Here is a 56,175-nt window from a genome sequence, read left to right as displayed (position 1 = left end):
GGCGGGCTTCGGCGAGCAGGTGCCGGCGGTGGAAGTAGCCGTCCTTGTTCATCACGAACACCATCGCGGTGACGTCGACGGCCGCCAGGGCGACGTCGACCACGGCGGCGACCCGGGCCCGGATCGCCCGGGCTGCGGCGCGGGCGCGCTCGAGGAGGGAGTCGATGAGGTGGGCGGCGTCGGCGAGGAACGCGCGGGCACTTGCCTGCCAGTCCTCGCGCAGCTGCGCGAGCGGCCGGGTCTGCTGTTTGGGCGGGCGGGTCATCTTCGCCGCGATCGCGTTCAGCTTGGCGCGGGCCTTCTCGGAGACCTCGGGCGCGAACTTCAGGTTGCCGTCGTCGTCGACGGCGGTGACGTACTCGTGCTCCAGGTCGGCCCGGCAGGCGGCTATCTGGTCGCTGCGCCGTGAGGTCCAGCGGATCAGCTCGTGCGGCACCCCGGCAATCTCCATCACCGGGCGGCGCCCGGCGGTGACGGTGCGCGGCTCGGACGCCAGCCCCAGCGCCTCACACACCTCAGCCATCACGATCTCGTTGTAGAGCGCGGACGCGGCGACGGTGTTCTCGAACATGACCTCCGAGTGGACCGATCCCCACGTCCCGTCCAGACGCTGCCCCTTCACCGACAGCATCAGGTGGTCATGGAGCAACGGCATTCCCGACCGTGCCTCGTAGTGGCGGAAGCGGGCGGCGACCAGACCGCCGGGCGGCCGGACCTGGTAGACGCCGTTCTTGCCGAAGCGGATCACCGCCACCTGGTCCTCGATCCACTCCAGCACCTTCTCGATCGCCCGCTCGTGCGCGGCCTCGATCACCCGCCGGGTCTCGTCATCACCCAGCGCCCACAGCAGGTAGACCGTCGGCTGCGGACGGAAGACGAGGTCGAAGCCCGTGACCTTCACCCGGCGACCGAGGGCACCGGCCTTCCACGCGGCCTTCGGCGACTTGCCCGCGGCCAGCAGGTCGGCCTCGATCAGATCCGCGTGCGGGTGCCGGCCTCTCTCCCCGAACAGGTTGCGCAGCTGCGCCTCGGTCACGATGTCCCCCGCGGCCAGCCCGAGGGCGGCGAGTCCGCGGCCCATCCATCGGCCGACCGGGACACCGGCCTCCTGCTGAGCCTTGGCGAGCGGCGTGCGCGCCGGGCGCCGACTGTCGCCGAAGACAACCTGGCGCAAGTAGTAGCGGTACATCTGCCCGGCGGTGATCAGCGTGATATCCATCGTCATGCAGACACGCCACACGCCCCTGACCTGCAAGAAAAGGCCGATCAGCGTTGCGTCCCGCCAGGCGGGAGCAGCGGCCGAACTTTCTTCTCAGGTGCCCGTCACGCGGGAAGCAGCTCCGGCCGGCGCACGAGTGTCAACGCTCTCCGGTCGGGCTCCACCACCACCCCGCACCCACGCCGACAACCACCCAGCACCGCGGCTCCCCCACCCACCCAATCCGCAGCCCACACGTGACCTCCTGCGAAGCGAGATCGTTGAGAAGGTGGCGCCGCATGGAGCTGCCGCGACGGTGCCCGGCCGAGTGCTTCCGGTCCATGACCCGGAGGATGGGTAGGCCCTAGACGCGCCGCGTCATCGCTGCAGAGGCTCAGTGGCTTGCCACAGCCCGCGCGAAGTCATGGGGCCGCGCACAAGGACGAACGATGACATCTCACGCGCGTAAGAACGCAGCTCGTCAACAGCAGCTCCTCACGGGGGCGAACCGTCGGGCAGCGCTGCAGGACATTCGCAACTCAATCCCGCCCACTCCGCGGCCCCGAAGGGCGATCAGTATGTCGAGCAACGACGCGCATGCAGCGGTGGTGCCAGCTGAACTGATCGCGCTTGTGCAGGACTTCGTCCGCTGGGGACGAAGTCATCTGGACGATGCCGTCCGAGCGGCTCACCAGCATGTCGATCGACCGGGAGACTGGCACCGACTGGTGCTGTACGCCCTCACCGATGCTCTGGCGTACAACTTCCTGCTCGTCGGTTCTCTTGCTGCGTATCTCCAGGAGCAGGGACTGGACTCAGAACTTCTGCGACGCCATCTCCAGTCCCCGGATCCCGATCGCTACATCAACCAGGAGGCCCTGGATCTGGTGGGAGGGCTGATGGGAAGGACCATTGGGGATGGCCAGCGAGAACCTACATGGCACTTCATCGGCAGGCAGATTGCCGAGTGCGGCGTCCAGCGAGACGGCGAGATGCCGTCGGACAACGCCTGAGGGGCTGCAGCCGGAAGTGCCGGTTACAGCCCCTGCGATGCGGCTGGGTGCTTACCGGGTAAGCACCCAGCCGTCAGGCGATGAGCAGCTCGACTAGTTCCTCGATCTGCTGTGCCGTGAGGCGTCGCTTCAGGTCTGCGGCGAGGGTCGCCAGATCCTCATCCGGTCGCTTCGCGCTCGAGGCGACCGCAGGCTCGCTCTGGGGCTTGGGGGCGGCCGCCGGAGGGGTGCTTACCGGGTAAGCACCCTTCGGCTTCCGGCTGGACTCCGCTTTCTGCTTGGCCCGCTGCGCGAGTGCCTCCTCTGCGGCACTCTGCTGCTGCTGTTCGGGCAGCTGCCCTACGGTGCGGGCAACCTTGACCGGGAGTGTCTTGTCTTCCAGTGCCTGCTTGAGTTCGGGAGTGAGCTTGAGCAGGGCAAGGCGCTGGGTGACCCAGCCGCTGGATTTGCCCAGTGCCCGGGCCACGGCGCGCTGTGAGCCGTGGACCTGGACAAGGCGTTCAAGGGCTTTGGCCTCGTCGAGGGGTTCCAGGTCTTCGTGCTGGACAGCTGCGATGAGAGCGGTCTCCAGCAGGGTGTCGGCATCGTGGGCCAGGGTGTCGTCGACGTGGACGGGGACGTCGTCGAGGCCGGCGAGCTTGGCGCCGGCGAGGCGGCGGTTGCCGTCGACGACGACGTATACAGCTGATGCGAGGTCCTGTGTGTGATCGGGGTGCGCTGCAAGGAATGCCTCGCGGGTGACGATGGTGAGGGGCTGGATGATGCCCTTGCTGGTGAGGCTGTCGGCCATCTCCTCTATGGCGGCAAGGGTGGCGCGGGGGTTATAGGGGTTTGGTGCCAGCTGGGCGACGGGGACCCGGAGTGAGCCTTGGGTGACGGCCGGGGCAGTCGTGGTCTGTCCGGAGAAGGCGGCGAAACTGGCGGCGCGGCTGCTCATCGGCTGGGCGACGGCGTCGAAGGTGGCGGATCCGCCAAGAGCGTCGGATTTCTTCATGACAGCCTCCGGGCGATCTCGCGCATGTGGTGGGCCTGGTCTGATTCAGGGGCGTAGGCCAGCAGTGCCCGCTGGAGCCGTACGGCTTCGCGTTGTTCCTTCAGGTCGCCGATTACTGCGAGGACAGGGGGAGAGCCGAGGCTCTTCCACTTGTCGAGTGATGAGGTGGCGATGTAGCCGCGGCGTGAGTCGTATTTGTTGACCACGAGACCGAGTTGGTCGACATCGATTTCGTAGTCGGCGGCGAGAGAGTCGACTTGGTTGATGAGCATCCCGTAGGCCTGCGCGGAGGTGTCTTCAGCCTCAACGGGGATCACCAGGCCTGACGAGCCGGGCCTCTCTCCCTCGCGCCGACGTCCGTAGAAGATGGCGGCGTCCATTGCCAGCCCCAGGCTGGGAGGTGAGTCGATGACGATGACGTCGAAGTGCTCTTCCAGTGGGGCCAGGGCCCGCTCAAGTGCGGCATGCCGGGGTCCGCGGAACATGGTCAGGCCGGAGTCCAGCAGGAAGGCGTCGAATGCTGCGGGCAGGATCCGCAGCCGGTCGCCGAAGCGAGCTTCGTTTATGTCGACGGTGAGGTCGATCAGGGGAGTACGGGCTTGCTCCCTGTTGAGCATGTGGGTGATGAGGCTTTCGGCGCCTGCTGGGATGGCTTTGAGCCCAAGCTGGTGGGAGAGGTGCCCTTGGGGGTCGTAGTCGACCATGAGGACTCGGAGTCCGAGGCCTGCCGCGGTTGTGGCGAGTTTCGTGGCCTTGTCGGTTTTCCCCGGCGGTTCGTGGGGGGCTTCGGCCAGGGCCTGGGCAAGGCCGGCGGTGACAGCGGTCTTGCCTACGCCGCCTTTCTGGTTGCAGACGATGATGCGGCGCGTGGGTGCGGTCTCGTCGTCTGCGGGGTTCTGCTCGAGCCACAGCGCTACGGACTGGGCCAGGCCTTGGATGTAGGAGACGCCGCGGGCGACGCAGTCCTGCTTGAATTCGTCGTACAGGCCTTCAGGCAGCCAGGTTCCGAAGGACTCGGCTCCCGCCGTGTCGATCGCGGGGAGCGCTTCGGGGTGGGCGCGCCAGGCGTGGATGCCGTCGGTGACAGCGTCTTGAACGTCGGTACTGAGCTGTGCTGCCCGGACTTTGAGGGCTTGCCGGAGGGAGGCGGGCAGCTTGGATACGAGCTTCTCCCGCTCACCTCCTGAAGTAGAAGATGCCATGCGCGGCAGCATACTGCCGCCAGTGATTGCCTGGCACGTGACGGGGCGCGAATTTCACCCGGTCTGACGTTAGCTCCTACATGTCGGGGTGCTTACCGGGTAAGCACCCCGACGTCGTCACAGCCCTGGTCCGGTCGCGTCGGATGCACCACCGCTCTCCTCGTGCGTACCGGGTAAGCACCCCGACGTCGTCACAGCCCTGGTCCGGTCGCGTCGGATGCACCACCGCTCTCCTCGTGCGTCTCGTACAGGAAGACGCCCAGAGTCGATGCGGCTCCAACTGCCAGACGTGCGTGGCGCGAGGTGAGGCGTTGCTCAGCCTGGGCCTTCGAACGGCCATGTCCCGTGCCGTAGGTGTTTCGTAGTTCGGCTGCGCCCTGTACGAGTTGGGCCAGGTTCATCATCATCCGCTTGACCGTGGATGCCGCCGGAGCGGAAGTGTCGAGCTGGTCTGGCATGAGTTGCAGGCATCTGGTGGTCTTGCGGACAAGCGCCAGGACGTCGTCATGCTTGTCGTGGGGCTCTTGTCGTTCGTCGAGGACTGTCTTGCAGATGCTCTCGATGAACTCTTTCGCCGTTCCGATCGCGAGTTCAGGTTCCGCTGCGATCGCGCCCTCCATGCGCGTGACCTGTTGTGCGATGTACTCCGCGTCGACGCGCACGGCGACCGCGTGTGCGCTGCTGACCGCAGTGTTCGGGAGTCCACCCAGCAAAGTCGGCGCGTAGACGGGTCGTCCGGACATTTCACCTTGCTGTGCAAGACCCCACCCGTCGCGGCTGAGCATCTTGTTGAACTCGGACAGCATCGCTTCCGCGCGCTCTGGGTCGGGGCACACGACGGGATGCACCATCTGTGCCAAGAAGCCCAGCAGTTGCTCGTCAGAGCCGTTGTCCAGGCCAAACCGAGCGTCGGTAAGGACCCAGTCCTGCGGCCAGTCGCCGGGGTTTCTGATGCAGTGCTGGTGGATGTCTTCCCGCGCGGTGGCGAAGCGGTAGTCATCCGACGGCAAGGCGTCCAGGTCGTACAACCGGGAGAGAAAGGCGATGTCATCCAAGCGCCCGTACCAAGGTGCGCCATCGGTCCTGATGTAGTCGAAGAGGTCTCGGCGTGTGACCAGCGTGATTCGGCGTCCTGGGGCTGGTCGGTCTTCAGCAGCAGTGGACATCAGCTCATCATCGTGTTCCTGAACGGCTGGCGCTGCTGCTTTATCCCGGTTAGGAACCCTGGTCCTGCCTCAAGGGCATCGAGGATGGGCCGAAACGCAGAAAGGCCCCCGCTGCCCGGACCTTGAGTCCGGGCAGCGGGGGCCTCTGTGTGCGCTCAGATGCTGAGGTCGATCTCAAGTGGAAGGTCACGCCCGGCGAGGGCGTGGGTGAGGAGGCGGTACGGCGTGGTCCAGGCTCCGTGAATGCGGCTCCTGGCGCAGTGGAGTGTGCCGGTGAGGGCGTCTTCGGTGTCGGGGTGGATGAGGACCAGGGCTACGGGGTCGGCATCGGCCGGCTGTCCGTCGGCGGGGCGGCCGCGCTCGAGGCCGCGGCCGTCGGCGGCGATCCGTACGGCGACGTCGCCGTGCCCGGTCCAGGGGGCCGGTCTCTTCCGGGCGGTGAGCATCGCGGTGAACTCCGCGACGGCCTTCTGGTCGCCGGGGTGGAGTGGTCCGGTGCCGTGGCCGCAGCGTCGGAACCGGGCAGTCACGCGGCGTTGGAGGCCGGGACGGCCTTGTGGCTGTCGCGGTGCGCGGACTGGGCGGGCTCAGCGAGGACGCGCAGTCCGTGCGGCTCGCCGACCTTGCCGTGCTCGCTGCACATCACCTGGTAGTGCGCGCGTCCGGTGCAGCCGGATTCCGGGTCGCGGGGCTTTCCGGACGTCTTGATCTTGTGCTCGCAGACGGTGCCGTCACGGTGCTGAGGGTCGATCCAGATACGAATGCGGGCCATGGTGAGCCTTCCTGCTCGGGTGGTTGGGACGGAAGGGCGCCGCGCCCGCTGCTGGCGGGCGCGGCGCGTGGACGGGACGGGTCAGCCGGTGAGCCGGATCGGCATGAGGAGGTAGCGCAGCGCCTGGTCGTCGGTGCCGGCGCCGCGCATGACGGCGGGCTTGGTGGCAGAGACGAACTGGAACTGGACGGACTCAGCGTTCAGGGCATTGAGGCCGTCGATGAGGTACGTGGGGTTGAAGGCGATGCCCAGTTCGTCGCCGTCGAGGTCGACGTCGACGTTGTCGACGGCCTGGGCGTCGTCGCTGGTGCCGCCCTCCAGGACGAGGGTGCCGTCAGCGGAGAACGTGAGCTTGATCGGGGATTCCTTCTTGGTGGAGACCAGGGCGACGCGCTGGGCGGCGGCCTTGAGGGCGGCGATCTCCACGGTGGCGGTGGCCGCGAACTCGGTAGGGAACAGCGACTCGTACTTGGGGAGCTCGCCCTCGAGGGCGCGGATGGTGGTGGTGTGGTTCTCGCTCCGCACGACGAACAGGCCCGAGCTGCCGGTGGGCAGGGCGAGGTCGACAGTGGTGTCGTCGGCGGTGGCTTTGGTGGCGTCGGTGAGGGCCTTGGCGGGGATCACGGCGGTGCAGTCGGGCAGGTCGGCGTCCTTCCACGGGAGGACACGGACGGCGAACCGGTAGCGGTCGGTGGAGTAGAGGGTGAGGGTGCCGGCCTCGCTGTCGTGGCGCAGGCCGATGCCGGTGAGGACGGGCAGGGCCTCGTCCTTGCTGACCGCGCACGCGACCTGGGCGACGGCTTCGGCGAGGGCGGGCCCGGCGAGGGTGCCAGCGGTGGCGCCCGGGTCGGGCAGGGCCGGGTACTCCTCCAGGGGCAGGGTCGGCAGGGTGAAGCGGGCAGCCCCCGCCCTCAGGAGCATGCGGGCGCCGGTGAGTTCGAGGTGCACGTCGCCGCGGACCGTGCCGATGATGTCGGACAGCAGCCGCCCGGAGATCAGGGCGCGGCCGTTCTCGGTGACGGTGGCAGGGCAGCTGGTGTCCGCGCTGACCTCGTAGTCGAAGGCGCTGACGCGCAGCCGGTCGTCGGTGGCGTCCAGGAGGAGGCCGGCGAGGACGGGGATCGGAGGGCGGGCGGGGAGGCTGCGGGCGGCGTAGCCGACGGCGGCCGCGAGATGGGACTGTTCGACGGTGAGCTTCACGGGCGGGTCCCTTCGAGGGGTTCGGGGAGGTCCAGGAGGAGCTGTTCGGTGGCGGGGGCCTGGACGGCGGGCAGGGTCTGCGGCCGGATGGGCGGCATGACCGGGGTGGCGGCCGCGCCGATATCGACGGCGAGCTGGCCGGCGTCCGCGAGGGCCCGGGCGCGGGTCTGGGCGCGGGTGACGGCATGGTGCCCGGCGTCGTAATGCAGGTGGCAGCCCTGGCACATCGCGCGCAGGTTCGCGGGGTCGCAGTTCTCGGGGGTGTGATCAAGGTGGGCGGTGGTGAGGATGACGAGGCTGCCGGTGCCGTATGCCTCGCCTTCGTGGACGTTGGGGCAGCGGCCGGGGTGGGTGCCCCGGCCGCATTCGCCCTCGCACTCGCACCGCCACCCGGCCCGTTCCTTGATGGCCAGGCTGATCTCTGGCCAGTCGGGCGGGTAGCGGAGGACGTTCTCGGGCCGGATCGGCACGGCGTCTGCGGTCAGCCGTCGGCCGGGCGACGCTCGTAGTCGGCGATCAGGTCGCCGATCCGGTCCGCGTCGTCGGTCTCGCCGACCCAGGCGCCGGTGTGGGCCCACACGCTCGTGACCGCCACGTCGCCGTCGTGCCAGAGGAGATACGTGCCGTGGCGTTCGAACAGCCCGCAGTCGGCGACGTGGACGCTGATTCCGGTCCGTTGATAGATGTCGCCAGCGTCGGCGGTGAGGAAGTCGAGTTTCCCGTTGTCGACGCTTTCCGGTGACGGGGTGGGTGCCTCCCGCAGGAATTCGAGCGTGGTGACGTCCAGCCACAGCGGCTCGTCCGGGGTGCGGGGCGCCCGGACGTGGCCGGTGACGCGTAGCAGGTCGCCGGGGACCAGGTCGTGCAGCACGGCGGCCGCCATGGCCGGGTCGGTCACCGTGCAGGGCATGACCATCTCGTCCGCGCGCTCGTCCGTCGGGCTGACGATGATCCTGAAGCGGGCTGTCGACCCGTGCAGGCCAGGCACCCTCTCTTCGTCCAGGAAGCCGTCCAGGGCTATGGCGTCGGCTCCCATGGTTCAGCTCGCCTTCGCGGCCGGGGCCTGGTGGGCGGCGTCGTACGCGTCCAAGATCTTCTTCGCGACGATGCCCGCGTCCGCGACCTTGTAGCCGTTGGCGCGCGCCCAGGCGCGGATGTCGGCGAGCTCCTCCTTGGTGCGGCCGCTGCCCAGGCCCGACCGGATCGGGGTGGGCGCGGGCACCGCCGTGGCGGTGGGGCTGGGCAGGGTGCCGGTCTTGATGGCCCGGAGCTCGTCCTGTGCCTTGTCCAGTTCGGCCTTGAGCGTGGCGACACGCTCTTCGGCCTTGCGCTGCGCGTCGTCGATGGTGTGCCGGGCAGTCAGTTCGGCGAGGTCGCTGCGGACCCGGGCGGCCTTGTTGCGGATGCTGGCCACCGGGTGCGCTTCGGCCCACGCGAGCAGCTGCTCCACGGAGTCGCCGGACGCGGTGTCCGTGGCCGCCGGTTCGGCGGTGGCCGCCGCCCCCTTCTCCTCAGCGTCGAGCATCGCCTCGGTCTTCTCCTCCTGGGCGCTGACGAGGGCGGTGATCTCGTCCTCGGTCAAGCCGGTGGCCTCGGTGATCTCAGCGGTGGTGGCGTCGGCGTAGTACATGGACAGCGCGGTTGCCTCGAACGCGTTGGGGGTCTTCGAGGTCTGCGTCTGCGGCATGTCGGGATCTCCTTCGGAGCCGGGGAGGAGGGGGAGCAGGGTGGTGAGGGTGTCGTCGTCGCCGGGCAGGCCAAGGACGTCCAGGAGGAGGACCAGGTCCTCCTTGCTGCCGGCGTTGCGGGCGACGACCCGGGCCGCGGCGGCTTCCTGCTCGGTCGTGGTCGGGTCGATGGGCAGGCCCTCGGCTTCGAGGGCCTCCGTCCAGTCGGTGAACATCGCGGCCCCCTACGAAGCGGCCTTGAGGCCGGCCATGAGCCGGGTGCAGTTGCGCTGCTGGAGCTCGGGGGTGACCAGCCGGTGCATCGGCATCGGCCCGTTCACCTGGCGGTCCAGCCGGACGATGCGCGCCTGGTCCACGGTCAACGGGTTGTGCCGGGCGGCGGCGGCCCGCTCACGGCGGGCCTGGTCCTGGCGGGCGAGGACGTCGATCCAGTCCGGCCCGAGCCGGTCGACCATGCGCTTGCGCAGGGCGGTGCGCTGGCCGGGGGTGGTGGCCGCCCAGATGCCGAACCGCGTGACCGGCTTGTTGACCAGGGCCCACCGCAGGCAGGAGTTGACGATGGGGCAGCCGGAACAGGCCTTGCGAGCCTGCTCCAGGCGCTTCTCCGTCGCCGCCCGGTCGGTGGTGCGGTCGCCGTTGGTGAAGTCGAACAGCGTCGGCTCCAGCTGGCAGCGGGTCGGGGTGGGGCTGTGGGGGAAGGGGAAGCGCGGGTCGGGGTCAGTGTGCGAGGTCGGATGGGCGACGCCGGGACGGCTCATGAGGTGGCCTCCGGGAACAGCTCGTTCAGGTGGGGGAGTTGGAGGAGGACCTGCTCGAACACGGGCAGCGGGACGCGCCAGGGCCCAAGCGCCCCGGTGCAGGGCACGGGCAGCGGGAGGGCGTGGACGTCGTCCAGCTCGAGGTGGGAGCAGCCGGTCTGTGCCCACGGGCTGCACGGGTCGCCGTCGTCGGTGTGGGAGCCGGTGATCCGGGCGACACCGAGGACCGCGCTGTAGTGCAGCTCGTGGCCGCGGATCGTGCGGGCCACGAGCGGGTCGCGCAGGGCGGCCCGGTCCATGGTCTTGTGCGCACCGGCGTGCAGCAGGCGCCAGCCCGGCGCCCACGGCTTCGGCCGGTTCTCCACGCGCTTGTCGCCGTGGACGATGCACGCGGTCCAGGGCTGCTTGATGGTGATGCCGCGGATGAAGTCCGGGGCGTACAGGGTGGGGGCCTTCATGCCGCCGCTCCGAGGCTGGCGGTGCCCGGCCGCCCGTCGCGCCGGCCGTTGATGGACGGCACGGTGGCGTGGGAGCGATCGGCGAGCACGGCGCGACCGGTGTGCTTACCCGCGTACATCGCAGCGTCGGCGGCCCGCTGCAACTGCGCCAGGTCCGTCGTGCCGAGGACGTCGGGGGAGGCGGCTCCGATCGACGCAGCGACGTCGACCAGGTCGCCGCCGTCGACGTCCACGGGCTGCGAGAGCAGGGTGGCGAGCTGCGCGAGACGGAGCTCGCGGCGGGCGGCTCCGATCCGCACCGTGACGGCGAACTCGTCCCCTCCGAGCCTGCCGACCGCCCCGCGGCTGCCCGCCCAGGCGGTGAGGCGCTGCGCGGTGACGGCCAGGACGCGGTCGCCGGCGGCGTGCCCGCCGGGGCCGTCGTTGATCTCCTTGAAGTGGTCCAGGTCCACGATGACCACCAAGGAGCTGTCGCCGTAGCGGCCGGTGATCTGCTGGGCTTTGGCGGTGTAGCCGTCGCGTCCGAGCAGTCCGGTGAGCGGGTCACGGCGGGCCTTGTTGAGCTTGCGGTGCAGGCTGACGGCGTGGACGGTCCAGCCGGTCAGCGGCACCGCGAGAGAGGTGATGATCAGGGCGCGTTGTCCGGACGGGGCGTGTACGCGCACGGTGGGGGCCATACTGGTGTCTCCCTCTCGTTTCGTACGGGATGGGTGGCCCGGGGCAGGCGGCTGGTTTGGACGCCTTTGACGCCTGTCCCGGGGCGGATTCAAAACGTGCGGCGTGTGCCGAGCAGACCGTGGGGGTTCACCCACGGAGCGGCCGTCGCCTTGTTCCAGTCGAGGTCCCAGTCGGGCCGCAGCCCCCGGGCACCCCAACCACTGACGAACTCGAACGGGATCTCCTGCCCTGCCTGGTGCAGCAACAGCGCCTTGTCGTACGCGTCATGTGCTGCCTTGCGGGCGGTGATGGGGCTGTCGGCCAGGCCGACGAAAACGTGGAGACGCCGCCCCTGGTCGTTGTTCTTGGTCGGGACGTCAACCTCCCAGTACGACTGAGGCATGCCCCTCCCCTCCTTCCGGTCCTGGTCGTGGTCGTGGCGGAACACCGCGACCGCCCCGGCCGGGATGGCCGGGGCCGCACGGAGGAACGCCGCGTCCCTCGAGGAAGGTTCAGCCGGCCGTGGCCTTCGCCAGGATGTCGGCGTGGTCGAACGCGAGATCCGGGAGCGCGGCCAGGGGCCACCAGCGGGCGGCGGTGGCGTCGTCCCCGGCCGTCGGCCTGACCGGTGTCTGCAGGGTGGCCGTGTAGGCGACGCTGACGTATCGGCCGCGCGGGTCACGGCCGGGGGTGTCGAAGGCGCCCACCTGCCGGAGGCCATCGGCCGGGACGGTGATGCCGGTCTCCTCCTGCAGCTCGCGCACGGAGGCGGCCAGGCTGGTTTCCCCCGTGTCCACATGGCCGCCGGGCAGAGCCCACCGGCCCTTGAACGGGTCCCAGCCCCGCTCGATCAGCAGGACGTGCCCGGCGGCGAGCAGGACGACGTCGGCGGTGTAGCGGATCGTCTCATCGGTGGAGTCAGCGATCACGAGGTTTCTCCTGGTCTCAAGTGAGGAGGCGGGTTGGCCGGCCTTTTGTCGGCGTCCGGCCGCCCGACAGTTCCGCTCCGGCGTGTGCTGGTCGTGGCGGAACACCGCGACCGCCCCGGCCAGGTGAGGCCGGGGCGGCACGGAGCAACGCCGCGTCCTACGGGACGGTCAGGAACGGGCTGCGTTGAGCGCGGCCCGCCGCTCGGAGAACGTCGGGGCGTCGGCGACCTTCACCCACTCGCCGTCGGTGATGCGCTTCCCGCCGTCGCTGGGCACCTTGCCGTTGATCCCCCAGAACGGGTGGAGGATCGGGACGCCGCCGCTCCAGCGGTCGTAGTGCCTCCAGACGAAGTACGGGTGGTCCGGGTCGTCGTAGTAGCACTCGCCCTCGGGCACGTACGCCTCGGTCAGGTCGAAGACCACGCCGGTGTCCGGGTGGGTCCACTCGGTGCGGCCGATCTCGTCCTCCTCGATCTCCTGGCCGCTGGCGTCGATGCGCCGGTCCATCCAGGAGACGGTGACCAGGTAGCCCGGGTGGTCCCAGGTGTTCGGGTAGGGCTGGCTGACGCTCTCGTAGTCGATGTGGACGTCGCGGTGAGCGATGGGCTGCTGGCCGCGCAGCTTGCTGCGGAGGAGCTTGGCGCGGCCGGCCGGGACGGGCTTCACGTACGGGTCGCCCATCCGGCCGCTGCCCTCGCAGTTGGCGAGCCAGCCGCCGACCGACTTGTAGATGCGGCCGTCGCTGTCGGGGGCGTTCTCGGTGACCTCCCAGTCGGCGATCACCAGCGGCGTGTGCCCGGCGAAGACGAGGGTGCCGTGCTCGGTGTCGGCGATGCGGTGATCGTCGGTGTTCCAGTCCTTCATGCGAGTCCCCTTCGGGGTGTGGTGTCGGACGGATCAGGTCGGGTCAGCGGCGGGTGCTCTTGGAGCCGCGCAGTTCGTCCACGCGGGTGGCGGTGTGCGCGGTCTGTTCGGCGAGGCTGACCAGGCGGCGGGCGTCGTCGGCGACGGGCTGGGACCAGACGAGGCCGGCGGCGAACTGGGTGGCGTGCGCGGCGAGTTCCTGTGCCTGCTTGGCGAGCTGCTCCCGTTCCCGCTCGAGCGGGTTGGTGTTCACCGTCCGCTCAGGGAGGGGCTGTTGGACCAAGCGCTCCAGGATGAGGGCGAGGGCGTCGGCGACGGCGGTCAGGTCGCCGTGGGCGAGCCAGCCGTCGATGGTGTCGTGGCCGGTGAGGTCGGGGGTGTACTTCGCGTAGCGGCGGCGGCCGAAGGCGTCGGGTTCGTCGGCCGGCGCCAGGATGAAGACGAGCCGATTGTTCAGCCGGTCGGGGTAGAGGGTGAGTTCGAGGGTGGCGGCCTCGTTGGTGGAGACCGCGGGCCAGTCGGGGCTGACCGGCGGCGTCCAGTCGGTGCCGAGGATGTCGGCGACGACCGCGGTGAGGCGTTCGGCCGGGGCGGCGGTGATGGGGCGGGCCAACGGATCCTCCTGCGGGACGGGGCTGACCGGGCACCGCACTGCCCCGGCCGGTGTCGGGGCCGGGGCGGCACGGTGGCGGGTCAGACGCGTCCGGCGGCTGCGGCGGGCACCTGCCGCTGGGCTTCGGCCTCTTGGCGGCGGTGGTTGCGCACGACCTTGCCCATGATCTTCTGGGTGACCTTCTCCGCTTCGTCCTCGCGGGCCACGAGCTCCTTGAAGAGCTTCTTGAGGGCGGCCTTGTTCAACGTGTGCGTGCCCATCTCGTGGCGGGCGAGAGCGAGTTGCGCGTCGGGTCCGCCCTTGCGGCACAGCTGGTCGACTTCGACCATCGCGTAGACGAGGGTGGAGCCGATCTCCTGCCCCTTGCGGCGGCGCAGGCGCTGGGCGTTGAGGAAGATCCGGATGGAGTTGTTGGGGCCGGCCACGGTGACGGCGTAGATGTCGCCAGGGCGGGCGGTCAGGGACAGCACCTTGTCGCGCCACACCTCGTACTTGATGCCGGCGGCGACGCCCAGGGACTGGGCGACCAGGCCGGACAGCTTGTTGGTCTTGGTGACCACGAGTTCGACGGGGACGACCGGGCGGCGGCCGTAGTGCTCGCGGACCAGGCGCTGGGCGATGGGTGCGGCGGCCTCGATGTCGGCGGTGATCTTCTTGGAGACGAACAGGCCGCTGCGCCGGATGGTCATCTGGTCCGGCTGCTTCTTCCTGTGGAACTGCACGTGGGTGTCCTTTCGGAGTGGTCGGGCGGGCTGAGGGGCTACCGCACCGCCCCGGCCCGCGCGGCTGCGGGTCGGGGCGGCACGGGCAGTCCGTCAGTTCGCGTGCAGGCCGGTGAGGTCCTCGATCAGGAGGTCACGCTCGTCGCGGTCCTCGCTGACGTCATCCGCCGTGGCCGGTGCGACCGGGAGGCCGGCGGCGCGGGCCGTGAGGTGGTGACGGATCTGGTCGATGCTGGTGATGGCCACCGGCTCGTCACCGTCGCCGGTCAGCAGCGTGAAGCAGGGCTCGCTGTTGCCGTACTTGTTCTTGTCGCTGCGGTAGTGGAGCCAGACGCCCGGGGCGAGGAAGAAGGACGCCTCGCCGTCCTCGTAGCCGCGCCACCGGTCCTCGTCCCGCAGGAAGTTCTCGCCCTGGTCGATCCGCCACGCGGCCGACGCGGCGCGGGCGGCGGCGTCGTCCTCGGTGGCGGCGGTCACCTGCGCGAGGCCCTCGTCCAGGGTTGCCGGGGCGTTGGGCGCGGTGTGGCTGCTGCTCTGCGGCCGGTTGTGGCGGGCCTTGGTGACCAGGCGGCGCAGCGGGGTGAGGAACAGGTCCGCCATGCCGTTGACGGCGACGGCGGCGACGACCGCGACCGCTCCGGTGGCCGCGAGGCGCCAGTCGCCGGACCAGGTGTCGGGGTAGTAGGTGTAGCCCGCCCAGGCGCCGATGGCGCCGCCGATCAGAACCGTCGTCATGTCCAGTCCCTCGGTCACGGCGTCGGCGACGGTGATGGCGGCGCGGCGTACGGCTCGGTTCATGATTGGGGTGCTCCTTCTTCTGTCGGATTGCGCTCTGGTGGGAGGAGGGGTGTTGCTCCGGGGCGGCCGGGTCTGGAAGCCTGCGGCCGCCCCGGGCGTCTCAGCGGCCGCCGGTGTGGGCGGCGGCGGTGGTGCGGATCGTGTCGGCGAGCAGCACGGTCAGCTCGTGGCCGTGGTCGACGACGTCCTCCAGGCGCTCGATGAGCTCCGGGGCCAGGCCGTTGTTGCGGGCCCCGGCCAGCAGTCCCTCGAGGAAGAGGACGTCGGCCAGGACGCGGCCGCGGGCGTCGACGACGCCGGGCTGCACGGCGAGGACGTCGGTGTTCTTCGCGGTGGCCAGGGCCACATGGCCGGCGGCCTCGCGGTAGGCGGTCTCGGTCTGCTCGGTGAGCAGCATGTCGACCTTGTCGGTCTCGCTGTAGGCGCGGCGCCAGCCGAAGCGTTCGGCGGCGATCTCCATCAGGGAGCGGCGGGCGAGGGACACGGTGACCTCCGGGGAGGGCCAGTCGCCTGGTCTCTGCTGACCGGGCGGACACCGCACGGCCCCGGCCGCCGACGTGCGGCGGGCGGGACCGTACGGAGAGCGCCGGTCAGCTCTCGGGACGGCGGCGCGCGAAGTACCGGATGTGGGTGTGGTCGCTGTACTCGCTGCGCTCGGTGCGCAGGAGCTCCGGCTCGTCGACGGCCAGCTGCTGCAGCGCGGCCGCGATCCAGTCGTCGGTGCGCTGGAGGCTGAGCCGGAGCAGGTCCAGCGACTCGATCCAGATCTGCTCGTCCTCCACGCGGTTGCGGCAGCCGCTCACCCACGTACGCAGCCGCTCGCGCACGGTGTCGTCGTCCGGGCGAGCCGCGATGTCGCGGGACAGCGCGCGGCAGGTTGTGGCGTGGTCGTTGGCAACTGCGGCCGCGTCGTGGAGTTCGAGCCACCCGTGGCTTTTGAACTTGTTGTTGGTCTTGACGAAGTGGCAGCCCAGGCAGGCCACGTTGTGCCGGTAGTCCTGCGAGGCCGTGTAGACGAGGACGACCGCGTGGGCCTGGTTGTAGTACCGCTGGGCGATGGTGACGCCGTCGGGCTTCCACGTCTCGCCGATCTCCGGCCACGGCGTGGGCTCGGGCGCCGGCGGTTCGACGGGGGCGGGGCGGCGGGCGAACAGGGTGAGTGCCACGGGGCTACTCCTTGTCGGTGTCGGCTTGGTGGGTGCGCCGGGCGGCGGCGGTGGCCGCCACGGCGATGAGGACCAGGACGAGCGCGTACGGGAGGCTGCTCACCACCCGGCGGCCGCGAGGGCAGCGGCGGCCAGGAGCAGGGCGAGCGCGGCGAGGATCGTGTCGACCGCGCGGGTGAGGCGTTCGAACTTGGCGACGGCGATGAGGGACAGCGACTTGACCCGGGTGAGGCGGGTGTCCGTGCGCATCGCGTTGAGCAGGTCGTTTTCGCTCAACTGCGCCCAGCAGGGGAAGCCTTCGCGGACGACGCGGCCCCGGCCTCCGAGGTTGGGGCGCACGACCAGGAGGAGCAGCACGGCGGCGGCCGCGAGCGCGAGGACGGCGAGTCCGCCGACGACCTGGGCGGACAGCGGCAGGTCCTTGTCGGCGACGCTGGCGAGTCCGGCGAGGACCGCGCCGTCGAAGGCCAGCAGTAACGAGGCCTTCGAGTCTGTGCGCGTGATCTTCGCTTCGACGTCGTGGCACGCGTCGTCCAGGTTCTTGCTCAGGCCGTGTGCGGCCGGGATCGCGATGTCGGGGGCGGCGGTCATGGGGCGAGTCCCTTCCGGCCGGGCTGTCCGGCTCCCCGTCACCACCCGGTCCGCCGCGGGGCGGTACGGGTGGCTCAGGCAGCCGTCAGGACCGGCGGTCGCAGCCGGGGAGGACGATCACGGGGCGCAGGGACAGGCCGCGCAGCGCGAAGAGCGAGCCGATCGTCCAGGCCAGGACGGCGAGCGCGGCGGCGACGGTGCGGCCTGCGGCGGGCGAGGACGCCCACACCATGTACACGGTGGCCGCGCCGTGCGCGGTGTACGTCAGGCGTGCGCCGAAGGCGCCGGTGAACCAGGCCAGTACGAGGGAGACGGCGCCGACGCCCTGCCAGATGACGAACGCGCTGGAGGCCGTCAGCGGAAGGCCAGCGGTGTGCGCGCTCAGGTAGGCGTGGACGGGGTCGGCGAGGGTGGCGGTCCACTGGGTGAACCACGCCCAGTCCTGGTGGTGGTACCAGTCGATCGCCTTCGGGATGCCCCACTTGAGGATGAGGATCAGGGTGGCGGTGCCGAGGATTGCGCCGACGGCGAGTGCGCCGGGCGGGATGTCGTCGCGGGTCCGTATCGGCGCCGGCCGCGGCACGGTGGTGGTGTGGGCGGGGCTGCGCCGGGGCGGCTGGCGGTCGCTGTCGGCGATCGTCTCCATCGGCGGGACGGTGGGTTCGGGCTCGCGGGGCTCGGTGGGGTCAGTCACCGGGTCTTCTCCTTCGTGGTGGTCGACGGCGACACGGCGGGTGGTGCTGTGGCGGGGGTGGGCCAGGCTGTGCGGCTCCCCTTCACCCCCGGCCCGCCGCGCGGCGGGCCGGGGGATCAGGCAGCCGTCAGCCACTGCGTCGCAGCGGAGACGTAGTCGGCCGGGTCTGCGGGGGTGCCGTCGTGGCACTCCAGGCACATGCCGAGCGTCTTGAGCGGGAGGCACCGGAAGTACCTTCGGCGGCACTTCGGGCAGGTCTGGCGACGGGCCATGGCCTTGTCGAGCGCGGCTTCCTGAGCGAGCGTCGGCACGCGTTTCGGCTTGGCGAGCTCGAGGCTGTACAGCCACGCCATGCGCTTGCCGGTGCGCCAGACCATCTGGGCGACGGGCTCGTGGCCGCCGGGGCACAGGCCCATCGCGCGTAACTGGCGGCGGGTGGCTAACCCGGTCGCGGGGACGGGGCCCTCGCCCCGGGCGGCTTTGCGGATCTCTGCCGCGCCGGGCACCTTGAGGTAGCCGTAGGTGGGGAAGGCATCGGCGTCGCCGTACAGGTCGATGTCCCGGACGACCGGCGCGTCGGCCGGGGACTTGGGGTCAGCGGCGACGGCCACGGTTGTGTCCGCGGCCGGTGTGGACCTGGACACGCGAGCGGCCCTTGGCGCTGACGTTGATGGTGTCGCCGCGTCCGGTGCCCGTGGTGGTGAACATCTTCAGCAGGATCCAGCCGCCCAGGCCTGCGAGGCCGATGAGCCCGAGGGTGACGAGCGCGTTGACCAGCTCCACGATCGCGTGGATCAGGAAGAAGACGCCGACGCCGCCGATGCCGACGATGAAAGCCACCAGGGCGGCCTTGATCAGGAGCGGGGAGACGAGCGGCTGCGGGGCCGGGGCGGGCGGCGGCGTGTAGTAGGCGACGTTGTGTCCGGCCGGGCCGGGGACGACGACCACGCCGTCCAGGCCGGCGGTCGACGGGTAGACGACCGTGCCCTGGGGGAGCGGGACGACGTGCTGGCCGTACGCGGGGGCGGGTGCCTGCCCGTGCTGCGGCGGCAGCGGGGTCGGGTAGTACGTGGTCTGTGGCTGCTCGCCGTAGGACGGCATGATGGTGTCCTCCTCTTGCTGGGGAGCTCGGGCGGCTGCATTGGCGTGAAGTTCGCCCGGGGAGGCTTCGGCCTCTTCACCGGCCCCCGAGGTGCTTGACTCATCTCGGGGGTCAGTGGAGCCGTCGAAGCTGGGCTCAGTCGGTGGTGAGCCGCCGGAAGCGGCTCGTCAGGAGCGGCTCGCTGCGGGCGAGGATCGTGGGCGGGTGGCCCGGGCTGGGCTCGGGCGCGAGCACGATCGGCTCGTCACGCTGTTCGGTGAAGTCGAACGTGAACTCCACGGCGGTGTCCTCCTCTTCGTGTGTCATGCCGCGTTACGCGGTCTCGTCCAGGACGAGCTCACCGGTGGCGATTTCCTCGTTGAGGAGGTCGGCGATCTCCTGGACCGTCTCCGTCTTGCCGGAGAGGCCGGCGGCCTTCAGCGAGCGACGCGACACCTTGCTGGCCCCGGCGCGGATGATGCCGCGTGCGAGATCCCGGGCTTCGGCGAGCTTGGCGGCGTCGATGTCCGGGCGCGCGGGCGGGGCCTGGTACTCACGGGCGCGGGAGTTGGTCCCCTGAGCGAGGTCCATCTCCGGGTAGCGGCCCCCGTCGGCGGGGCCGAAGGAGTCGGCGCGCTGGGGGCCGGGGCCGTTGGTGGGGGCCGCATCCTGCGGGGTGGTCCCCTCGGTGGGCTCGTGGTCCCCGCCGGTGGTCCCCGCCGGGGCGGTGTGGCCCCCGTCAGAACCGCTGTCGGCGGGGACCTTCACGGTGATGGTCCCCGGCGTGTGGGTGCGTGCGGCGGCGGTCCCGTTCGGGCGGGGGCCGGTCTCTTCGCTGGTGGCGGTCCCTGCCGGGGCGGTGGTCCCAGCCGGGGCGGGGACCGTGGTCCCCGTGGCGGGGGCCAGGGCGGGGGCCATCGTGCCCGTGGCGGGGGCCGGAAGGGCGGGCTGGTCCCCGCTGACAGTGGTGGTGGTGGTCCCCGTCGTGGTCCCCGTGAGCTCCAGGGCGAGGTCCAGCATGCCGCCGCGAAGGGGCCACAGCTTCTCTGCGGGGGCCTTTCGGCGCCAGCCGCGCCCGTACTCGGAGCGGAGGCCCCCGATCGCCTCGCGGCGGTGCCTCTCCAGGATCAGGCCGATCCGGTAGGAGCGGACCTCCCACAGGACCATCCGGCGCCAGATGCCGAACGTGCCGATGGGGTCCAGGAACCAGCGGCTGAGCCGGATGCCGTCCATGCGGCGCTCGGAGGTCATTCCGGTGCGGCGCCGTACGGCGTGCCGGACGCCCTCCATGAACGCCACGAACAGGACCGGCATGGCGGCGTGCATGCCCTGGCCGGTGACGCGCTCGGGCCAGGGCAAATCGGTATCAACTGCCGCCATGTTGAACCAGATTGTTGCGGTCGTGAACGCCCATGCGAGCCACCGCAGGGGGGCGAGGGGCATGTCGAGCTGCTCCAGGACCAGGTCGACCACCAGGAGGGCGAGAATGCCCAGGTCAACGCCGATGGGGACGATCCAGGAGTGGGCTCCGAAGCCGTAGGTGCGGGCGACGTCTTCGACGGCGGCGAAGGAACCGTATCCACCGAGGCCGGCGAGGCCTGCGAAGAAGATTCCGGCGATGGCGATGGCCCACTTCTGGGCCTTGGTGAAGGGCGGCGGCGCCTCGGGGCGGTCTGCCATATCGATTACCTTCCGTAAGGTGCGCACGGCTCAGGCGCGCACCTTGCGCGCGGGACAAACCGGTACGCATCGGGTGGTGCGCTGCAAGGGTGCGGGGTCCCTACCTGAAGCGGGGACAGGTGCGCACGGTGCGCGACGCTACGCACCGTGCGCACCCGATTTTGACTACTCTCCGTTGTCGCTGAAGAGGGGGGAGCGGAGGATGTCGTAGTGGCCGAAGCCCTCGTCGGACTCGTCCTCGGAGATCACCTTGCGGTCGATGAGGCGGTCGCGCTCGCGGTAGAACCAGCGCTTGGTGTCGGCCAGGCCGACCCGCAGAAGGATGTCGGTGACCTCGCGGGGAGCAAACGAGAGTTTGCCTTCGCGCACCCACTGATCGAGCCGCTTGTAGAGCTCCTGGCGGCCCTGCTCGCTGGTGAGCTTGTCGGCGTCGTCGTCGCCGCCCAGCGACAGGACGGGGGCGTCGTCGGCCGGGGGCTCGATCTCGTCCTCAATGCGCAGGTGGTCGTACTCGCCGGGCTCGGGGTCCTCGTCCAGCACGTTCTGCAGCATCTCGTTGAGCTCCTCGACTTCGCGCGCGATGGTGTCCTCGTCCACGTCGTCCATCTCCTCTTCGGGCGGTCCGGAGTAGGCCGGCGCCGCCGGGGCCGGGGAGGCCGCGGGGGCGGTGGGGGCCGGGGCCGGAGCCGCCTGCTGCTGGGGGTTGTTCTCCTCTCCCTCCTCCTTGGGCAGCAGGGGGGCGTCGTACGTGGTGCGGTTGACGTACAGGTCGCCGAACGCCTCAGCGGTGATCGCGTCCAGCGGAGTGCGGATCGCCGCGCCCGCGGTGACGGCGTCGGCCTGATCGCGCTTGCTGGCCAGCTCGGTGCGGGCGGTGACGTGCCACCGCTCCTCCGGGATGCCCAGGCCCGCCGCGTAGTGGTAGCCCGGCTTGCGGTTGCCCCACTGCGGCCAGGCGCCGGCCTCAACGGCCTCGTCCGGCAGGCAGTACTGGGAGTCGGCACCGTCCCGCAGGCCGAAGCACAGCCCGGCCGGGCTGTTGGCGCGGGAGTCGGTGTCCATGTTGTTGTGCGTCGCGCGCTGAATGGACGTCAGGATCCAGATGCCGGCGGCGCGCGCCGTGCGCAGGATCTTCTGGTAGTGCTCGTTGTCGGCGGCGAAGTCCGCGGCTTCCTCGCCGATGATCACGAGGAAGTTGAGGCCGCAGCCGGGCTCCCACTTCGACAGGCCCTTGGCGGCGAGGAAGTCGGTGCGCTTCTCGATCGCGTTGGGCAGGATCTTGAAGAACCGCCGGGCGGCGTCCTTCTTGTCGATCGGCCACTCGATGCCGTGCCGGACGTGCCCGAAGTCCTGCTGGAACTTCGAGCAGTCGATCACGATCACGCTGACCTCGGTGCGGGTGCCGCACTCCACGATGATGAGCTGGTTGCCCTGCGTCTTACCGGCACCGTTCACGCCCATGGCGATGCAGTGCTCAACGTTGCCGTTGGACAGCGGGCCCGGGTCGCGCAGCATGCCGGTGAGGTTGAGCAGGACGTCCTCGCCGTCCTCGTAGCGGCCGGTGCGGATCGGCACGTCGCCGATGGACGCGCCGAACGCGGACGGGCCGCGCCAGGGGAAGCCCTCCTTGAGGAGGTCGGCGACCTGGACGCGCAGGGTGACCTGGGAGGAGTCGTCATCGTCCACGGTGTGGGTGATGCGTCCCTTGCCCAGCTTCAGGGCCGAAGCCATCGCGGGGATCCTGCGCGCGAGGTCGTCGGCGGTCGCGCCGTCCTTGGCCTCCACCGTGGCGATCACGGTGCCCTTGCCGTTGGAGTTGGCCTCCTTCAGCTCGTGCTTGGCCAGGCCGATCTCGCTCTCGAGCTTCTCCCACCGGCTGGCGCTCTTCTCGGAGCCCGCCTTGTAGAACTTGCTCCAGAGGTTGTTCGCGGCCGCCATCCCGACGCCCCCGAGGAACCAGGCCGCAGCCGTCGCCGGGGTGTCGACGCCGACGACCGTGCCCAGGGTGGCAGCGGCGGTGACGACACCGGTGTTGACCTGGTGCCAGATCCGCTGGTCCTTGGGCCGCTTGGCCTTGGCGTCGATGTGGGACATCAGGCGGCACACTGCGGTGCCGGTGCCGGCCAGCCCCAGCGCGGCGAGCGCCAGGGCGGTGGGGTTGCCGGTGAGGGCGAGGTGTCCGAGCTCCACGGGGAGCGGCCCGAGCAGGGTGACCGCCCAGGGCCCGCCGTAGGTCAGCCGGGCTCCCCGGCTCTCCTGGATCTCTTCCTCGCTGCGGGGGTCGAACTTCTTCGAACGGGATGCGCGGCGTGCCATTTAGGCGGCCTTTCCTGCTTCGCCGGGCTTCCCGGCGGATCCGGTGGACGGCTTGTCGCCGATGGAGAACCCGGGCTTCTTGCTGCCCTTGCCCTTGCGGGCCTCGGCCTCGGCTTCCTGCTCGGGCCGGATGAAGTGCTTGACGAAGGAGGCGTACATCTTCACGCCCGCCAGCCCGAGCACCTTCGCCGCCGACGCACCCGCCTTGAGGTGGGCGCCGACCAGCTTCGCGCGGATCTTGGACTGGAGGCCGAAGGTGTACCACTTGCCCTTGTACTGGCTGAGGATCGCCGTGATCATGTCGGCGTCGAACGCCACCCGCGTGTACAGCTCGAAGCCGATCGCGCGGAGGATCTTGGCGTAGTTGTAGAGGTCGCGGTCGGTCTTGAACTCGATCTTCTCGAGCTGCTGGATCAGCTTGTGGAGGTCCGAGCCGACCTTGACCTCGGGGCTACCGGTGCCGTCGCTCATGTGGGTGAGAGTCCTTCCGGAGAGGGATCGTGGGGGTTGTGCGGGCGGGGGCTCTGTCACCTCCCCGCGGTTCCGGACCGGGGCCCGGAGCCACGGGCAGACGGCAGGTTCACCGGCTGCTGTTGGCCTGGCTGTTGTCGCCGGCCTCCTGCACCGCCGTGGCGATACCGGAGCCGAGACCGTTGATCGCCCCGGCGATCGGGGACGTGGCCAGGGCGTAGCCGCAGATCAGCGCCGCGATCACGGCGCCCATCGCCAGGTCCGCCTTCCACAGCAGCCAGACCGCGCCGCCGGAGAGCAGCGCGACGGGGATGGTGATCATTGAGTCCTCCTGGGGACAGGGGAGTTGGGGATGTGCTCCTCAGCCTTCGCGGGGAGGGCCGAATGAAGGCCGGCCTCCTGGGACAGAGGCCGGCCGCGGAGCGGTTCAGGGGTGGGATATCCCTGGTGCTCCCTGCCGTCCCCGGGGCCGTCGACGGCCCCGGAGGCGACAGGCAACATCGGGTTCAGGCGGCAGCGGCGATACGGACGTTGCCGATCGGCCGGTGAGGGGCGATGACGCTGCCGTCCGGCAGCAGCTCGCCGGTGTCGTCGAAGAGCAGAACGCCGTTGCACAGCAGCGACCAGCCCTGCTCGGGGTGGTGGGAGACGATGTGCGCGGCCTCGCGGTCCGGGCTGTCTGCCGGCGGGCACAGGGTCTGGTGGCGGCAGTCCACGGCGATCACTTCCCGCCTCGGGCGCGGCGCAGGGCCTCGTTCATGTCCGGGTCGGAGTCGGTGTTGCCGAGCGGGCGTGCGATGCTGATCAGCATCAGGGCCTCCAGCAAGGTCCTGGACAACCCCCGTGGGGCCTCATCCCTGGGGGTTGTCGTCGTTTCGGGCGGGCGGGATGCCTGCTCCGAGCGGCGCGTGGCCGCAGTGCCCCGGACCGGACTCGAACCGGTCGTCGTACTTCCAACGGGGCCCGCGATCTTCGCCCTTGTCTCACCGCGCGTCGGGTCACTCGTCCGCCCGAGAGCGGAGGAGGAGAAGGTGCTGCGGAAGCTGTTCACGCGGCAGGGCTGGCTTGTCGCTGTTGCCTGTCCCGCATCTCGCCTGCGGGCGGGCGGGCGGTCCGCATCCCCTGCGGACCGGGCCGGGTTGACCAGAGGACTCACCTGACGACGCCCCTCCGCAGATCTCTTGCTCGGAGGCGCCAGCGAGTCATGGCTCCGGATGTTCCATATGGAGTTGAGAAAGAACGGCCACTCCGCAGGTCCACCCACCTCGAGGGCAGGCTTCGCCTTGGGCGTTGGTGCTGTCGGGGACCGTGTCCGGCTCCCTCATCCGGCGCCGCCCGCGGGGCGGTTCCGGGTGGGGGAGCCGGGTCCGAAGACCCGGCGGGGAAGTGCAGGGGGAAGTCAGGCCGCGATCGGCAGGGACGCGGCGGCCGGCGGCGCGATGCGCAGCTGCGCGGCGTGGGGGATGAGCGCGTCGACCAGGCGCTCGCGGACCAGCACGGTGATCGACGGGTCGGCCGCGACGATGTCCCGGGCCGCGTCCCTGCGGGCCGCGAACTCGAATCCGACCTCGTCCTGCGCCTTGGTGCGGCCGCCCCGCGGGCCAGCCGCTGCGTCGAAGCGGGCCAGCTCACCCGGGGTCACGAACTCGTACATCTCAAGCGGCGTACCGAACGCGATGTCCAGGTCGGCGTCGCCGAACTCCGGAAGGTCCACCTCGATGGCGTCCAGGAGGGCGAGGGTCTCGCTGTCGAAGTGCTCGGAGAGGTCGGCGGCGGAGGTGGAGATCGTGTTCATGAGGTGGTGCTCCTCTTCGAAGGCGGGTGCGGTGATCCCCTGACAGGGCAGGTGGGGGCTCTGCCGACCGGCTCACCTTGTCGGCATAGCTAACTTAGCTGATACAGTTCGGGGGGTGTCAAGCGGGCTGGTTGGTGAAGCTATGGAAGCTAGCTAGGTTGAGGGAGTCGCCCTACGATGACGCTCATGAGCAACGAGGACGTGCAGCCGTACCAACGGATCGTTCTGGAGATCGGCGACAAGATCCGTTCGGGACGGCTCACGGCGGGGACCAAGCTTCCGAGCACCCGGGAGCTGGCCGACGAGTACGGCGTCGCGCCAGGCACCGTTCAGCGAGCTCTTGCCGAGCTTCGCGCCAAGAAGTTGATCTACTCCCATCAAGGTCGTGGCTCGTTTGTCAGTGAGGCAGCAGGCAAGGCCGACGAAGACCCAACTACCAGCGCCATCAAGGCACTTCAGGATCAAGTCGCGGACTTGGCTGCACGCCTGGAGAAGATCGAGAAGGCGCACGGTGGCTGACGCCTTCCTGCATGTCTCACTGCGCATGTCCGGCACTCCCTGGTCCGCTTCGACTTCGTCACGCAATTTGTAGGACTGGCCGGGGAGTTGGTTCTAGATCCGCCCTGTATCCGTCCGCTGGATACACCGACTTGGATACATGGAGAGGACTCGAAATGGGGCAGCGGCCGAATGCGCTGACGCCGGAGAGGTCGCCCCAGCATCGCCTTGGTTACGCGATCCGCGAGCTGCGCGAAGCGCGCGGTCTGTCCATGAGGGAGCTGGCCGCTAAGACGTTCGTTTCGCACTCCAAGGTGCAGCGATGGGAGAACGGTGACCGCCCGCCGAAGGACCTGGGCGAAGTGGAGCTCATCGACCAAGCACTCGGTGCTGGCGGGTTCCTGATCGAGCTCTGGCATGAGACCGACCGGGGCACCTCCAAGCCCAGCCATGTATCCGATACGGCCTTACATGTATCCGATACATCGTTTGACCTGGCCACAGCTCTGTCCCAGGCGGCAACGTCAGACGGTGAGGGGATCTTCGTCCCTCGACGTCTAGACGATGGAACGGTGGTGCTCGTGGCACTCGATCGACGCGCGCTGTTGCGTGCCGGGGTGGGGATCGGTGCAGCGGCGGTGGCTGGCTTTCCCGCGCCGGCGGCCGCAGTGATCAGTTCGGCAGAGGATCCCTTCGGTTTCGCGAGAAGTGCCACCGAGAATTGGTCCGGTCTTCGGCTGTCCCGTCCTGTCCCTGATTTCGGTGTCGACTGGCAGGCGCTGATCCCGGGAGGCCGTTCCATGCTCGGCTCCCAACTAGCGCTCCAGGTCCACCCCGCGCGGATCGAGGGCAGCCGGGTGATCGTGTCAATCCCCGATCAACGGCGCGCTGAGGAGTTCCTGGCCCGGCCGCATCGCAGTCTGCTGGTCGGGGCTGTCAGCAGCGACGGGGTCTCGAGGTTCTTCGCTCTTGACGGCCGTGCGGCCCGCAGCAAGCTCTCGAGGAATGGCGGCGTGTATGAAGTCGCCGCCCCCACCACATACGAGCTGGACGATCTCACCTACGGCATTCTGTGGGCGGTCAGCAACTACGACGACGCGCTGCAGGCCGATGACCAGCCTCTTGCCGAGACACGCAGCGATCTCAAGGCCTACGAGCGGCTGTCCGCCTCTGCCGTCAGCCGGGAAGCCGCCCCCGGGCTGAACACCGTCGCCCACATGTGGCTCGGCTCCGACTTCTGCGCTCGCCACATCCTCCGTGCGCTGCCGGACCTCCCGGTGCTGCCGGCCTTCTGGACCCGGGAGCAGAGGGGGGAGGAAGCCAGCGCATGGCTGATCTTCGATCACAAGTACCCCTACCTGCGGGAGACCACCCAAGCGCTCGGCAATACGAGCACTCGGGCCTTCTGCGTCCCGGAGAACGTCGTCCGTTCCTCCCCGCGGCATGAGCGAATCCTGCTGTTCCTAGCCGTGGCCCTGATGGAGTCGCTGGGGATCCACGCCCAGTTCACGGCCGATCCCGCGTACGAGGCCGTCGAAGGCTTCGTGGTCGCTCCCGACAAGGAGGCAGTGATTGCCAACTGGGTCCGGGGGGACGGAATGTGGCACGTCGATGTGACAGCCCGGTCCTCGGTCGTCCGTGAGTTCACGATCGCGGCACGCGACGTCGACGCGGACTCGCTCACCGCAGCACCGACGGCCGCCGGACGGCTTCGTGCTCTCGCGCAGTATCTCGACCTGCCGTGGTCCTGGCTGATCCAGCGGTGTGGCCAGCTTGCCCGGTACGGATCGTCCGGGCTGATCCAGTCCCGCAGTCGGCTCGTCTCAGCGGCAGGCATCGATGCCGCGTGCGCGTACGTGGGATCCCTCCCAGCCGATCATTGACCAGCACATCAAACCGGCAGTCCACGAAGGGGAAGTACATGGCCGACAGCAACCGTCGCGTCGCGGTGTTCTCGCTCGGCGGCACCATCGCGATGACAGCTAAGACGAGCGGGGGAGCGACGCCCACGCTCTCGGCCGACGACCTCATCGCAGCCGTACCGGGCCTCGCCGACACCGGTATCTCCGTGGAGGTCAACAACTTCCGCCAACTTCCCGGGGCCTCACTGGGCTTCTCCGACCTCCTCGAGCTCGCCGCGGCGATCGAGCAGCTCCCCGTCGACGGCGTGGTCATCACCCAAGGCACGGACACGATCGAGGAGACCTCGTACCTCCTGGGCCTCGTCACCACCGGCACCAAGCCCATCGTGATCACCGGCGCCATGCGCAACGCGAGCATGGCCGGGGCAGACGGACCAGCGAACGTGCTCGCCGCCATCCGCGTGGCGGCGAGCACCGAAGCGCGAGGCCAGGACTGCATGGTGGTGTTCGGGGAGGAGATTCACGCTGCACGCTGGGTACGCAAGACCCACGCCACTAGTCCCACGGCCTTCACCTCGTACCCCGGACCGATCGGCTACGTCGCAGAAGAACGAGTCCGGATCATGACGCGCCCTGGGGATTCGCCGAAGATCGATCTTCGTCAGGCCACTGGCACGGCACGCACAGCGGTCGTTACGGTCGGGCTCGGAGACGACGGGACGGTCCTCCGGGCCATCGGTGACCACGTCGACGGCCTAGTGGTCGCCGCGTTCGGGGCGGGCCACGTCCCTATGGCGTGCGTGGACGTGCTCACCGATCTCGCCAAGGGCATGCCCGTCATCCTGGCTACGCGCACTGGAGCGGGCCCCGTGCTCAGGCACACCTACGGCTTCCCCGGCTCGGAGTCCGACCTGCTCTCGCGCGGGCTGATCTCGGCTGGACCGCTAGACCCGATCAAGGCGCGCATCCTGCTGCAGCTGCTCCTGATGACCAGTGCCGACAAAGACCAGGTCGCCCAGTCCCTCAGCGCCGTCTCTTAACCACCCCAAGAGCACTCGGAGAATCACTTGCGCAGCTACGAGCTGACCACGGGCCGAACCTTCGCCGTGAATTTCGACCATGGCGACGACTTCTTTCCCACCCTCGCCGACTTCTGCCGTCAGAACGGTGTCCGGCACGGCTACATCCCCATGTTCATCGCCGGCTTCGCTGAGGCGGAGATCGTCGGGGCCTGCGAAAAGCTGGAAGACCCTGATGCGCCGGTGTGGAGCAAGGTCTACCTGACGGGCGTGGAGGCTATGGGGTGTGGAACCCTCGCGTACGACGCCGAGGCGGACTCGGTCCTGCCACACATCCACACTTCGCTGGGCGAGAAGGCACGGTCGGCCACCGGCCATACGAGTCATCTACTCAGCGCCCGCGTCCAGTTCCTGGTCGAGATGCTCGTAGTCGAGGTAACCGCACCCGTGATGACACGACCGAAGAATCCAGATCTGTACGACGTACCACTTCTGTCCTTTGAAGCGTGAGGTAGACGTCTGGGGGCTCCGAAGCTTTCCGGAGCTCGCGGCCGTCGTGTAGGTGCCAGCCCCATCTGATAAAGGATCATGATGCCCACGTTCGTGTACGCCATCAGCGGCAGCGATGCGCCGTGGTCACCGAGCTACTGGTTGGCTGGAGCAGCCGAGTGCCATCGGTGTCGTGCAATGAGGCTGAGGGCGTCGGCGGTCTCGCACGGTCCGGTTGGACGCCCGTTCTCCGGTCGGTGGTCGCTGGTGGCGCCCGTGTGGCGGGCGCCGCGAGCAGGTCGTTTCCCGCCCGGCGGGATTCGCGGGGGTGTTTGTGCAAATCCTCTTGGATTCCGGACCGATTCCTGTTCGGATCATGGGCACGTGCCGTGTGATGAGTGCAGTTGGTCCCCGTAGGACGCGAATTCAGCAGGGAGGTATCGGGTCGTGACGAGTGGTCAGTAGTGGCCGGGCTTTGCGACACGTGCGCCCCGGGACGGCGCAGAGTTCGACGGGAACGGTACAGTGACCCCCAGCGTTGATCAAAAAGAAAAGTGGCCCCGTCGACCGGCCTTGGACAAGCCGGGAGGGGCCACGTGGCCGACGGACCTTGTAGTGGGGGTCCGAAAGCCTGCCGAGCACCCTTTTCGCGAGAAGGAAGGTGCCGACGTGATCAGGGTACCCGTACCCGTCACCCGACACACCGCACCCCGCCGTGGAGGCAGCAGCCATGCCGGTTGCTGGTCCTTCGACGGGGCGTTCGTGTTGTCCGCACGTACCCCGGTTCGCCCCTCTAGTGAGGGGGCCGGGATGACGTAGGTCTTCGGGGGCGGCGCCCGTCTGGGTCTTCATGCCGCCCCGGGTCGCTCAGCCGCCAGGTGATTGGGAGTCACCTCGGCTCAGCGCCCATCTGCCACCGGAAGGGCTTTGGGAGGCCCCTCCGAAGGGATTGTCCGCCCGGTTGGGAGCCGGTCGAACAGTTCGAAATCAGGTTTCAGCGAGAAACCAGAAGCACCCGAGTCGGGGCTTCGTCATGCCACACGACCGAAGTCCCGTGACTGGAGTCATTGTGCATGACCTCGTTCGGGGTCGCCAGCTTTGGCGACTCCGTGTAGCACCGTTCCACCCGCCGGAGCGGCCACAAAGTCAGCCCAGCGTGGCCGACATCACACGATCCGGTGTCCTCTCCCGGACGGTTACCGCGGTGCGCCCCTCCCTGTCTCCTTCCGGTAGCGACGCCGTCCACAGGTTCTCTGCCGGGGCGCGGACCGTGTCCACAGGTGACCTGGTCCAGGGTCGCCGGATGGTTCGCGTTTCGACCTTTCCCCGGGTGAGCCGGTGAGCGCCGTGGCGGCTCGGGACGCCGCGCCGATTCCCGCCCCACGTCCCGCAGTCAACGACGCGGTTTACGTGCTGCCCGAGCTGTATGTGCCAGAGGCGAGCCAGTGGCTGTCGACGTCGACCGGCCGCATTGCGCCCGAGGGCTACTCGTGGATGCAGGCGGTCCACTGGGTCGCCGGGTCCGGTCTGTACGCCCCGCGGCGGCACCGGTCGCACGGGCCGCGCTCGTTCGGGCCGACGACGGTGCGGGTCGCCCAGGAGCTCGCGCAGCTTTTCCCGTGCCGTCCGGGCATCGGGTACCTGGTGCGCCGCACCGGCCTGTCCGAGCGCTCGGTGGAGTACCACCTGGGGATGCTGCGGGAGGCCGGGCTGCTCGCGTACATCGTGCGTGGGACCCGCGTGTCCGGCGAGAGCGCGCAGGCGAGCGAGTTCGCGCGGATGATCCCGGTGGAGTTCGACGTCGCGCTGGGGATCCGTACGACGCTGCGGGACGAGGACGCGCCCGCGTACACGCGGGCGATGACCGGGATCGCTGAGGCCGGCCGGGAGCTGATGGCGAAGCTGGCGAAGAAGGCCGCCCGGAAGGTCCGCAAGCCGCGCTCGAAGACGTCCTCGAAGGGCCCGGCGAGGGGTGCCCGGAAGGGTGCTAAGCAGGGGGGTGTGACGGCTGTTTCGGATGAGGCCCGTTGCACCCCAATGCAGGTCGGTACCTCAGGTCTTTCCACTGCGGGTACTACTTCCCTCCCCCCTGAGAGCAAGCTCGCAAGCGGGGTCAGCAAGTCCCCCACCCCGAAGAAGTCCAAGGCCAAGGCCGGCGGTCGCCGGAAGCTGAACGCGGTCGGCCGCCGCTTCCAGCTGGCGAGGGAGCTCACCCAGGAGCTGGACTGGCTGCGCGGCTGCTCGGTGCCCCGGATCGCCTGGGTGGCCAGGAACGTCGCTGATGCCGGATGGACCGTGACCGACGTGAAGGCCTGGCTGCACTTCCGCGGCGAGGCGGCCCACGTCCGTCGGGGCTCCGGCCTGCTCGCCGTGCTGCTTGCAGGCGCGGAGAACATCCTCGACACCCCCGCCAAGCGTGCAGACGCGATCGAGCAGTGGCGCGGCGCCCTCGAGGCCGCGCGGCGTGACCGCATTCGGCAGGTCCGCGCCCGCACGGAGCGGTACGAGGGCGACTGGCAGCCCCCGGTCAGCCGCGCCGTCCTGCGCGAGGTGGAGGCTGCGTTCGACCAGGTCAGGGAGCTGGAGCACGGCGGCCGCCACCAGGACCAGGGCCACGTCGGCGACGGCCAGGACGCGGGTCTGGAGCCGGGCGACGAAGAGATCGCCGCGCTGATCGCCGCAGCCGAGGGCGAGCTGATGGGGGGTGAGACGACGCTGATCATGTCCTTCGTCCCGGAGACGGCGGTGCGGACCTTCGGCGAGGAACTGGTACGCCGCGCCCGCCAGATCGACCGCCTCGCCCACAGCTCGCTGACGACCATCCGATACCGGTAGGAGGCCGACGTGCCCGAGATCAATTCCACCGAGCAGACCGGCGGCGGCACCTCGGAGCTGTCCGGCGTCGACCTCGCCCGGGTCGCCCTACGCCAGGCCAGGGAGGCAGCCAAGCAGCGCGGCGACAGCGAGGCCCGCGCCCCGCGCCGCCGTCAGCAGAAGGTCGTACGGCGTGACGGGCGCGAGCCGACCGGCTTCGCCGCCGTGCTCCAGGGCCTGATGGCCGACCGAGCCTGGGAACTCCCGGCCGCTGGCGGCAGCGTCCTGGACCGCTGGCCCGACATCGCGGCCGCCATCTCCCCACAGCTGGCGAGCCACGTCACGGCCGTCGCGTTCCACCCGGAGACCAGGCAACTGGATCTGCGCCCCGACTCACCTGCCTACGCCACACAGCTCCGGCTGAACAGTGCCCGGATCGTCGCCACGGCGAACAGCACGGTCGGCACCGACGCCGTACACACCGTCCGGGTCCTGCCGGTCGGTGCCGCACCCGCGCCCCGTACGACGGAGCCCTCCCCGGCGGCCGCGGCCGGGCCCGAAGCGCCAGTGAAGACCCGCCAGTTGGCGTCCGAGGGCTACCGCCAGGCGCTCGCCGCGCACCAGGCCGTCGCGCCCGCGCGGCAGGTGGACCTGGGGATCGCAGAAGCAGTGGAGCGGCAGACCAGGGCGATGCGGGAGCTGAGCCGCCGCGCGTTCCCGGAGCCAGAGGCGTCCTTGGGTGATCAGCCAGCCCCGATTGAAATCGCCCGCGTTCAGCGTCGCCGTGAAGCCGCTGCCACACACGCGGCCGCCGTGCGGCGTGCCCGAGCCGAGCGCGCGGGCACGCCGCCGCGGGAGGCTGCGCCTCAGCCGGTCGCCAAGACGGCGTGAGCGAGCAGCTGCCCGGCGTTGAACTAGCCCGGCCCTGTTGCCACCACGACAAGAAGGGCGTACAGGTGTTCTATTTAAGGTGTTCGGCCTCCATAGCCCGTGGCCGATGCTTGGATGTCGGTGTCCGGCGGGATTACACCTCGTTGGATACGCAGCAGACCGCGGCTTTGAAGATGAGCGGCCGCGGCATACGGAGGGGTGTCCGGTGAGTGACCGCAGCGCGATTGAGTGGACCGAGGCCACCTGGAACCCAACGACTGGATGTGATCGGGTTTCGCCTGGATGTGACAACTGCTATGCCATGACGCTGGCCAAGCGTCTGAAGGCCATGGGGCAGGCCAAGTACCAGAATGACGGGGATCCGCGGACGTCCGGTCCAGGTTTCGGTCTGACGGTACATCCGGATGCCCTGCAGATCCCGTACGGGTGGCGCAGCCCCCGGACGGTCTTCGTCAACTCGATGTCCGACCTGTTCCATGCTCGGGTGCCGTTGGACTTCGTGCGGCAGGTCTTCCAGGTGATGGCCGACACCCCGCAGCACACCTATCAGGTGCTGACCAAGCGGGCCCGCCGTCTGCGTCAGGTCGCCGACAGGCTGGAGTGGCCTGCGAACGTGTGGATGGGGGTGTCGGTGGAGAGCAGCAAGGAGCTCGCCCGGGTGGACGACCTGCGCCGCGTTCCGGCCGCCGTACGGTTCTTGTCGTGCGAGCCCTTGCTCGGGCCTCTGGACGGCCTGGACGTCACGGACATCGACTGGGTCATCGCTGGTGGCGAGTCCGGGCCGCGTTTCCGGCCGATGCAGCAGGAATGGGTGACCGGCATCCGCGACGTATGCACGGACGCCGGTGTGGCGTTCTTCTTCAAGCAGTGGGGCGGCCGCACGCCGAAGTCCCTTGGGCGCGAGCTCGAGGGGCGCACCTGGGATCAGATGCCGGCTCGGGAGACTGTCACCGCAGGCTGACCACGCTGGCCTTGGTGAGACGGCCGGCGGGCATGACCACACGGCCGTCTCCATCCAGGGCCTGGAGAGCTTTCTTCGCGTCCCGGGCACGCCACTGCGACGTCTCCAGCAGGAGCCACTGCTCGAGCTGTTCGAGGCTGACGGGTCCCTGACGCAGCCGCTGCTGGACCAGTGCCAGCAGCTCGGGGTCGGTCACCTCCCCTTCGTCGAACAGCGAGACCTGCCCGAGGGCGACGGCGTTGCGGACGCGGGGGTCCCGAAAGCGCATGCCGTCGCTCTTGTCGACGCGCCACATGGCGTCCTTCATCACTTCCACGCCGCGGCGGTGCTTGGTGCCGAAGACCAGGTACAGCGGATGCCCCGTCTTGGGCACGACCTCGAACTGCAGGCGGTAGTCGAAGCCGACGCGGTGCAGGGCTTTGCGGTAGCTGTCCAGCCAGGCCCGCCACATTTCCTCGCTGTCGCGTGCTGCGGCCACGTGGGTCCAATGCTGGCGGCCGCCGAACACGCCGTCGACGATGTCCTCGTTGAGCTCCTTGCGCCGGCTGAACCAGTTCGGCCCGAAAGTGACGATGACCTCGCTGGCGTGGTTCGCCGCGATGCGGCCCATCACGGACAGAGGGGTGTTGACGTTGCCCCAGCTGTCGAAGACACCGAGGATCGGCTGGCCCCAGGCGTTCAACTCTGTAAGGAGCCGCTCGCTGTCCCGGCCCGCCTCACCGCGCCGCGCCTCCACCCGCACCGGCAGCTGGTCCAGGGGCCCGAAGTTCTCATGCAACTCCTTCACCAGGTGCTCGTAGGCGGCGCGGTCCTTCTCGATGAAGATCAGCTGTACCCGCTCTCGGGACAGGCCCATCCGGTGCACGAATTTGTGGTTCAGCAGTCCCCGCAGGTTGAACACCGGGGAGCCCTCTTCGCCGGCCTCGTAGCGGCCCGGCCCGGCGAACGCGTCGAGGAACGTCACCTTCGACCAGCTGCGGCCCGACTGAGGGCTGGGCTGGAGAAGGATCGGCCACCAGGCATCGAAGTAGCTCTTGTACAAACGGTGCTTGGCTGCCGTCGCCGGTTCCAGCGGCCACAGAACGCCCATCCCGACCCCCTCAGACAACAGAATGTGACACAGATTGTCCGCTGAGTGACTGTCAGGCACCAGGCCGCATCCCGGACCATCACCAGCCTGCTGATGTTCGGGGGGACGGCGACAGGGCCCAGCGGGAATCCGCCGGGCCCTGCCCCTTGCCGTACGTCCTTCGGCCCGCGAGAGTCGTCATCGTCGGGGAGGGAAGTCCAGTGGCTGACCCGGGGGCCGTGCCACCGTGCGGAGGTGCCCCGCTGCAACGGGGCCTCCTGCGTTCAGCGATGCATGTCCGGAGCGTTGGACCTGCGTCTCCTCTATGTGCGCGCACCTACGCGTGTGCACGCGCACGAGGGAACGGACTCAAGAATGGCCGGGGATAATTAACCTCGCAAGGAGATGTAGGCAGGGAACTTCTCCAGAACGTCAGCCGCTGCGCCTGACCTGGGAGTTTTCACACGCCAGCCGACGATCTCCGGGTTCTTCAATCCGGAGGCGAGTCATTCTTTAAACAATTCTGTTCCAGGCCCTAAATAACAGTGCCGACCTTTATTTAGTGTCTGCCTCCAACCGGAACTAAAGCAGCTTTCTCGCGCGTAGGCATGGGTAACGTGGGTGACGCTGCCGTCTGTGGCTGCAACCACTGGCAGTGAACACCTGTGCCCTGCAAGGCACTTGAGCACGTTGCACGGAGCGATTCGGTACCTGACGTCTCATCGAGGGAGTCAACTTCGTTGTCCCAGCTGCTTCCTGAGCCTGTTCCTGCCGAGCAGAACGGGCCCTGCGCGCATACCCCGGCGAAGGCCTCGCCGCTGGTGTCCTTACTCCTGCTGGTCGTCCTTTTGGCCGCGCTGATCGCCCTGCTCGCCCGGGGCATGAAGCTGGAGGAGGCCCTCGCCGTTCTGGGGGCCGGCGGTGTGCTGGCCGCCGAACTGCGCCAGCGTCTGCTCTGACCGATGCCCCTGCCGGGGCCCGTCCCGTGACGGGCCCCGGCTCCGCTTCCGGGCTCGGGAAGGAGATGACGCCGTGGCCCGCCCCATGAACCGCCTGCCCCACAGCAACGACCCGCTTGTGGCCTTCGCCCGCGATCTGCAGGCGCTGCGCAAGAAGGCCGGCAACCCGCCGCTTGCCTTGATGGCCGAGCACAGCGGACTCTCTCAAGCCACCCTGTCCAACGCCCACGCGGGCAAGAAACTGCCCAGCTGGGCGGCCGTCAACGGCTACGTCCTGGCCTGCAAAGGCGACCCGGAGGACTTCAGCCAGCGCTGGGAGCGTCTGCGCCTGGCGGCCGTCGGGCTCTCCGGCGACCTGTGCCGTCAGGCACTGAGCCGCTGGGAGCGCAGCGGGACGCTCACACCGTCCCCGGTCGCCGACGAGGGCGAGCTGCGCGCTCTGCTGCAGGCCCTGCTGGACTTCAATGGCCTCAGCCACCGCACCCTCGCCCAGCAGGCGCTCGGCTACTCGCACGTCACCTACGGGGCCGTCCTGCGCGGTGCCCGCCCGCTGCGCGCGAAAGTCCTCTATCAGATCCTCATCGGCTGCGGCGTCCACTCGCTGAGCAGCCAGGAGGCGTGGTTCGAGACGCTGAGCCGCTTCTATCCGAACGAGGGTGTGCAGGGCGGCAAGCTGCTCAGTCGCGTGGACCAGCGCCATCGCTACGCCGGCGACCTCGACCTGAAGATGCTCAGGGCCGTCCTTGAGCGGCTGGAGCGCGGCCGCGGCCTGCTGGTGGCGGGTGCGGTGTCCTACAGCAGCGTCAACGCCCTGCGGAGCGCGTTCGAGGACATGCTGTCGCTGTTGATGACGTCCTTCCACCGGTCGGATGTGCCGCTGCCGGCCAAACTCGGCATCGCGTTCGACCAGGTGGTCCGCCAGCTGAGTAACAACTCGGTGCCCAACCCGGCAGCCATCGAGGCTCTCGTGCCCCTGGCCCTCCCGCACCACATGCGGCTGCGCACCCGGGTGGTCATGGCGCTGAAGAACGCGGGCGAGCTGCTGCGGAAGGCCGATGCGGGGCAGCTCGACATCCGCGACAAGTTCGGCAAGCGGATCCAGGTCATCTCATCGGGTGCCCCGTGGCCGCTGCCTGCGCGCGCCGCGTCGTAGTGCAGGAGCGGTGACATGCACCGGCCGCCGCACGCTCGCCGCGCGCCAGGGGGGCGCCCCGTCGCGCCTGGTCACAGGTGGGTGCCGAGGTGGTGGCGGCGGGCGATGACCAGGGCGTGCCAGCGCTCGCGAGTGGCCAGCTCGCTGTCGATCCATCGGGCGCCGGACGTCTGATGGGGAGCGAGGCCGGCCATGAAGGCGGCGATGTCGCTGTAGTAGGCGAAGTCGCCGCCGCGGGTGTTCTCGCGCAGCCGGGCGATCGTCATGGCCACCTGGTCCTGGTCGTCGCGAACAGCGTGGTGGAAGGCGAGGGCGAGGTCCAGGGCGAGTTCGGTGTACGTCACGCCCGCTGTACGGATCTCGATGCGCAGCACTTGGGCGCGGTCGTCGATGTCGGCGTCGGTGCGGCCGGCGTCGCGGGCGAGCGCCGCGATATGGGTGATCAGGGTGGTGGCGCGCAGATCCACTCCGGCCAGGAGCTGCTCGGCGAGGGCAAGTTCATTGTCGGCGGCGGCCGGGTCGGTGAAGGCCAGGGCGAAGGCGCGGTGGGCCTGGCTGTTGCCGCGCTCACCGGTGACACCGTGGTGTTCGGCTTCGTCGCGTGCGGCGGCGTATGCGGCGGCGGCGCGGTCCATGTCGCCGTGGGGCCACCAGATGTCGCCTTCGACGCGGTGGTGGCGGCCTTCCCAGCCCAGGGTGTGGGCAGTGGCCAGGGCGGTGGGGAAGTCGCCGGCCATGCGGGCGAGATGGGCGAGTCCGCGGCGGGCGGCGGGGGCGAGGCGGCCTTGGCCGTCGGCGACGGCCTGCATGCCGGCGCGGGAGGCCGGGCTGTCCCCGAGGTCGCGGTGGGCCTTGGCCCGGTAGTACAACGCCATGTGGTGCAGGTCGTCGGGGAGCAGGCGGCTGTCGATGACCGTGGTGAGGCGGGCGACGGTGTGCGAGCGGTGCTGGTGCTGGCGGCGGGCGAGCGCGCTGAGGAGTTCGACCAGGGCGTCGGCGGCCGTGTCCAGTCCCGTGCTGTCGGTGTCGGGCGGGGCGAGGGGTTCCCACACGGAGTCGCTGACGTAGGTCCAGGCGGCGGGCGTGAGCCAGCCGAGGTCCAGTCGGTGGTCCCGGGCGAGGCGCAGGCCCTGGCGCAGGAAGGCGATCAGCAGGAGCCGGTCCGGGCCGGGCGCGGCCTGGTGCTGTTCGCCCAGGGCGGTGAAGGCGCGCTGGGCGGCCTGCTGCCAGTCGGTCTCGGTCCAGCGGTCGTCGGTGGTGTCTTCGGCGTTGCGTACGGCGGAGCGGATCAGGCCGTGGAGGTGGAAGGGCCACAGGCTGAAGGGGGCCGCGCGGACGAAGGGCCGCTCGGTCAGCCGCTGGGCGGGGCCTTCCTGGGCGAGGCCAGCGGCCCGGGTGGCGAGGGGGACGTCGAAGGCGTCCAGCAGGCTCACCGAGCGCAGGACGTGCCGTTCGTCGGCGGTGAGGTCGGACAGGGTGCGGGAGACCAGGGCGGGGAAGTCGTGGTCGAAGTCGGCCGGCTGCGGGGCGCGGCCGCTGCGGCGCAACTCGAGGAACCGGGCGACGGACAGATCGAGGTACAGGGGTAGGCCGTGGGAGCGGGCGGTGATGACCTGCCGGATGGTCTCGCCGATCAGGGGCTGGCCGTCGCGGGTGAGGCGGCGGGCGAGGTAGTCGTCGCAGTCCTCGGGGGAGAAGTCGCCGATCAGCACCTGCCGCGTAGCGCCGGCGTTGGTGGGCGTGCGGGCTGCAGGCACGGCGGTGTGGGCGAGGCCGGGCCAGGCTGCGGGGCCGGTGTAGTCGAGCTGGCCCTGCAGCGCTGGGTCGGCCCACTGCAGGCGGGAGCGTCCAGTGATCACCCAGAAGGCGTTCGGCAGCAGCCACACCGTCCGCTGGATCAGCCGCTCGAGGTCGCGGCGGGTGCGGTCACCGATGTCCTCGAACGTGTCGAGCAGGACGACCGGCATGACCTTCTTGCCGTCGGGGAGGCGGGCGAGCTCCCACGCCAGCAGGTGCGGGTAGAAGGACAGGGCGTCCAGGTCGGGTTCGGCTTCCAGCAGGTCCGCCAGCCGGGCGCAGCCCGCGAGCGCGCGTACGGTCTGGCGGCGTTCGCGCAGCGCGCCGATGAGGGCGCCGGTGACCTGGCCGACGACCGAGCCGATGGTGCCGGGCAGCATGAGCGCCTGGGCGACATCGGCGAGCGCGGACTGCATCTGCTGCGGCAGCGCCTGCCCGAACCGGGAGCCGAGGCCGGCGCGGCGCAGGTACTCCTCCAGCGGCTCGCCCGGGTGGTTGGCCTCCCAGTAGCGGCGCAGTGCCAGGTCGAAGGCGGGCAGTGGGCGCCCGACCTTGGTGAGGGCGGCCCGGATGGTCAGCACGATCTGCTCGAAGTCGGTGCCGGCGGAGCGGGCGAGGTCGATCCGTACGGGCAGGATCCGGTCGGCCGGCCAGCCCGGCGCGCCCCACTGGGCGGGGCGGCGTCCGGCGTCAGCGAGCGCCGCCTCCAGCGTCCTGGACAGGGTCGTTTTGCCGATGCCGCCGACGCCGTGGAAGACGAGCACGTGACTGCGGGGCGCCTCGAGGTCCTCGGGGTCGAAGCCGGGGGAACCGACGTGCTGAAGGTGCTGGGTGAGCGCGGCCGCGACCGTCTCCCACTGCGTCTGCCGGTTCGTGAACGCCTCCGCGGCCTGCACGCTGCGGTCGTTCGTGCTGAACAGTGCCCTGAGATCCCGGCCGCCTGTCACATCCACCCCCGAAAAATGATCACTCGCAGGTCAACCTATGCCCGCCCTGCGGGATTTGGGGAGTCCGCCCCGCTGCCACGGCCCGGCCAGGCGACGGATTCAGACCTGCCCGGACCTCGGGGCGCCGTGGCGGCACCGGACCGGGCAGGTGGGCCGGGAGGACAATGACCCATCCGATCAAGATCAGAACAATGAGGGGGTTGCCATGCCCGGTACACCAGACGAGCCCGACTTCTCCGGCCTGGGCGGGGGCGAGGACCAGCATGCGGCCGACATCGTGCAGGAGGTAGTGCACTGGTACACCGAGCAGATCGCTGCCGAGCGGCGGTCCCCGCTGCCCGATGAGGAGCGCCTCGCGCAGCTGACAGCGGGCCGTACGGCCGCTTACGAGGATCTGCAGCGTCTGGAGGACGCCGACGCGCAGGAGGAGGACCGCCTTGCTGCGCTCTACGCGGCGCGGCTGAGGGAGCTGGAGTCGTAGGCCGTCCGCGGCAGGGGCAGCAGCCGTATGTCCGGGCGGTGCGCGGCGATCCGCAGACGTTGGAACCCGGCGGGCATCAGGGGGCGGGCCAGGGCGGCAATGCCGTCCAGTTCGTCGCGGTGCTGGGGCAGGGCCTTGCGCAGTCCTTGGTAGAGCTGGATGAAGTGGGCGGCCTCCTGCTCGGTGTAGGGGCGCCGCCGTTCGGCGGTCAGCGCCCATGAGGCCCGGCCGGGTGCGGCGGGCTGCTCCTGGCGCAGCAGGGCGTGGCCGTCGCGGCGGATCACCGTCACCGCGGTGATGGCCGGGTGGGTTTCGGCGGCGGCCGTGAGGTCGGCGACGGCCCGGTAACAGCGGTCGTGCCCGGCGCGTGTGGTGAACCGTCCGGTGATTCCGGCTTGCAGGGCCCGGGCGTAGCGCAGGGCAGTGGCCAGGCCGCTGTCCGCTTCCCGCACGGCCAGCACCACCAACTCCACCGGGTAGCCGGCCCGGGAGCAGGCGAGGGCGCTGTTGAGGACATCGTCCGCGCCGCCCGGAGCGGACTCAATGAGCAGGTCGCCGCGCCGCGTGCGCACGTACTCTTCCGCCTGGGCGAACCACGCTTTGTAGTCGGTGCGGATGGCCGCGCCGGCACCGCGGGGATCCTGACGGAGCATCTGCCGGTAGTCCGGATGTGCGGCCTTGAAGTCATCGCCGACCAGCTTGGTCGTGCCGGGCCGCATCGCGCGCCGGACCATCCTGGCGGCCGCGAGCTTGCCCGCCCCGGGCTGGCCGATCACGTACACGGCGCGCGGATCGTCCCGGGGCGTGACGTTCGCCAGAACGGTCGGCGTGATCAGTTCGTCGAAGATCCAGCGGTGTTCGTCGGCGGACAGCCGGTGGTAGGCGACCCCGGGCGGCACCGGGGTGGGCTGTGCGGTGCGGCGGACCGGCTCGGACCAGGCGGCCGCGCGTTCGCTGTCGCGCTGTACAGCCAGGCGCCTGTCCTCTTCGGTCAGCTCGGTGTGCACGCGCCGGTCGGTGCGGGCCAGTTCACGGCGGAAGACGGCAGTCTCGGGCGCCGTCCAGGGCCGCGCCCGTTCCACCCGCACCGCCCGGTCCGCCGCGGGGCGGCGACGCCAGTCGCCGTCGGGCATGAGCTCGTTGGCGTACAGCAGAGTGCCGTCGCGTCGTACGACGGTGACGCGGTCGGCGAGCTGTTCGGCCTCGATGACGGCCAGGGTGTTCAGCAGGTTCTTCGCGCAGCTGTCGTGGTTCTCCCAGGACACGTACCGGCCGTCGCCGGTGGCGGCCTCGGTGAGGAAGCGGTCCACGATGCCCAGCTGGCTCAAGGCCTCCGAGGTGGCCACGGCGACGACCTCGATCCGGTGGCCGGCCGCGCGGTAGGCGGTGGAGGAGTCGCGGAAGTCGTCCGGGTCGGCGAGCGCCGACTCCACCACGGCGTCGAAGCCCTTCTCGCGGACGTGGGCTTCGACGGCGGCCTGCCACCGCGCGGTGTCGGGGCGCACCAGGGCTCCGGCCGTACGGACGTCGGCCGCCAGGGCGTGGGCGTAGTGACGGTGGACCGGCTTGTACAGGTCCCGGCCGACCCGCACCGCGCCACCACGCCGGTCCAACACCGCCTGGACGAGGTCGGCGATCCACGTCTTACCGGCGCCTGGCTGCCCGGCGACGACGACCACGACCGGCCGGGGCTGGGCGACGGCGTCTTGAGTCGCAGCCGGGAGGATCACGCGGTGCAGCACGTCGAAGCTTTCCTGCTCGGAGAGCACCACCGAGTCCCCATCTCGTCCTGGCACCACGCCTCCTGTCTCCTGTCCTGCGCGATCAACGTAACACCATGAGCGATCTATGCGCGAATCAATGAGCGATCCAATACGCGATTGGTGTAGGGTGTCTAGTGGAGGTGAGCTCTGTGCCCACTGAGAACGAACTGCTCAGCAACGTGGACGCGTTGCTGGAACAGGTCGCCCAAGACGACCTGCCGCCGCCTGCCGAGCGCAGGCGTCTACGCGAGGCTGCCGGGCTGAGCCAGGCCCAGATCGCGAAGGCTCTCGACACGCGCCGTGAGGCGGTCGGGAACTGGGAGGCCGGCCGGACCGAACCGCGGCCGCCGCAGCGCGCCGCCTACGCCAAGCTCCTGGAGAAGCTGGCCGCACGCTTCCCCGCCCCCAAGAACGAGGCACCCGGCGAGCCCGCTGTCCCGGAGACGTTCGCTGCCGAACCCGCCCCGGCGGCCCCCGCTCCGTCGGCGTCGGCCGCCGCGAAGCCGCCCGCCCGACCGGCGGCGAGCACCACCAGGCCGACGTCGACGTCGCGGCGCCCGGGCGCGAAGAAGGCGGCGGCGAAGAAGACCACGGCGGCCGCCGTAGACCCACGCTTCGAGAACGGCCCCCTCGCCGTCGTCGACTGCGAGGACGGGCAGGTGTCGGCATACTGCGTCGGAGGCCTGGTCCTGGACGTGCCCGCAAAGTCCCTCCCGACCCTGGTCGACTGGACGATCGCCGAAGCTCACCTCGGTCAGGCCCGCCTGCACCGCAACGGCCGCGACGCCGACCCGATCCTGGTCCTCACCCCGGCCGCGCTGGAGCGCTACGGCCTGCCCGCCACGCTGTCGGACGAGGAACGGCGCGCGGGCCGGCTCAAGGACAGCCACAAGGTCGTCAAGCAGATCCAGCGCGCCGAACTGCAGCTCACCCAGCGCGGGTTCGGGCCGTGGGCGCGCGTCTTCCGCGACCCGGAGGGCTCGAGGCGGCGCTGCGTGCAGCTGTGCATCCCGTCCTGGAACGCCCTGGACGCGCGGGAGTGGGACAAGAAGGACGACCCGCAGCTGCCGTCCATGCACCCGGCCGACCTCGCCCGATACCTGGGCACGTACGCGCAGCGGGTGATGACGCCGCGCGGCACCACATCGACGACCGGCCTCGAGCTGATGACCGCGCTGCGCCCGCCGACCCGCGCGGAGAAGAACGAGGCCACCGGCGAGTTCGAGCGGGCGTTCAACGCCGACGCCCTGACAGCGGTGTACGAGCCCGTGGCGTGTGAGGTCCCGGACGAGCACCCGAAGCTGAAGGACAAGTTCGAGCGCCACCACCTGCGCACCCCGGCAGAGATGCTGATGGAGGAGCCGTACGACTGGTGCCGGCCGCTGACCGATGACGAGTGCATGCTGCCGTACCTGGTCGCGATCGACGTCAACATGGCGTTCGCCGCCGCCACCAACGGCCTCACCGTCGGCCTGGGCGCCCCCACCCACCTGACCGGCAACCCGGCGTTCGACCCCAAGGTCCCCGGCTCGTGGCTGGTCGACCTGAGCCACGTCGACCTGTCCCGCGTGCAGATCGATGGGCGCACCCTGGACGCCGACCTGCTGCCCTCGCCGTTCACGCCGAAGGGCGACCGCCCCACGGGCCCGGCCTGGTACGCCACCCCCACCGTCGCGTACGCGCAGGAGCTCGGGTTCGACGTCGCGCCGATCGAAGCGCACGTACGTCTTGAGTCCGGCCGTTACCTGGACCCCTGGTACAACCGGCTGCGCGACGCGTACGTGGAGACGATGGCCGACATGGGCGTCACCACCGACCTCGCCGGCCAGGAGTTCCTGGACGCGATGGCGCGGCGCAAGCAGGTCGACCCGACGATGGCGCTGCTGGAGACCGCGATCAAGGCGACGGCGAAGGGCGCTATCGGCAAGCTCCGGCAGCGCAGCCGGGGCCAGGTGCCCTACTACGAGCCCTACCCGGCGCTGAAGCGGGAGACGTGGCGCCCCGACATCCGGGCCGCCGTGCTGGCCAACCAGCGCGTCGGCCTGCACCGCAAGCTGATGAAGACGGCGGCCGCCGCCGACCTGTACCCGGTCGCCATCGGCACCGACGCGATCGTCTACCCCTCGCCCGGCCCGTCCCCGCTGGACGTCCTGCCGCACACGCCCGAGGGCAAGCCGGTGCCCGGCGGCTTCCGGCTCGGGGTCTCGCCCGGGATGGTGAAGCACCAAGGCACCCAGACGGTTCTGTGGGCGGAAGCCCAGTTCGAGGAACGCGGCGGCGTCTTCAACATTGCCAACCTCATCAAGACCGACCAGAGCGCCGGAGAAGGGGAGTAGCAGGTCATGGTCGACTCGCTCGGGGACAGCCTGGACCGCGCACTGGAGGGGGCGTTCACCCGCCGCATCCCGCAAAGCGCCCAGGCACAGATGAAGTACCTGGTCAAGCAGCTCAAGGGCACCAAGGCCGCGGCCCAGGCGCTCGGGATCTCCCAGCGCACCGTGGAGCGGTACGTCGTGGGCAAGCTCAAGCGGCCCCGCCGGGAGCTGCGCGAGCGCATAGAGCGCGAGGTCAAGAAGCGCTGGCAGCCGCAGGTGCGGGCAAAGGCGAGGCAGAAGGCGGCCTCCACCGGCGGCCTGGTCGTCTCCACCCGCGCCCGGTTCGGGTTCACCGCCGCGCCGGGCACCACCGACGACGCCCGGATCCGCGACATCACCCAGGCCCTGCCGCCCGTCTACGCCGACCGGCTGTTCACCGCGCGGGAGCAGGGCGCCACCGAGCAGCAACTCCAGCAGATCGCGGCCGAGGGCCTGGCGCAGATGTACTTCCGCGCCAACAACACCCGCGCGCACGGCCTGGGCGTGGAGTTCACCGACATCGAGCAGATCGGCATCGAGCTGTAGCAGGCCAGGCACCAACGAGGCCCCGCACCAGCGCAGAAGCGCCGTGCGGGGCCTCACGCGTATCCGCCCGGGTTGGATGTTCATGCACTGTGACTGAGCACTTCACGCGGCCAGTTGGCTGGCTGAGCGTTCGACGTTCAGCACGCTTTTGGCATGCTGGCACGCGTCCTACCCTCTGGCCATGCCTTGGACAACACTGGCCAGTGCCGTAGTCGGCGCCTTAATCGCGACCGCTTCCGCCGCGTTACTCGACCGCAGTCGCTGGCGACGGGAGCAGGATGACCGCCTCATACTGACGACGGCGCTTTGATGTCATCTCGCCGAGGTTCGCTGACGGACGGCCCTGACGGCGCTATGTCGTTGGTGTGAGATACGCGCAAGGCGGCGGGCTGGACGCCGCGGGGCGGGGGCGCCGCGAGGCTTTGCGGATGCGGGCGGCCGCGATGTTTGCCGAGAACGTCACGTCTTCGGAGATCGCCGAGCGGCTGCGGGTGACGGTGCGGTCGGTGTACCGGTGGAGGGCTGATTTTGAGCGCGGCGGGACGGCGGCGCTGGCAAGCAGGGGCCCGCTGGGGCAGCGGTGCAAGCTCACTACGAAGTCGCAGGCCAAGCTGGCCCGGATGCTGGATGAGGGCCCAGCGGCGTTCGGCTGGGACGAGGACCAGGTGTGGACCGGGGCTCGGGTCGCCAAGCTGATCGGCCGCAAGTTCCATGTCTCCTACAGCGCCGACGCTGCAGTCCGGTTGATCCGTCGGCTCGGCTTCACCCCGCAGATGCCGGCGCGACGGGCCGCCCAGCGCGACGAGATCGCGATTGCCGCCTGGAAGGAAACAACGTGGCCTGCGATAAGGACACAGGCCGCGCTCGGCGCCTTCGTTTGCTTCGAGGACGAGGCAGGCCAGCATCTGACGCCGCCGCGCGGCCGAACCTGGGGACGGCGGGGCCAGACACCGATCGTGAGGGTGGCCGGGCGCAGCTCCGGGCGTGTGTCAATCGCCGGACTGATCGCCGTCCGTCCCGGGGCGCGCACGAGACTGTTCTACCGGCTGCGCATCCACCGCCGCCGCAAGAACGAGCGACGCTCCTTATCCGAACGCGACTACATCGGGCTGATCGACGCCGCCCACCAGCAGCTGAGAGCCCCAATCGTCCTGGTCTGGGACCGGCTGAATACCCACATCTCGGCGACCATGAAACGGATGATCGCCGGACGGGCCTGGCTGACCGTCGTGCTCCTCCCGGCCTACGCCCCGGACCTGAACCCGGTCGAGGGCGTGTGGTCTCACGTCAAACGCAGCCTGGCCAACCTGGCCGCGCTCAGCGTCGATGCGCTGGAGACGCTGATCCGCAACCGTCTCAAGCGCCTTCAGTACCGGTCCGCCGTCCTCAACGGCATCGTCGCGGAGACCGGCCTGACCTTCAACCCGCCACCGCCATGACCTCGCGGAACACCGTCGTCGGAGACTTGCCCGCCGCGACCGTCCGGCCACAGCGGGCAATCCCCTTGCGTCATCGATCAAGCGCGGCGATGCTCAAATGCCGTGAGTAGCCTGGATATCAGCACGCTGACGACCACCGAGGAGCGGCTCTGGCACGCTTTCCCCACCGGTGCCCTGGTCGACCTGCGCTCCGGACCCGACGACGGACCCGACCAAGCGGAGTCCTGGCCGCGCACCCGCGACATTCGCGCCGAGGTGATCACCGCGCTGCTGACTGGCAACGGGCCTCATGCGAACGGCGGCGCGGGCGTCAAGCTGGCCGGCGTCCGTGTCATAGGGCGACTCGCGCTCGCCCACATGACAGTTCCCTACGCACTCGACTTCGAGCGGTGCTGCTTCGATGACGGCCTGGACCTCGCCGAAGCCGAGACTCGCAGCGTGCGCCTGCGCGGCTGCTATCTCACCGTGCTGGAGGCCAACCGCGCCGAGATCCGCGGCGAGTTGCAGATGGAGGGATGCCGCCTCGACCGGCTCAACCTCTACGCGGCACGCGTCTACGAGATCGAAATCAGTGGGACCACGATCACCGCGCCCCCGCCCGAACCACCGGACCCCCACGCCGACTGGACACCGCCGCGCACTGCCGTCAACGGCGACCTGCTCGTCGTCGACACCGCGATGTACTGCCACGACGTCGTCGTCGACGGACAGTTCCGGCTCCCCGGCGCGCGCATCGGCGGCTACCTGCACCTGGACGGCGCCCGGATCACCCATGAGGAGCCCAACCGCCCGCCCACGCCCGCACTACTGGCGCAGGGCCTGCGCGTCGACACCGGCATCTTCGCCCGTCGTGGCAACACCCGAGCAAAGAACCGGTTCACCGTCACCGGCGGCGTCGACCTCAGCGGCGCCACGATCAAGGGCGGGCTCATGCTGCCCGACGCCGACCTGGTAGACGACCGCGGCGCAACGGCGCTGCGCGCAGACCACATCTCGGTCGAAGGCGGAGTCAACCTGTCGGGCCTCACGGCTTCGGGCGCGGTCCGGCTCGACTCGGCCCGCGTCGTCGGGCCGCTGACGCTGAGCGGTGCGCAACTGAGCACGCTCGACGTCTCCGGCGCGCGCGTCGAGGGGGCGATGGTCTGCAACGCGGGATTCACCGCGCACAGCTTGGACCTGCGGCGGGCACGGACTGCGACGTTCGAGGACGCCGCCGCGTCCTGGCCCGCCCAGCTGCGCCTGGACGGCTTCGTGTATGACGAATTGATGCCGTTGCCGACGGCCGGAACGCGACTGAAGTGGCTGGCTCGTGACGCGTATCAGCCCCAGCCTTATGAGCAGCTGGCCGCGCGCTACCGCGCGGTGGGGCGTGACGGCGAGTCGCGGCGGGTGCTGCTGGCTCAGCAGCGGCAGCGACGTGAGGCGGCGGGCGTGCCAGCGAAAGTGTGGGGCCTTCTCCAGGACGCAACGGTCGGGTACGGGTATCGGCCGTGGCTGGCGGGGCTGTGGTTGTTGGGCCTGCTCGCCGCCGGATCGGTCTACTTCGCGTCCCACCGCCCCGCACCGATGAGCGCGGGCGGCCCGCATTTCAACGCGGTCGCCTACACGCTCGACCTATTGGTGCCGGTGGTGAGCCTCGGTCAATCAGGCGCGTGGAATCCGAGCGGGTCCGGTCAGGTGCTGGCCTATGTGCTGATCATCAGTGGCTGGACGCTGGCCACGACGCTGTTCGCGGGGGTCACACGAACCCTGGTGCGGCCTTGAGATGACAGGTCTCTCTGCGGCTGGCGCACCAGTCAGGAGATGACATCAAACCGTCGTCCTCAGTAAGCGCACGACGTGTCCTATACAGCGAGTACCTCGCGTGCCTCTCTCAGGCCCGCAACGACTTCCGTAGCCTGGCGCGCAACCAGACCGCGGACTTGGTCGAACGAGAGCGCTCCGCCCGCGACAGCTTCGCTCCGTGCTACGGCGTGCGCTACCAGATGTCGATCACGGCCGCATCGAACGTATTCGTCGCCTCCGAGGACGCTTTCCGCCGACTACGTGACATGCGGGATCTCGCCGCGGCCGGCACCCTCGCTGGGGACGAGGCGTACTCGGGTGGCCGAGCCGAGTACGAGACTGCGCTCACTCGACTTCGTGACACTATGCGCCACGATCTCGGAGCCGACCGGGAACTCACGGTGGCTAGGTGAGGTGCTCAACTGGTCAACTCGGGCGCACAGTCGCATGCACGCGTCGACGTGCCCAACGCCCGCCCCCGGTGCCGGTTACGCGCCCGAGTCGCCTGGCGCGGGGGCAGAGCGCCGACGGACGACGTCCGGCAGCTGGCGGGAGCAGGCGGCCGGAATGAAGAAGAGGCCGGCCATCCCCAGCCCGGTGACCACCAGGCTCAGCAGGCCGACCGACACCGACGGTTCGTCCGCCCCGGCCACGCCGCAGAACATGGACGTCACCAACGTGAACGCCAGGGTCGCCAGCACCCACCGCTCCCGCAGCGGCGAGCCGGAGCGCGCCACCACGCTCGTCCACCAGGTCCAGCCCGCCATCACGCAGAACACCACGGCGGCCGGCGGCAGCAGCACCACCGGCGCCCACCGGCTGGTGTCGTCCTCGGGAAGCCTCTGCCCGATCCGGTAGGAGACCTGCACCAGCCACACCAGGTACAGCGGCAACGCCGACCACGATCAGCACCCACATCGCGATCCGCAGCGCCCGCACTGTGCCCCGCTCGCTCATCGTCCCCCCTCAGTCGCCTGGCCACGGGGAACGTACTGACCGCAGGCCCGCACACGCCAGAGCGCCTGTTCCACCCGGAGTAGAAGGGCCCGCCTCCGGACCGCACCGCCGCGTTCGCCCGCAACTCCCGGACTTCCTCGATCGGGTGACGGCGAACGGTTCTGCGCGTACACGGCCACCTGTGACGGCTTGCGCTTCACGAGATTTCCACGCACTACCGGAAGACCTGTGAGCTGTGCCACGAGTCCGACGATTCTTGAAATGAGAACTTCCGGGCCTGCCTGCACCGCTGCAGGTCACACCTCATTTCCGAATGTGTGAGCCAACATCGCAATCACGTTCCGTTTATGGAGAAGATCGCACAGTCACGGTTTTCGTGGGCCCCATGAGTTTCAGGACCCGAAAAACGACAGGGTGGTGCGTGAGAGCCCGACCCAACGAGGCGCTCACGCAGACCAGTTGGTGGCCTGCGTCCGAACCCGCCGGCCTCAACGGAGAGGACCGGTGCTCACCGCCTGGAGGACCGCATGGGCAACGGCGACGTCACCACTGACGTATCGCCTCAGGACGGCGGCCACGGCCAGCCCGTCCAGGCCCCGCCCGAACTGCCGCTGGACTTCGAGGGCTTCTACCTGGGGCACCAAGAGTTCTTCCACGACTTCGCGGAGATCCACCTCGGCAGCCGGCGCACCGCCGAAGAGGTGGTCCACCAGGTGTTCCTGGAGATCCTCGGAGGCTGGGACGAGCTGCTGCAGCAGGGCGATCTCGAGCAGCAGACGCTCGCCGTGCTGCACCGCGGCGTCACCCGCCGCCTCGAAGGGGACGGTCGCCCGCCGGCCTTCCTCATCAACGGTCCGATAGCGATGAACCTCGAGGCGGTCCGCAGCCAGCTGGAGCTCAACAGCAGCGCCGACGGCCTGTACGAGGCGATCCTGGAGCTGCCCACCCGGCAGTTCACCGTGATCGTCCTGCGTCACCTGCTGGGCTACCCCACCAAGCGGATCGCCCGCTACATGGGCCTGGACACTCGCACCGTCGACTACCACGGACGTAAGGGCAAGGAACGCCTGCGCAGCCGGCTGGGCCTGCCCGCGGCACCCGGCAAGCACAAGAAGGGGGCAGGACAGTGACCGCCATCGATGAACTTCTCGCCGACGCCCGTATCCCCACCGGACCGCGGGACGGCTTCGACGTCGGCACCGCCCTGCGCCGCCTCGCCGCCGACGCGGCCGCCGCCACAGCCAAGCCGCACCCGGACACCGTCCGCGCCACCGAAGCCGGGCAGCGGCTGTCCGTGGTGTGCCGCTGGATCCTCAACAAGCCCGACGCCGCCGACCACGTCGACCGCCTCGCCCAGGAACCCGGAACCCGCGCGGACGACAGCCACCTGGACGTCGATGGCGCCCTCGTCTTCGCCTGCCTGCTCTACCTGACCGACCACCGCGAGAGCGCCCAGTTCTGGTGGCAGCTCGCCGCCGGGGCCGGCCACCGCGCCGCCGCCTACTGCCTGCACCTGCACCATCTCGCTCTCGGCGAGACGCGAGAGACGCGGCACTGGCTGCACGTGGTCACCGACGATGTCCTCGACTCCGAAGCCCCCGATGACACCTTCCTCTCCACCTTGGAGGCCGTCGCACTGTACGTCCGCAGGACCGGCTCCAGCCTCGCCAGCGCCCCCACTGGAGGGCTTGAGATGGAGGTCGACCGCCTGGCCACCGAGAAGACCGACTCCTGCATTATCGTCCAGCGCCCCGACCAGCGCCTCGCCGACCTGCTGCACGACTTCACCCGCCGATGAGCAGCGAGGACCTGCACGCCCGCCCTCATCTACATCCGGCACCTGGTGCTCAACGGCTTCACGATGCCCTACCGCCGGTGACTGCCGGTGTTCGACAACACGGACGTTCACCGCCCGGGCAGAAAGAGGAGTGCGGACGCATCACGGTCATGTATGGCCAAGCTCACAGCCCCTGCAGGGCAGTTCCCTGACCTGGGCTTTTCCTACTCCGAGTTTCGCCAACGTCCACTGTGTCCCGCACAGTCCCGCCGAGTCCAGGACGTCCACCAAGTCCACAGGGTCTGGCTCTTCGTTGGACCGTGTGTCAGTCACCCATCACTAGACTGCTTTCCACGCAAAAGGAGCCCTGCATCCCCAACGGGTTTCCTAGGCCTCTGAGTTGGGAGGGCTCCTTGCGCGGTGTTCCAGCACGCCTGTCAACGAGAGGAACTCCGTATGGAAGACGAGAGTAACGAAAAACGCCCGCCAAAGCACCCGTTCCGCTGGGTCAGGCGGCACGCCGAAACCATCCGTCATCTGCGGAAATGGATCGGTCAGCTGGGAGGGAACATCCCGGGTGAGTTCCTTCAAGGCGCCGCGTACAAGCTCGGCAGCGGTGCCGTGTCCCTGATCATCATCTGGTGGGAGACCCGGCACTGAGTCCTGTGGTGGGTCCCATCCTGGGGCCCACCACATCCTCGGCAACCCGCCGTTCGGAACGTCTGGGCGGTGTTCTCCAGGAAGCGCGGAGAACAAGCCGTGATCTTCTGGCCGAGGGCGTGCCGTGCCACGTGTACACCCCCGGCATGGGCAGAGCCAATGGCGCGCGCGACGGACGCTCACGGCGCTCCGGGCCTTGAGCGTCTGCGCGTATGCGCATGCTGTGACCTGGGGAGTCTCAGTCCACCGCGTACGTCTTCTCGCCGACCATGAAGGGGGCGTCGGCGGGGCCCTTGATGTAGGGGCCGCGCCAGATCACCCGGTGTTCCTGGGTGCTGGGGTACCACTGGCGCACCTTGTGCATCCGCACGGTCCACCGGTGGTGATAGACCCGGCTGGTGTCGCTCTTCTCCGAGCGCTGTTCGGGCACCTGGTGGGCGAGGCGGATGACTCGGACGTCCGGGTCGGTCGGCCTGGCGGCGGAGCGCAGCTGGCGCGCGGGACCGTCTTGGTCTGGCGGGGACGTGATCGTGGTGATGCCCTGGGTTGAGAGCCGCCAGAAGGCGAAGGCGTAGCGGACGGCAAAGTCGTCGTAGACGTCTTCGATGCGCCCGCCGTCCCACTGGCCCTCCTCGGGCGGCATGACGTTGTACTGGGCGACCTCGTTCAGGGCGGTGTGCAGTCGGCGGTGTTCCTCGGTGAGCGCGGCGTGACGCTCGCTGCTCTCGGCTGTAAGAGCGCCGTCGGCCCGCATCCCGTAGACGCCGTCCGGTACGAGTGGGGGCAGCGGTGCGCCCGTGGCACGCGCCTGGGCGACGGCGAGGCGCCATGATTCGGGCTGGACGGGGCCGTCGCGGTCCATGAAGCAGGTGAGCTGGATTCCCGGGTACTGGGCTTCGGGCAGCACTTGGGACTGGGTGACCATCTGCCAGCCGAAGGCTCGGATGTCGGAGAGCGATCCGCCCCGGTTGGCCACGACGACCGGTTCGGGAAGCACCAGCAGGCCCGTCGGAATGGCGAGGTCCCTGTCACGGTCCAGGGTGGCCACGTCGGCAGGCTCCAGGGTGGCGGTTGCAGCCATCACCGCCGCGTGGGCCGCCGGCGAGATGACGAGCACCTCGGCGTCGGCCAGGACGTTGAGTACCTGCTGGATTTGCCACCGCGCCGTTTCGACTGGACCGGTTGGCCAGGGTGGCCGCATGCCCTGCTTGCCGAGCATCAGCGCGAACGCCATGTCCTTGTGGTGCTCCTCGGGCACGTCGCTGTGCTGGAGTACCGTGCGCAGCTCTGCCATCCGCGTGTTCACGTTCGACGCCATCATGGATCGGACCCACGCGTTGTCTCGCAGGAGCCTTTGGGTGTCCGTCCGGGCCTGGTGTGCTGCGCGCGCGGCTCGGGTAGCGCTCCATGTCGTGGTGGTGTCCCGGCTGCGTTGCTTCTTGCCGCGGCTCGCCTTCCCCACGCTCTTCCCCCTCCATGCCGATTCCTGCCGGAGCGCTACCCGGGCCCGCACGCTGGGACACCGACGGATCCGGCCCCCGCCACGCCACTCACCGCGCACCGTCGCGGGAGGCCAGGCCGAACAACCCGGATTCGGCCTCCACCAGAATCCCGCGCTCGACCAGCCGCTTCAGCTTCGACCGCATCCCCTCGATGTGGTTCGCCGCCGTCCCCAGCCCCCACCCCGACACACACGTCCTTGCAGCGCAGCGGGCCCGGCGCCTGGGCGAAGACCACCAGGACCCGCCGATACGCCTCCGAGGTCACCGTCGCATCCCCGGACGCCTCGGCTGCCAGCAGCACCGGAGCCAGCTCCGCCAACGGCACCACCGCCAACTCCACATCCGCGACCGGAACCGGCGCCGCTCGGCCCGGACTGTCCGCCAGCACCTCGGTCATCGTCTCCCGCGTGATCTGCAACCGGGACAGCCCGGTCTCCACCAGCGTCAACGCCCCGGACAACTTGGCGATCTGCTCACGCAGTTCCTCGGCCCGCGACCGGGCCGCACTCTCTTTGGACTCCAACGCAGCCAACCACGACGGCACGATCCCACCCACCCCCAACCGGTGTCCGCTCCGGCAGCGAACGACTCACCGCCGAAAGTAGGAACCTCAGGTGGCCCGCGGCACAGCAAACCCCACCGAACCACCCCAACGAGTCACCCGAGCAAGATACGCACCCAAAGAAATTTAGTGGGCAACTATGACGCCAGTTCTGGGTATCAGCCCGACGCGCGATCTTTGGTGGGTGATGTGTCATTTCGGTGGCACTAGGGGCCATGCCCTGACTGTGAATCTGTGGTGTAGGTTCCGTGGGTTGTGTGTGAGTCTTATTACGTTGGTTTACTTCTGACGTCGTTTTAGGATCATGGTCGACCACTTATTTTTGCTTTACGTCTGTGTGCACCGGGGGCTGCAGATGTTATTCCGTCATGCCGTCACCCGTACCTGGAAAGGAATCCGGGTGACTCCTTGCATCCGCAGGATGCTCCCGCTCGCGGGGTTTGCTGCCGTTCTGGCACTGGCGGGCACGCCGATGCTCGCTTCTGCGGATCCGCAGCCGCCGTCGGGAAACGACACGCCGCCGTCCGCGGTGGAGGACTTCGCCTACCCGAATGCGGATCAGATTCAGCATGACAAGGGCATCAGGCTGATCAAGGGGGACGGGCACATCACCCTTGCCGCGTGTGATGAATCGGCCCGGCAGATCAGGGTCCTCACCGTGCAGGGCCAGGGCGGGAACCCGCAGGGCGCCTACTGCTTCAGGGCCGTCGCCAAGACTGGTTATCTCACGTTGGAGCTCCCGCACGTCATTGCGTTGGAGACCGCTGATCATCCGATCAGCGCGGATCTGAAGCCGCAGGGTGACCCGTCGGCGCCGGTCAAGACGGTGAGCGTGGCGAAGAACGGCTATCAGAGCGTCGGTGAGGGGACCGCCGGGGGTGCGTCCACTGTTCTGGTGGAACTGCGCGTCACGGGCTGACCGGCCGATCTGCCTTTGCCTTCTCACCGACCTTGTACTGGAACGGGGAACGTTCATGTCTGGCTTTCGTCCGCGCATGGCGCGGACTTCCGGTCTGATCGCCGCTACGTCGCTGGCTGTGACCGCCTTGTCGGGCACGCCCGCGGCCGCCGTATCGGGCCCGCAGGCTTCTGACGCGGTGTCCATCGCCACCGCACGGCTTGATATCGGCGGCCAGCGCGGCTGTTCGGCCACCCTGGTGGCTCCGCAGTGGCTGCTGACGGCAGCGACCTGCTTCACCGACACCCCGGGCAGCCCCCTTGCCCCCGGCGATCCGAAGGTGAAGACGACGGCGACCATCGGCGGCACCGCCCAGCAGGTGGTGAACCTCGCGCCCCGTACGGACCGGGACGTGGTGATGGCCCAGTTGGCCAAACCCGTCAGCGGTATCACCCCGATCCCGGTGGCGGACACGGCACCCGGTGTGGGCGACGAGGTGCAGGCCGCGGGCTACGGCCGCACGCACGAGGAGTGGGTGCCCGACCAGGTGCACGCGGCCGCCTTCACCGCCCAGAACGTCGGGGCCACCACGGTCGATCTGGCAGGGAAGTCGGATGGCGCGGCGGTCTGCAAGGGTGACACCGGCGGTCCGGTGCTGAGCACCGCCGCCGGTCATACGGCCGTCGTCGGTGTCAGCAGCCGGTCCTGGCAGGGCGGTTGTCTGGGCACCGATGCGTCCGAGACCCGTACCGGGGCGGTGGCGGCCCGGGTCGACGACCTGGCGGGCTGGGTCCAGCAGGTCGCCTACAGCACCACCTTCGCGAACGCGCCGTGGAAGGATGCCGTGCAGATGACCGCCGGCTACTACACCGGCGGATCCGCGGGCGGTAGCCACCGTATGGATCTGATCGTCCTATGGGACGACGGTGAGGTCACCCTCTACCAGGGCGGCGACAGCCAGGATGCCGCGCATCCGTTCGCCGCCGAGTACCAGCTGGCGCCCCGTAAGAGCATCTGGACTCATGCCGTCTCGATCACCGGTGTCAATGCCACCAGTGGCGGCACGGACGGGCTCGTCGTGCGCTGGAACGACGGCGAGATGACCCAGTACACGACCGTGGACGCCAAGGGTTTCCACGGTGAGAAGCAACTCGCCCCGCGGAATACTCCCGCCTGGAAGGGCGACGCACGGCTGCTGACCGGCGGCCGCTTCACCCCGGGCGGCCACCGCGACGACCTGCTGGCCGTCTGGAAGGACGGCCATGTCTCCGTCTTCCCTGATCTGGCGGCCAACGGGCTGAGCAAGCAGACGCAGATCATCGCCAAGAACACCACCTGGCCCTACGCCGAGAACCTCACCACGGGGTCCTTCACCGGTAATACCACCGATGACCTGCTGGTGCGTTGGGTCGACGGGGAGACCACCCTCTACCCGGGCCTGACCGGCAAGGCCCTGCCCGGTGAGATCAGGGTCCGCCCGAGGAATTCGGAGTGGAAGGACGCCGCCGTGGTCGCCGCGGGCGCGTTCACCGCCAACACGGCCGCGAACGACATCCTCGTCCGCTGGCGCGACGGGCACGTCAGCCTCTTCACCGGCGTGGACGCCAAGGGCCTGCACAACGAAGTACCACTCGTACCGGCCAACTGACGTTCCACAGCGTTCGAGGGGCGGATCCGCGGAACACCGATGGGCCGCCCCTCGGGCCCGGCCGTGCACGGGCCTGTGATCAGTCAGGTCCGTGTGCGAGCCGGTGCACACAACCCCCCATAAAAACATGAGACGAATAGAGTCTGCAGTGAGACATCCACGACGCCCGCGGCGCGTGGCGGCAGGGGCACAGCACGCGGTCCGCGCGCTGTGTCTGGGCCTGCTGCCCAGCGCGCTGGTACTGGGCCTGCTGGGACCCGCACCCTCCCCGGCCAGAGCCGACGCAACCCCACCGCCAACCGCAACCGGCGGTGCGCTTCCGGACACCGACCGCGCCAAGGTGGTGCGGCTGTGGGAGACCGGCGGGACCGGCGTGCGCGCCGCCGCCGAGGCCGCTCTGGTCGGCAGTGACGACGACGTCAAGAACTTCCTGGCTCAGGCCCCCGACATCCAGTTCCAGGACGAACGCGTCGCTACCGCTCAGGTCGCCAGTGTCGGCGGCACCTACCTCCAGCAGG

General features: G+C 69.6%; 60 protein-coding genes (1 of these 60 only partly in view). 22 read left to right on the top strand and 38 right to left on the bottom strand.

Annotation, left to right across the window (positions count from 1 at the left end):
* Nucleotides 1-1,225, bottom strand: partial view of a MobF family relaxase gene (gene mobF, locus ACH4UM_RS38665; RefSeq protein WP_398190380.1) — the 5' portion only. It extends 755 nt beyond the left edge of the window; only the first 1,225 of its 1,980 coding nucleotides appear in the window; its start codon is at nt 1,223-1,225; the stop codon falls past the left edge of the window.
* Nucleotides 1,226-1,776: 551 nt separating this feature from the next.
* Between mobF and ACH4UM_RS38660 the strand changes: the two genes are divergently transcribed.
* Nucleotides 1,777-2,211 carry a hypothetical protein gene (locus tag ACH4UM_RS38660; RefSeq protein WP_398190377.1) on the top strand — a complete coding sequence of 145 codons (435 nt, stop codon included), beginning with the start codon at nt 1,777-1,779 and terminating at the stop codon, nt 2,209-2,211.
* A 73-nt stretch (nt 2,212-2,284) separates the two neighbouring features.
* On the opposite strand, the gene ACH4UM_RS38655 is transcribed toward ACH4UM_RS38660, so the two are convergent.
* The 31 genes from ACH4UM_RS38655 to ACH4UM_RS38505 all read right to left on the bottom strand — a co-directional run bounded on the left by ACH4UM_RS38655 (nt 2,285) and on the right by ACH4UM_RS38505 (nt 24,826).
* A complete protein-coding gene (locus ACH4UM_RS38655) occupies nt 2,285-3,205 on the bottom strand; it encodes a ParB/RepB/Spo0J family partition protein (protein ID WP_398190374.1) in 921 nt (306 codons plus the stop codon).
* A complete protein-coding gene (locus tag ACH4UM_RS38650) occupies nt 3,202-4,407 on the bottom strand; it encodes a ParA family protein (protein WP_398190371.1) in 1,206 nt (401 codons plus the stop codon). Before ACH4UM_RS38650 ends, ACH4UM_RS38655 begins: the two co-directional genes overlap by 4 nt.
* A gap of 191 nt (nt 4,408-4,598) precedes the next feature.
* The gene (locus ACH4UM_RS38645) at nt 4,599-5,573 is read right to left on the bottom strand and encodes an abortive infection family protein (RefSeq protein WP_398190368.1); all 975 of its coding nucleotides are present in this window, start codon (nt 5,571-5,573) and stop codon (nt 4,599-4,601) included.
* A 155-nt stretch (nt 5,574-5,728) separates the two neighbouring features.
* On the bottom strand, nt 5,729-6,103 hold the full coding sequence (locus ACH4UM_RS38640) for a hypothetical protein (RefSeq protein WP_398190366.1): 375 nt from the start codon (nt 6,101-6,103) through the stop codon (nt 5,729-5,731).
* Nucleotides 6,100-6,345: a hypothetical protein gene (locus ACH4UM_RS38635; RefSeq protein ID WP_398190363.1), complete on the bottom strand. Its 246-nt coding sequence runs from the start codon at nt 6,343-6,345 to the stop codon at nt 6,100-6,102. Before ACH4UM_RS38635 ends, ACH4UM_RS38640 begins: the two co-directional genes overlap by 4 nt.
* A gap of 81 nt (nt 6,346-6,426) precedes the next feature.
* Nucleotides 6,427-7,545 carry a DNA polymerase III subunit beta gene (dnaN, locus tag ACH4UM_RS38630; protein ID WP_398190360.1) on the bottom strand — a complete coding sequence of 373 codons (1,119 nt, stop codon included), beginning with the start codon at nt 7,543-7,545 and terminating at the stop codon, nt 6,427-6,429.
* Entirely contained in the window at nt 7,542-8,015 is a 474-nt protein-coding gene (locus tag ACH4UM_RS38625; RefSeq protein WP_398190357.1) for a hypothetical protein, read from the bottom strand. Before ACH4UM_RS38625 ends, dnaN begins: the two co-directional genes overlap by 4 nt.
* Nucleotides 8,016-8,026: 11 nt before the next feature.
* Nucleotides 8,027-8,581, bottom strand: a complete 555-nt coding sequence (locus ACH4UM_RS38620; RefSeq protein WP_398190355.1) for a hypothetical protein — start codon at nt 8,579-8,581, stop codon at nt 8,027-8,029.
* A gap of 3 nt (nt 8,582-8,584) precedes the next feature.
* Entirely contained in the window at nt 8,585-9,448 is an 864-nt protein-coding gene (locus ACH4UM_RS38615) for a histone-like nucleoid-structuring protein Lsr2 (RefSeq protein ID WP_398190352.1), read from the bottom strand.
* Nucleotides 9,449-9,457: 9 nt separating this feature from the next.
* Nucleotides 9,458-9,991, bottom strand: coding sequence for a WhiB family transcriptional regulator (locus ACH4UM_RS38610; protein WP_398190349.1), 534 nt, complete (start codon nt 9,989-9,991; stop codon nt 9,458-9,460).
* A complete protein-coding gene (locus ACH4UM_RS38605; protein ID WP_398190346.1) occupies nt 9,988-10,449 on the bottom strand; it encodes a hypothetical protein in 462 nt (153 codons plus the stop codon). Before ACH4UM_RS38605 ends, ACH4UM_RS38610 begins: the two co-directional genes overlap by 4 nt.
* Nucleotides 10,446-11,126: a GGDEF domain-containing protein gene (locus ACH4UM_RS38600; protein WP_398190343.1), complete on the bottom strand. Its 681-nt coding sequence runs from the start codon at nt 11,124-11,126 to the stop codon at nt 10,446-10,448. The genes ACH4UM_RS38605 and ACH4UM_RS38600 overlap by 4 nt, the downstream gene beginning before the upstream one ends.
* Before the next feature lie 89 nt (nt 11,127-11,215).
* Complete coding sequence (locus ACH4UM_RS38595) at nt 11,216-11,509, bottom strand: hypothetical protein (protein WP_398190340.1); 294 nt, start codon at nt 11,507-11,509, stop codon at nt 11,216-11,218.
* A gap of 109 nt (nt 11,510-11,618) precedes the next feature.
* Nucleotides 11,619-12,035, bottom strand: a complete 417-nt coding sequence (locus ACH4UM_RS38590; protein WP_398190337.1) for an NUDIX domain-containing protein — start codon at nt 12,033-12,035, stop codon at nt 11,619-11,621.
* Between the two features lie 168 nt (nt 12,036-12,203).
* Nucleotides 12,204-12,899, bottom strand: coding sequence for a hypothetical protein (locus tag ACH4UM_RS38585; protein WP_398190335.1), 696 nt, complete (start codon nt 12,897-12,899; stop codon nt 12,204-12,206).
* 43 nt (nt 12,900-12,942) lie between these two features.
* The gene (locus tag ACH4UM_RS38580; protein ID WP_398190333.1) at nt 12,943-13,512 is read right to left on the bottom strand and encodes a hypothetical protein; all 570 of its coding nucleotides are present in this window, start codon (nt 13,510-13,512) and stop codon (nt 12,943-12,945) included.
* 80 nt (nt 13,513-13,592) lie between these two features.
* A complete protein-coding gene (locus ACH4UM_RS38575; protein ID WP_398190330.1) occupies nt 13,593-14,234 on the bottom strand; it encodes a hypothetical protein in 642 nt (213 codons plus the stop codon).
* Nucleotides 14,235-14,327: 93 nt separating this feature from the next.
* The gene (locus ACH4UM_RS38570) at nt 14,328-15,032 is read right to left on the bottom strand and encodes a hypothetical protein (RefSeq protein WP_398190327.1); all 705 of its coding nucleotides are present in this window, start codon (nt 15,030-15,032) and stop codon (nt 14,328-14,330) included.
* A 100-nt stretch (nt 15,033-15,132) separates the two neighbouring features.
* Nucleotides 15,133-15,516, bottom strand: a complete 384-nt coding sequence (locus tag ACH4UM_RS38565; protein ID WP_398190324.1) for a hypothetical protein — start codon at nt 15,514-15,516, stop codon at nt 15,133-15,135.
* A 106-nt stretch (nt 15,517-15,622) separates the two neighbouring features.
* Nucleotides 15,623-16,198 (bottom strand): hypothetical protein, encoded by a 576-nt coding sequence (locus tag ACH4UM_RS38560; RefSeq protein WP_398190321.1) that lies wholly within the window; start codon nt 16,196-16,198, stop codon nt 15,623-15,625.
* Nucleotides 16,199-16,297: 99 nt separating this feature from the next.
* Nucleotides 16,298-16,789 (bottom strand): Pycsar system effector family protein, encoded by a 492-nt coding sequence (locus tag ACH4UM_RS38555; protein WP_398190318.1) that lies wholly within the window; start codon nt 16,787-16,789, stop codon nt 16,298-16,300.
* Between the two features lie 85 nt (nt 16,790-16,874).
* Nucleotides 16,875-17,483 (bottom strand): hypothetical protein, encoded by a 609-nt coding sequence (locus ACH4UM_RS38550; RefSeq protein ID WP_398190315.1) that lies wholly within the window; start codon nt 17,481-17,483, stop codon nt 16,875-16,877.
* A gap of 116 nt (nt 17,484-17,599) precedes the next feature.
* Nucleotides 17,600-18,094 (bottom strand): RRQRL motif-containing zinc-binding protein, encoded by a 495-nt coding sequence (locus tag ACH4UM_RS38545; protein ID WP_398190313.1) that lies wholly within the window; start codon nt 18,092-18,094, stop codon nt 17,600-17,602.
* On the bottom strand, nt 18,078-18,584 hold the full coding sequence (locus ACH4UM_RS38540) for a hypothetical protein (RefSeq protein WP_398190311.1): 507 nt from the start codon (nt 18,582-18,584) through the stop codon (nt 18,078-18,080). The genes ACH4UM_RS38545 and ACH4UM_RS38540 overlap by 17 nt, the downstream gene beginning before the upstream one ends.
* Before the next feature lie 136 nt (nt 18,585-18,720).
* The gene (locus tag ACH4UM_RS38535; RefSeq protein WP_398190308.1) at nt 18,721-18,891 is read right to left on the bottom strand and encodes a hypothetical protein; all 171 of its coding nucleotides are present in this window, start codon (nt 18,889-18,891) and stop codon (nt 18,721-18,723) included.
* Nucleotides 18,892-18,897: 6 nt separating this feature from the next.
* Entirely contained in the window at nt 18,898-20,244 is a 1,347-nt protein-coding gene (locus ACH4UM_RS38530; RefSeq protein WP_398190305.1) for a DUF2637 domain-containing protein, read from the bottom strand.
* A gap of 165 nt (nt 20,245-20,409) precedes the next feature.
* A complete protein-coding gene (locus ACH4UM_RS38525; protein WP_398190303.1) occupies nt 20,410-22,560 on the bottom strand; it encodes a hypothetical protein in 2,151 nt (716 codons plus the stop codon).
* Nucleotides 22,561-23,031 carry a hypothetical protein gene (locus ACH4UM_RS38520; protein WP_024126113.1) on the bottom strand — a complete coding sequence of 157 codons (471 nt, stop codon included), beginning with the start codon at nt 23,029-23,031 and terminating at the stop codon, nt 22,561-22,563.
* Nucleotides 23,032-23,140: 109 nt separating this feature from the next.
* Nucleotides 23,141-23,353, bottom strand: coding sequence for a hypothetical protein (locus ACH4UM_RS38515; RefSeq protein WP_398190300.1), 213 nt, complete (start codon nt 23,351-23,353; stop codon nt 23,141-23,143).
* Between the two features lie 184 nt (nt 23,354-23,537).
* Nucleotides 23,538-23,756 carry a DUF5999 family protein gene (locus ACH4UM_RS38510; protein WP_398190297.1) on the bottom strand — a complete coding sequence of 73 codons (219 nt, stop codon included), beginning with the start codon at nt 23,754-23,756 and terminating at the stop codon, nt 23,538-23,540.
* Nucleotides 23,757-24,430: 674 nt separating this feature from the next.
* Nucleotides 24,431-24,826: a hypothetical protein gene (locus tag ACH4UM_RS38505; RefSeq protein WP_398190294.1), complete on the bottom strand. Its 396-nt coding sequence runs from the start codon at nt 24,824-24,826 to the stop codon at nt 24,431-24,433.
* A gap of 186 nt (nt 24,827-25,012) precedes the next feature.
* Between ACH4UM_RS38505 and ACH4UM_RS38500 the strand changes: the two genes are divergently transcribed.
* The 7 genes from ACH4UM_RS38500 (at nt 25,013) to ACH4UM_RS38470 (ending at nt 33,360) form a co-directional block, all read left to right on the top strand.
* Complete coding sequence (locus ACH4UM_RS38500; RefSeq protein ID WP_234849400.1) at nt 25,013-25,345, top strand: GntR family transcriptional regulator; 333 nt, start codon at nt 25,013-25,015, stop codon at nt 25,343-25,345.
* Between the two features lie 155 nt (nt 25,346-25,500).
* Nucleotides 25,501-27,207 carry a multiprotein-bridging factor 1 family protein gene (locus tag ACH4UM_RS38495; RefSeq protein WP_398190292.1) on the top strand — a complete coding sequence of 569 codons (1,707 nt, stop codon included), beginning with the start codon at nt 25,501-25,503 and terminating at the stop codon, nt 27,205-27,207.
* A 38-nt stretch (nt 27,208-27,245) separates the two neighbouring features.
* Nucleotides 27,246-28,226: an asparaginase gene (locus ACH4UM_RS38490; RefSeq protein ID WP_398190289.1), complete on the top strand. Its 981-nt coding sequence runs from the start codon at nt 27,246-27,248 to the stop codon at nt 28,224-28,226.
* A gap of 27 nt (nt 28,227-28,253) precedes the next feature.
* Nucleotides 28,254-28,715, top strand: a complete 462-nt coding sequence (locus tag ACH4UM_RS38485; RefSeq protein ID WP_398190286.1) for a PPC domain-containing DNA-binding protein — start codon at nt 28,254-28,256, stop codon at nt 28,713-28,715.
* A gap of 1,317 nt (nt 28,716-30,032) precedes the next feature.
* Nucleotides 30,033-31,529 carry a winged helix-turn-helix domain-containing protein gene (locus ACH4UM_RS38480; RefSeq protein ID WP_398190283.1) on the top strand — a complete coding sequence of 499 codons (1,497 nt, stop codon included), beginning with the start codon at nt 30,033-30,035 and terminating at the stop codon, nt 31,527-31,529.
* A 9-nt stretch (nt 31,530-31,538) separates the two neighbouring features.
* A complete protein-coding gene (locus ACH4UM_RS38475) occupies nt 31,539-32,399 on the top strand; it encodes a DciA family protein (RefSeq protein ID WP_398190280.1) in 861 nt (286 codons plus the stop codon).
* A 205-nt stretch (nt 32,400-32,604) separates the two neighbouring features.
* On the top strand, nt 32,605-33,360 hold the full coding sequence (locus tag ACH4UM_RS38470; protein WP_398190278.1) for a DUF5131 family protein: 756 nt from the start codon (nt 32,605-32,607) through the stop codon (nt 33,358-33,360).
* Here ACH4UM_RS38470 and ACH4UM_RS38465 read toward each other — a convergent pair.
* Entirely contained in the window at nt 33,347-34,450 is a 1,104-nt protein-coding gene (locus ACH4UM_RS38465; protein ID WP_398190275.1) for a three-Cys-motif partner protein TcmP, read from the bottom strand. The two genes, ACH4UM_RS38470 and ACH4UM_RS38465, sit on opposite strands and share 14 nt — an antisense overlap.
* 719 nt (nt 34,451-35,169) lie before the next feature.
* Here ACH4UM_RS38465 and ACH4UM_RS38460 point away from each other — a divergent pair.
* Nucleotides 35,170-35,388 carry a hypothetical protein gene (locus tag ACH4UM_RS38460; protein ID WP_398190273.1) on the top strand — a complete coding sequence of 73 codons (219 nt, stop codon included), beginning with the start codon at nt 35,170-35,172 and terminating at the stop codon, nt 35,386-35,388.
* 73 nt (nt 35,389-35,461) lie between these two features.
* The gene (locus ACH4UM_RS38455; protein ID WP_398190270.1) at nt 35,462-36,541 is read left to right on the top strand and encodes a hypothetical protein; all 1,080 of its coding nucleotides are present in this window, start codon (nt 35,462-35,464) and stop codon (nt 36,539-36,541) included.
* 71 nt (nt 36,542-36,612) lie between these two features.
* Here the strand turns inward: ACH4UM_RS38455 and ACH4UM_RS38450 are convergent, their stop codons facing one another.
* Nucleotides 36,613-39,285, bottom strand: a complete 2,673-nt coding sequence (locus ACH4UM_RS38450; protein ID WP_398190409.1) for a tetratricopeptide repeat protein — start codon at nt 39,283-39,285, stop codon at nt 36,613-36,615.
* Nucleotides 39,286-39,490: 205 nt separating this feature from the next.
* Between ACH4UM_RS38450 and ACH4UM_RS38445 the strand changes: the two genes are divergently transcribed.
* A complete protein-coding gene (locus ACH4UM_RS38445) occupies nt 39,491-39,766 on the top strand; it encodes a hypothetical protein (RefSeq protein WP_398190267.1) in 276 nt (91 codons plus the stop codon).
* On the opposite strand, the gene ACH4UM_RS38440 is transcribed toward ACH4UM_RS38445, so the two are convergent.
* Nucleotides 39,733-41,562, bottom strand: coding sequence for a zeta toxin family protein (locus ACH4UM_RS38440; protein ID WP_398190264.1), 1,830 nt, complete (start codon nt 41,560-41,562; stop codon nt 39,733-39,735). The two genes, ACH4UM_RS38445 and ACH4UM_RS38440, sit on opposite strands and share 34 nt — an antisense overlap.
* Before the next feature lie 116 nt (nt 41,563-41,678).
* Here ACH4UM_RS38440 and tap point away from each other — a divergent pair, with 116 nt between their 5' ends.
* From tap to ACH4UM_RS38420, 4 genes are all read left to right on the top strand, one after another.
* Nucleotides 41,679-43,865 carry a telomere-associated protein Tap gene (gene tap, locus ACH4UM_RS38435; RefSeq protein WP_398190261.1) on the top strand — a complete coding sequence of 729 codons (2,187 nt, stop codon included), beginning with the start codon at nt 41,679-41,681 and terminating at the stop codon, nt 43,863-43,865.
* Nucleotides 43,866-43,871: 6 nt separating this feature from the next.
* Nucleotides 43,872-44,429 carry a telomere-protecting terminal protein Tpg gene (gene tpg, locus ACH4UM_RS38430; protein WP_398190258.1) on the top strand — a complete coding sequence of 186 codons (558 nt, stop codon included), beginning with the start codon at nt 43,872-43,874 and terminating at the stop codon, nt 44,427-44,429.
* A 428-nt stretch (nt 44,430-44,857) separates the two neighbouring features.
* Nucleotides 44,858-45,868, top strand: a complete 1,011-nt coding sequence (locus ACH4UM_RS38425; RefSeq protein ID WP_398190256.1) for an IS630 family transposase — start codon at nt 44,858-44,860, stop codon at nt 45,866-45,868.
* 102 nt (nt 45,869-45,970) lie between these two features.
* A complete protein-coding gene (locus ACH4UM_RS38420; RefSeq protein ID WP_398190253.1) occupies nt 45,971-47,632 on the top strand; it encodes an oxidoreductase in 1,662 nt (553 codons plus the stop codon).
* 509 nt (nt 47,633-48,141) lie between these two features.
* Here ACH4UM_RS38420 and ACH4UM_RS38415 read toward each other — a convergent pair.
* The gene (locus ACH4UM_RS38415) at nt 48,142-48,546 is read right to left on the bottom strand and encodes a hypothetical protein (protein ID WP_398190250.1); all 405 of its coding nucleotides are present in this window, start codon (nt 48,544-48,546) and stop codon (nt 48,142-48,144) included.
* Between the two features lie 591 nt (nt 48,547-49,137).
* Here ACH4UM_RS38415 and ACH4UM_RS38410 point away from each other — a divergent pair.
* From ACH4UM_RS38410 to ACH4UM_RS38400, 3 genes are all read left to right on the top strand, one after another.
* On the top strand, nt 49,138-49,740 hold the full coding sequence (locus ACH4UM_RS38410; RefSeq protein ID WP_398190248.1) for a sigma-70 family RNA polymerase sigma factor: 603 nt from the start codon (nt 49,138-49,140) through the stop codon (nt 49,738-49,740).
* Nucleotides 49,737-50,408, top strand: a complete 672-nt coding sequence (locus tag ACH4UM_RS38405; protein ID WP_398190246.1) for a hypothetical protein — start codon at nt 49,737-49,739, stop codon at nt 50,406-50,408. Before ACH4UM_RS38410 ends, ACH4UM_RS38405 begins: the two co-directional genes overlap by 4 nt.
* Nucleotides 50,409-50,843: 435 nt before the next feature.
* The gene (locus ACH4UM_RS38400) at nt 50,844-51,047 is read left to right on the top strand and encodes a hypothetical protein (protein WP_398190244.1); all 204 of its coding nucleotides are present in this window, start codon (nt 50,844-50,846) and stop codon (nt 51,045-51,047) included.
* Between the two features lie 238 nt (nt 51,048-51,285).
* Here ACH4UM_RS38400 and ACH4UM_RS38395 read toward each other — a convergent pair whose 3' ends face one another.
* On the bottom strand, nt 51,286-52,353 hold the full coding sequence (locus ACH4UM_RS38395; protein WP_398190241.1) for a hypothetical protein: 1,068 nt from the start codon (nt 52,351-52,353) through the stop codon (nt 51,286-51,288).
* Nucleotides 52,354-52,597: 244 nt separating this feature from the next.
* Nucleotides 52,598-52,738 (bottom strand): hypothetical protein, encoded by a 141-nt coding sequence (locus ACH4UM_RS38390; protein WP_398190238.1) that lies wholly within the window; start codon nt 52,736-52,738, stop codon nt 52,598-52,600.
* Nucleotides 52,739-52,746: 8 nt separating this feature from the next.
* Between ACH4UM_RS38390 and ACH4UM_RS38385 the strand changes: the two genes are divergently transcribed.
* From ACH4UM_RS38385 to ACH4UM_RS38370, 4 genes are all read left to right on the top strand, one after another.
* A complete protein-coding gene (locus ACH4UM_RS38385; protein WP_398190235.1) occupies nt 52,747-53,154 on the top strand; it encodes a hypothetical protein in 408 nt (135 codons plus the stop codon).
* Between the two features lie 261 nt (nt 53,155-53,415).
* The gene (locus tag ACH4UM_RS38380) at nt 53,416-54,030 is read left to right on the top strand and encodes a hypothetical protein (protein ID WP_398190232.1); all 615 of its coding nucleotides are present in this window, start codon (nt 53,416-53,418) and stop codon (nt 54,028-54,030) included.
* A gap of 76 nt (nt 54,031-54,106) precedes the next feature.
* On the top strand, nt 54,107-55,657 hold the full coding sequence (locus ACH4UM_RS38375; RefSeq protein WP_398190230.1) for a trypsin-like serine protease: 1,551 nt from the start codon (nt 54,107-54,109) through the stop codon (nt 55,655-55,657).
* Between the two features lie 175 nt (nt 55,658-55,832).
* Nucleotides 55,833-56,175, top strand: a 343-nt coding sequence (locus ACH4UM_RS38370) for an ALF repeat-containing protein (RefSeq protein ID WP_398190227.1), incomplete at its 3' end; no start/stop codon positions are given.

The sequence above is a fragment of the Streptomyces sp. NPDC020801 genome (assembly GCF_044334385.1).
GTDB lineage: Bacteria > Actinomycetota > Actinomycetes > Streptomycetales > Streptomycetaceae > Streptomyces.
This window is presented reverse-complemented; position numbering and strand designations above follow the sequence as displayed.

Bases quoted from the DNA above. Each gene is read 5' to 3' on its own strand.
- ACH4UM_RS38660 (WP_398190377.1), top strand. From the start codon at position 1,777: ATGTCGAGCAACGACGCGCATGCAGCGGTGGTGCCAGCTGAACTGATC.
- ACH4UM_RS38655 (WP_398190374.1), bottom strand. From the start codon at position 3,205: ATGAAGAAATCCGACGCTCTTGGCGGATCCGCCACCTTCGACGCCGTC.
- ACH4UM_RS38650 (WP_398190371.1), bottom strand. From the start codon at position 4,407: ATGGCATCTTCTACTTCAGGAGGTGAGCGGGAGAAGCTCGTATCCAAG.
- ACH4UM_RS38645 (WP_398190368.1), bottom strand. From the start codon at position 5,573: ATGTCCACTGCTGCTGAAGACCGACCAGCCCCAGGACGCCGAATCACG.
- ACH4UM_RS38635 (WP_398190363.1), bottom strand. From the start codon at position 6,345: ATGGCCCGCATTCGTATCTGGATCGACCCTCAGCACCGTGACGGCACC.
- ACH4UM_RS38620 (WP_398190355.1), bottom strand. From the start codon at position 8,581: ATGGGAGCCGACGCCATAGCCCTGGACGGCTTCCTGGACGAAGAGAGG.
- ACH4UM_RS38615 (WP_398190352.1), bottom strand. From the start codon at position 9,448: ATGTTCACCGACTGGACGGAGGCCCTCGAAGCCGAGGGCCTGCCCATC.
- ACH4UM_RS38610 (WP_398190349.1), bottom strand. From the start codon at position 9,991: ATGAGCCGTCCCGGCGTCGCCCATCCGACCTCGCACACTGACCCCGAC.
- ACH4UM_RS38605 (WP_398190346.1), bottom strand. From the start codon at position 10,449: ATGAAGGCCCCCACCCTGTACGCCCCGGACTTCATCCGCGGCATCACC.
- ACH4UM_RS38600 (WP_398190343.1), bottom strand. From the start codon at position 11,126: ATGGCCCCCACCGTGCGCGTACACGCCCCGTCCGGACAACGCGCCCTG.
- ACH4UM_RS38595 (WP_398190340.1), bottom strand. From the start codon at position 11,509: ATGCCTCAGTCGTACTGGGAGGTTGACGTCCCGACCAAGAACAACGAC.
- ACH4UM_RS38585 (WP_398190335.1), bottom strand. From the start codon at position 12,899: ATGAAGGACTGGAACACCGACGATCACCGCATCGCCGACACCGAGCAC.
- ACH4UM_RS38570 (WP_398190327.1), bottom strand. From the start codon at position 15,032: ATGAACCGAGCCGTACGCCGCGCCGCCATCACCGTCGCCGACGCCGTG.
- ACH4UM_RS38555 (WP_398190318.1), bottom strand. From the start codon at position 16,789: ATGACCGCCGCCCCCGACATCGCGATCCCGGCCGCACACGGCCTGAGC.
- ACH4UM_RS38540 (WP_398190311.1), bottom strand. From the start codon at position 18,584: ATGCCGTCCTACGGCGAGCAGCCACAGACCACGTACTACCCGACCCCG.
- ACH4UM_RS38535 (WP_398190308.1), bottom strand. From the start codon at position 18,891: ATGACACACGAAGAGGAGGACACCGCCGTGGAGTTCACGTTCGACTTC.
- ACH4UM_RS38530 (WP_398190305.1), bottom strand. From the start codon at position 20,244: ATGGCAGACCGCCCCGAGGCGCCGCCGCCCTTCACCAAGGCCCAGAAG.
- ACH4UM_RS38525 (WP_398190303.1), bottom strand. From the start codon at position 22,560: ATGGCACGCCGCGCATCCCGTTCGAAGAAGTTCGACCCCCGCAGCGAG.
- ACH4UM_RS38520 (WP_024126113.1), bottom strand. From the start codon at position 23,031: ATGAGCGACGGCACCGGTAGCCCCGAGGTCAAGGTCGGCTCGGACCTC.
- ACH4UM_RS38515 (WP_398190300.1), bottom strand. From the start codon at position 23,353: ATGATCACCATCCCCGTCGCGCTGCTCTCCGGCGGCGCGGTCTGGCTG.
- ACH4UM_RS38505 (WP_398190294.1), bottom strand. From the start codon at position 24,826: ATGAACACGATCTCCACCTCCGCCGCCGACCTCTCCGAGCACTTCGAC.
- ACH4UM_RS38500 (WP_234849400.1), top strand. From the start codon at position 25,013: ATGAGCAACGAGGACGTGCAGCCGTACCAACGGATCGTTCTGGAGATC.
- ACH4UM_RS38495 (WP_398190292.1), top strand. From the start codon at position 25,501: ATGGGGCAGCGGCCGAATGCGCTGACGCCGGAGAGGTCGCCCCAGCAT.
- ACH4UM_RS38490 (WP_398190289.1), top strand. From the start codon at position 27,246: ATGGCCGACAGCAACCGTCGCGTCGCGGTGTTCTCGCTCGGCGGCACC.
- ACH4UM_RS38465 (WP_398190275.1), bottom strand. From the start codon at position 34,450: ATGGGCGTTCTGTGGCCGCTGGAACCGGCGACGGCAGCCAAGCACCGT.
- ACH4UM_RS38445 (WP_398190267.1), top strand. From the start codon at position 39,491: ATGCCCGGTACACCAGACGAGCCCGACTTCTCCGGCCTGGGCGGGGGC.
- tpg (WP_398190258.1), top strand. From the start codon at position 43,872: ATGGTCGACTCGCTCGGGGACAGCCTGGACCGCGCACTGGAGGGGGCG.
- ACH4UM_RS38425 (WP_398190256.1), top strand. From the start codon at position 44,858: ATGCGGGCGGCCGCGATGTTTGCCGAGAACGTCACGTCTTCGGAGATC.
- ACH4UM_RS38410 (WP_398190248.1), top strand. From the start codon at position 49,138: ATGGGCAACGGCGACGTCACCACTGACGTATCGCCTCAGGACGGCGGC.
- ACH4UM_RS38400 (WP_398190244.1), top strand. From the start codon at position 50,844: ATGGAAGACGAGAGTAACGAAAAACGCCCGCCAAAGCACCCGTTCCGC.
- ACH4UM_RS38380 (WP_398190232.1), top strand. From the start codon at position 53,416: ATGGTCGACCACTTATTTTTGCTTTACGTCTGTGTGCACCGGGGGCTG.
- ACH4UM_RS38375 (WP_398190230.1), top strand. From the start codon at position 54,107: ATGGCGCGGACTTCCGGTCTGATCGCCGCTACGTCGCTGGCTGTGACC.